This window comes from Rufibacter ruber, from assembly GCF_001647275.1.
In the GTDB taxonomy this organism is placed as follows: Bacteria; Bacteroidota; Bacteroidia; order Cytophagales; family Hymenobacteraceae; genus Nibribacter; species Nibribacter ruber_C.
This window is the reverse complement of sequence record NZ_LRMM01000005.1, coordinates 57,672-115,087: the sequence shown is the minus strand read 5'-3', so window position 1 is coordinate 115,087 and position 57,416 is coordinate 57,672. Positions and strand designations below refer to the sequence as shown.

The window sequence follows — 57,416 nt, the reverse complement described above, 5'->3', positions numbered from 1 at the left end:
AGAGGCAGTAGGTGTCGGTAACGGGTTTGACGCCCTGGTACTGAGTCTGCGGGCGTTAGGGGTTGGCCCCGGAGATGACGTATTGCTGCCGGGGAACAGTTTCATTGCCACCATCAATGCGGTGCAGCAGGTGGGGGCTACTCCTGTGCTGCTGGACCCAGATGAGAAAACCTACAACCTCACCGCCCAGGCCGTTAACCAAGCCATTACCCAGCACACAAAGGCAGTGATACCGGTTCATTTATTTGGGTTGCCGTGCCCCATGCCCCAGATCATGCAGGTGGCGCAGGAGAAGGGCATTCTGGTGGTAGAAGACTGTGCGCAGGCGCACGGGGCGGTGGTGGCGGCCGGCAAGTAGGTTCGTTTGGGCATGTGAACGCCTTCAGTTTTTACCCAACCAAAAACCTGGGGGCGGTGGGAGACGCGGGTGCCGTGGTGAGCCAGGATCTGGAGCGGCTGAACTTTATCCGGAAATACCAGAACTACGGGCAGTCCCAGCGGTACGCGTATGAGCTGCCCGGCGTGAACTCCCGCCTGGATTCTCTGCAGGCCGCCGTGCTTTCAGTGAAACTCCCGTATCTGGGGCAGCTCAATGAGGAGAGGAGGAGATTGGCCAGAAGTTACAGCCAGCAGTTGGCGGGGGTGGGGGATCTGGAGTGCCCGGCAGAAGTTCCCCCCGGGACTGAGCCGGTGTTTCATCTGTACGTGGTCAGAACGCGGCAGCGTGATGCATTGCAGCAATACCTGCAGAAAAAAGGTATCAGCACCCTGGTGCATTATCCGGTGCCGGCCCACTTGCAGAAAGCTTACGGCCATCTGGGGGTGAGAAAAGGGGGCTTGCCCGTAACAGAGGCGTTGGCGGCTACCAGTCTCAGCCTTCCGCTTTACCCGGGTATGACCGAAGGGGAGCAACACTATGTGGTGGAGCAGGTGCAACATTTCTTCGCCTGACGTGCAGGCCAAACCAACCAGTTTTCTCCCCTAAGCCCATATTCCCATTTTGGTTTTGCAGGCGAAGGCGGGGCGTGAAAGATCCTGGCGAAGTGGTTTTTGATCAGCATAGCAGCGTTCCGGAGAGTGAGAAGGACGAAAGCAGGTTCAACCGGTGCCAGTTGGCAGTGCAGAAGACCAATGTGAATAAAGCAGAGTAAAAGCTATTTTCGGGCTGTTTTTCAGAAAATAGCCCGAAAACGCCGCACCAAGAAAAGACTGTTCTTCTAAATTACTTAGTTTGCAGAATGGCTAGAAAGCAGCACATCCAGCAGTTTTTGAAAGGCTCTCTCTGGTCAGGACTCTCTACGGTGGCCCGGGCGGGGAGTTCATTGGTGGTCAATAAGCTGTTTGCCATCTATTACGGCCCCAGCGGGATCACCTTGCTGTCGCACTTTCAGGGGCTGATCGCTATTCTGACCACCCTTCCCAACAGCGGGGTGAACGTGGGGCTGATCAGGCACCTGGCCCAGGAAGATGTGGGGCGGCCGCGCTACCAGTCCTTTTTCTGGACCGGGCTGTGGCTCAGCCTTCTTTCCTTTGTGGCGGTGCTGGCCACCGTGCTGGGGTTCCCTGACTTCTTCCTGAACCGGTTTAACTTAGATGCCCTGCTCCAGGGGAGCGGCTGGTACCCCTTGCTTCTGGTGGGGTTGTTCCTGTTGTTGCTGCTGTACCTCTTCGGGTTGTCAGTGCTGCTGGCCCGCCAGTTCCTAAGGCTGTACGTGGGGTTGGTGCTGTTGGTGAGTACTGCTACGGTGGCTATAATCTGGATGGCGGTGGGGGAGTTGCCTTTGCCAGCAGTGCTGTGCCTTTTTTTAGCAGGCCAGGCCGTGGGCGGTTTGGCGGCGGCGGCAATGGTATTTCAGAAACGCCTGGTCCCTGCCTGGCAGGTCAAACCCGAAAAGGAGACCTTGCGGGAACTGGGGAAATTTATTTTGATGGGGGTTTCCACCCTGGTTGGCGCTAAGTTTTCAGATTTTCTGGTGCGGGAAATTGCCATGCACCGCTTCTCGCTGCATGATACGGGGCTGTGGCAGACGGTGGTAAAAGTGTCAGATAATTATACGCTCGCCTATACCTCTATCTTGGGTATGGTGTATTACCCAAAGATTGCGGCCCTTCTCCCCCGGGAAGAGGAATTGAAAAAGTACGTGCGCACCATCTTCTTTACGCTGGCCCCGTTGCTGGCGGCAGGCCTGCTGTTGGTGTATCTATTAAGGCGGTTTTTGTTGGTCTTACTGTTCAATGAAGACTTTCTGCCCGCCCAGGACCTGTTCAATTACCAGTTGCTGGGTGATTTATTCAAAATGGTGGCGTGGGTGCTGTCTTATGTGGTGGCGGTAAGGGCGCAGGTGCGGTTGTACATTGGGGTGCAGCTGGTTTCGCCATTGGTGTATTTCCTGCTGGTGCTCACGTTAATCCCTCTCTTGGGCATTGAGGGCCTTACCGTGGCCTATGCCATTGACTGGGCGCTGTTCCTGCTGTTCCACCTGTATCTGTTCCGGTCTTACTTTTTCTCAAAATGAACGCTCCCCTGGTATCTGTGATTTGCCTGTGCTACAACCATGGCCGCTTTCTCAGGCAGGCCCTGGATTCTGTGCTGGGGCAGACGTACCCCAACCTGGAGATCCTGGTGGTAGATGACCTGAGCTCTGATGACAGTGTGGCTATTATTGAGGAGTACGTGCAGCGGTATCCTTTTATCCAATTCCTTCGGCACCGGCAGAACAAAGGCAACTGCTATTCATTCAATGAAGCGTTCAGGTGGAGCAAAGGAGACTACGTGATAGACTTCGCCACTGATGATGTGCTGCACCCGGAGCGGGTGACCCGGCAGGTGGCCGCCTTTGCCGCCCTGCCCCCTGACTACGGGGTTCTATACACAGACGCTGACCTGATAGATGAGGCCTCTCATCTGTTGGGCCGGTTTTACCAGCGGAGCAAAGACGGTGCTCTTTCCCCGGCTCCCGCCCAGGGGGACGTGTTTGCGCAGGTGCTGAGCAGGTACTTTATTTGCCCGCCCACCGTCATGGTAAAGCGCAGGGTGCTGGAGGAGCTGAACGGATATGACGCTTCATTGGCGTATGAGGACTTTGATTTCTGGGTGCGGTCATCCAGGAACTGGAAATTCCATTTCCTGGACCAGGTGCTCTGCCAGCGCCGCATGCACCCCCATTCGCTCTCCCGGCAGCTGTATAAAAAAGGCGACCAACAGCTGGCCTCCACCATTCAGGTAATCAGAAAGGCGCAGCAACTGGTGCAGAACCCCGCAGAGCGGAAAGCCTTGCAACGCCGCATCAGGTATGAAGCCAGGCACGCTTATCTCACCGCCAATTACAGGCAGGCCGCAGAACTACTCAGTATTTTGCAGGAGGAAGGCGGCGTGGGGGCCTCTGACAGGGTTTTGCAGCAACTGGTGCGTTACCGGGTTCCGTTGCAGTTTGTCAGGAAGTGGTACCACCGCTGGAGGTACGGGCGTAGCGGTGCATGAAGTTGGTGATGACCTGCGTGAACACTGCATCTACCCCCATGCCGGCACCACTCTGGATAGAGCCGGAGTTCAGCACCGCGTGTTGCGGGGAAAGTTCTGTAACCGTGATTTCGCCCCCGCCTTCTCCGTTCCATTCTTTGTGACCGGGCTGATAGACTGCCCTTTCTTGGGAGGTGGCGGCTTTGTTCAGCCCTTTGGCTAACACCACCGTGTTAGCGGGACTGCACCAGGTGGTTTTGTCTGTCTCATCGCCGCAGATAGGGAGCCCGTCTAAGCCCTTTTCTCCAAAAAGCTGCCCCCGGGTGACGTGAGACCCGGAGAAAAGCCAATGTTCTGGGGTGAGCACCTGGTACGGGGCATAGGAGTTCATGCCGGCCTCAGAAAACTGTGCGCCTAAAAGTGTGGCTTCAGGGGCAGAGGTGTGGCGCCAGAGACAGCCCCGTTCAGGTTCATGTTCAAAGAATGCGCCGTCTTTCCTGCATTCCAGCTGGGTGAAGCTGTTGTGCCAGCGCACCTGCCAGTAAAGCTGATTTCCGCCCAGGGCGATCAAACTGATTTTTTTCCGCTGCACCAGGTCTTTGAGCGTGTGGTACATCTTTTGGGTAAAATATTCAGCGTGGTACGCCAGCACAATCACTTTGTAAGACTGGAAACGCTGAGGGTGCGCCTCCAGAAAATAATCTGGCAACAGATCTGCCTGGTACTTCTCTGCAAACCAATGGTAGAGGTGGCTCTCTATCTGGAGGTCATGCTGGTGGCTGGTGGTGCGGTGGTAGGTGAGGGCGGTATTGGGTCTAAGCGTAGAGACATAGGGCACCGCTTCTGCGGCAACGGCATTGCGGTAGAAAGACTGGCCACCGTAGGCGTTGTAAGCTTGCCACGTGGAAACCGGAGCTAAAACGGCCACCTCAGCTGTGGGGGAGGGAGAACTCACCAGAAAATGGATTTCTGAAGCCAACCCGCCCAAACGGTTGTTAAGGAATGCCCGGTAATACCCTTGTGGGCTCTGGGCCGGGAGGGTAAAGGTCCAGCTTGGCGTCCAGTTGCAGCCGTGTTGGGCCTCCTCCAGGGTCTCCTGCTGTAGAAGGAGGCCAAAAGAATGTTCGTGCAGGGTTTGCCAGTTGGCCTGGGGGGTGCGGTATTGCAGAAGCAGCAGGTTGTTTTCCTGCAGTGCTTTGAGGTGAAATGTCACCGTTTGCCCAGGTGCATAGCAGAGGCGGTCTGTATAGCCTTCTAACGGTTGGGGCACCATGTCTGGAGTGACGGTGTCTTGCACGGGAGCAGGCTTATAGAACAGGCGCCACCGCAAGAGCCGTAGTTTTCCCACTACCCCCAGCAGACGGCTTGAGCGCAGAAATACCTTAAACATCAGATACCTGTTTCTTTATAGCCTGCGGTGTAGCCACAAAAATAATTTCCTGCTGCCCCAGACGTAGGCGGTACTGTTCTTCCGGGGTACGGGTGAGGGCGTATTCTACCGCTTCTACAGCAAACCCCTGGGCAGCCACCCGTTGGGCAAAATCAGGGCCGTAGTTCCGGAAACGGTCGGCCTGGCCGTAGGCGTGTAACCGCTGCGTGGGCGTATGGGCATCAGGCTGTTCTAAGGTTTTGGCAAGAGCGGCATGCATGCGGTCCTGGAGCAAGAGCCTGCCGCCTGGCCGCAGCACCCGTCTCAGCTCCTGTAGCGCCTGCAGGTCATTGGGCACGTGGGCCAGAACATGGGAACAGAGGATCAGGTCAAAAGAGGCGTCTGCGTAGGGAAGCGCCTGTATGTCTACCTTGTCCATGGCCACCGGCGACTCCAGATCAGCGCTGCGGTAGTTCAGGTTTTTGAACTGTTTGAGTTTTTTCTGCAGAATAGGCTCAGGGGCCATGTGGAGAACGGTAAAAGATTGCCGGTCAATGTGCAGTTCTTCCAGCAGGTACAGCCACAGCAACCGGTGGCGCTCAACGGTGTGGCACCGGGGGCAAAGCGCCTGCGGCCTTCTCTCCCCTTTGTTCCCGAAGGGCAGGAACGTTCTATAGGAGTGCTCGCAAAGCGGACAATACACCTTGCGCCCTGTGTACAGCCAGCTCCTGGTTTGCCAGAACAGTTGCCTGAGGGCAAACCGGGCAGCGGGGGGAAGTAGTTTCTTGAACAGGAACATGGGCAAAAGCGTATTCCCAAAGATAAAGACCCGAAACCATTTCTTCTGCATAGGGTGGCTTATGTCAACCCAGATGTTATTTTTACGTAGGCATAAGTTCAGTTCTGGTCATAACCGGGGCTGTGTGCTGGTTTCAGGGAGGCAAGTCAGGGCGTTCTACTTGAAAGTTAGTATATTTGTCTTTCTATATCTTGTTTCTTATGATTTCTAATATTGCCGCCACCCGTTCTGAGGTGATGAAATACCTGGAGAACTTCCTGGAAGAAAAGCTTCCGGAATTTCTGAAATCTGTGGAAGACAGCTGGCAGCCCGCTGATTTTCTGCCTGATGCCCGTTTTGATAATTTCTTTGACGAGTTACGTGACCTGAAGGAACGTGCCCGTGAACTGTCTTATGACCTGCTGGCCGTCTTGATTGGCGATACCATCACTGAAGAGGCGCTGCCCACCTATGAAAGCTGGATCATGAGCATCAAAGACGTGAGCCGTGACCCAGACGGCCCCTGGATGCGCTGGAACCGTGGCTGGACTTCAGAGGAGAACCGCCACGGGGATCTTTTGAACCGCTACCTCTACCTGACCGGCCGCATAGACATGCGCCAGATGGAAGCCTCTACCCAATACCTCATTGCCGACGGCATGGACATCAAAACCGATGATGACCCGTACCGCAGCTTTGTGTACACCTCCTTTCAGGAAACGGCCACCAACGTATCGCACCGCCGTGTAGGCGCCCTGGCCAAGCAGGCCGGGGAGACCGTGCTGGCCCGTATCTGTAACCACATTGCCGCTGACGAGGGGCGTCACGCCAAAGCCTACAAGTCTTTTGTGAAGAAGATCTTTGAGGTGGACCCTTCTGAGATGATGCTCGCCTTTGAAGACATGATGCGCAAAAAGATTGTCATGCCCGCGCACTACCTGCGTGAACTAGGCATTGACCAGGGGCAGACCTTCGGGCATTTCACAGACGCCGCGCAGCGCATTGGTGTGTACACCTCTAATGACTACGTGGAGATCATGGAAACCCTCATCAGAGAGTGGAAAATCACCAGCGTCACAGGCCTTAACTCAGCCGGGGAGCGCGCCCGCGACTACATCATGGCCCTGCCTAACCGCCTTCGTCGCGTGGCTGACCGGGTGAAAGTACCAGAGCTGCAATACAAGTTCAAATGGATTGACAGTTAGAAACAGGCTGTTTTTGACCTGTTTTTGTGAAAATAGACCAAAAACGCCCCACAAGAAATTGTGGGGCGTTTTTGTTTTCATGTAGGTTAGTTGGAGATAATGACATTGATTATAGTTTTCCACTTATCCCTATTAATTGCATTTGGTTGTACTCGCTTATCTTAGGCAACATGTAATGCGAGGATGATACAGCGTGATGCTCTTCTAAACAAGGGTGAGGAAATTATTGGAATGAAGATCCTTGCTTCGCGATTTTGTTTTCAACTAACAGATTGGGTAACAGAAATTAGGAATACGTAAGGAAGTGTATCAACTTCCGGATTAGGACCCACAAGTTACGCTAGCGCTAAACTTGCGTGAGAGGTAGATGAAGTAAGTCTTACTTTCCGTTTTCGGCCTCGTTTCCTAAAACGAGCACAAAAACGTACTTCCCTTTTCACCAAACTTACTCATCTTTACCTTTATAAATCTTCAAATCAGCTCCCCACCACCTGCACGCCCTTCCAGAATGCCACGAAACCTTCAATTTCTTTGGCGGCTTCTTCGGTTTGGGGGTAAGTCCAGGCGGCGTCTTTGTTCTCAAAGGTGCCTACTTGTATATTAAAATAGCTGGCTTCTCCTTTCCAGGGGCAGGTAGAGTGGCGGTCGCTTTGGTGGAAGTAGTCCCATTGCAGGGAACTGGGCGGAAAATAATGGTTCCCTTCCACTTCAATCGTCTCTTCACTTTCGGCTAAAACCGTATTTTTCCAGATGGCACGCATAGATAGGTAAGTTGGTATTCTCTAAGAAACTGATTAGAATCTTCTAAGATTGTGTACTAAGTTGCCACCAGAAGGTTGCTTTGCGTAAGAACCAAATGCTTTCCTCGTTGTTGTATAGGAGACACGGGAGGGAAGCACAAGCTACGCAAGGTTGGCAGCAAGAACATGAGGAACTTCCCGCATTGCTCTTTCTCCCCAATGCAGGCGGAACGCCAAATACAGAATTAACAGTTAAAAGAAATGGCAGCCGGATATAGATTCACCCAATTCGTACCTGAGGAAACCACTGAGAAGGGCTTTGAGCCGCTGCTCAAGATTTTCCTCCAGTTAATTACGCTCACCGCCGGTGACGTGGCTGAAGCCATGTCCTGGATGAGTGAGCTGGACAAGCAATACAAACTCACCGATGACCGCTACGGTTTGGGCGACTTCTTTGAAGACCTCAAGAAGAACGGCTACATTGATGACAAAGGACCAGACGGCCAATTCAACCTGCAGGCCAAAGGTGAGCAGCGCATCCGTAAAAGTGCGCTGGAAGAAATCTTCGGGAAGCTGAAGAAAGGCGGCCGCGGCAACCATGCCACGCCTAAAACCGGCATTGGCGATGAGCCTTCCGCCGACAGGCGCGAGTTCCGGTTTGGCGATGCTCCCGAACAGATTGAGCTTACTGAGTCCATCAGGAACGCGCAGATTGCCCACGGCCTCTCAGAGGATTTCTTCCTCACCGAGAATGACCTGGAGGTAACCGAGCGGGAGCACAAGACCCAGACCAGCACCGTGCTCATGATTGACATTTCGCACAGCATGATCCTGTACGGCGAAGACCGCATTACGCCCGCCAAAAAGGTAGCCATGGCCCTGGCCGAACTGGTCAAGATCAAGTACCCCAAAGACAACCTGGACATCATTGTGTTTGGCAATGACGCCTGGCAGATCAGCGTGAAAGACTTGCCGTACCTCATGGTGGGCCCGTACCACACCAACACGGTGGCGGGACTGGAGCTGGCCATGGATTTACTCCGGAGAAGAAAAACCAGCAACAAGCAGATCTTCATGATCACCGACGGCAAACCCACCTGTCTGAAAGAAGGTCTGAAGTACTATAAAAACAGTTTCGGGCTGGATAGAAAGGTGGTGAACAAAACGCTGAACCTGGCGGCCCAGTGCCGAAGACTGCACATCCCTATCACCACCTTTATGATCGCCTCAGACCCCTACCTGCAGGAGTTTGTGGAGGAATTCACCCAGGTCAACAACGGCCAAGCCTACTACAGCAGCCTCAAAGGCCTGGGGAACCTAGTGTTCAGAGACTACGGAAGGAATAAGAAGAAGCGGATGTAAGGCACGTTAGGCATGAAGAGAGATGTTCCTATTAGATTTAGCTATTCTGAAACCGCAGACACGGGGATTGCAAATCCCCGACAGAGTGGTTCGGGATTATAAATCCCGAACAGCGAAGATGTGGAAATCTGGAGATGGGCACTTCTTACATCAAGCCTTCGTGGAAATTGACTTTGCATTTAAAATTTATCCCGCATCAGGTGGTTGATAAAAAATGTCAGTATCTGATCGTCCCCCTTTGAAGGGGGTAGGGGGATGATAAGGGCGGAGGAAGAGGCAAAAAGCTCTAACAAAGCAGATGGAAACCTATAAGAGTAGCGGGAACGCTATTATCAGCACGAGTAATCATCCCCCTACCCCTTCAAAGGGGAACGGAATGCGTACAGGAAGATATGGGAAGGATCAATTTTAAGAAGGTGGCTAAGGTAGATTCGCCCTTGGGAAAGGATTGTCCTAAATAAAGGTTGAAAGGGCGAACGAAAACGTACAAAGACGAGGCACCAGCAGATTTACGCATTCCAGATATTCCCCTCCTCGGAGGGGTAGGTTAATGGGCCAGCCACCGCTTCACCGCCAGCTCAAAAGACCTCGCAGCGTCTTCAAGACCTGCGAGTGTCTGCGCCAACTTCCGTTTCTGAGCTATTTTCCTAAAAACAGCCCCGAAACAGAAAACTACTCAGCAACCGTTTTACGCTTAATGAAATACGAAGCAATGCTCAAAAGACCACCTACCGCAATAAAACCTAAGGCCAGTTCAGGAAAGGCTGTTTTAGTCAGACACATGCCTATGCCGGCCAAAACCAGAAGGCGGGCCAGCACCATGAAAACAGAGGGGACGGTTAAATGACGCATAGCGGTATCCATTAGTGATATACCTAAGATACGATTTTTTCAGCAATAGTGAAATGAAGCTTCAAATGCTTAACCAGAGAAAATCAGCTGACTTCTGTTTTAAGCCTGTTTTCCAAAAAGTAGCTCAAAAACGGAAGTAGGAGTTACTCCTTGTTTTGATTCACGGCACGTCTACGCAAATAGCCGCCAATGAGGCCCAGCACCACGCCAACACCCAGCAAGGTATACCCTAAGGGTCGGTCTATGACGTGAAAAATACGTAATAGGGCACTAATGATCACGAGGGCGGCGCCAATGGCGGTGAAAACTAAAGCGGTGGCAACTGGTTTCATACATTAAAGGTACGCGTTCACCTCAAAAGAGCGTTCTGTTTTTGGCTTGTTTTTCTGAAAACAGCCCGAAAACTCTAATAACTAAAACTGTCAACCAATAACTACGAATGCTTTATTCAGATATACCTGCAGAACAACTGCACAAGATCAAGACCCTGGGCCAGCTAAAGGCCGCCGGCTATGCCCCGAAGAGCGTGAAAGAGGAACTCCGCGCCAACCTCATCAAGAAACTGAGCAGCGGCGAAGAAGTGTTCCCCGGCATTTACGGCTACGAGGAAACGGTGATCCCAGACCTGCAGCGCGCCATCCTGAGCCGCCACCACATCAACCTGCTGGGCTTGCGCGGGCAGGCCAAAACCAGAATTGCCCGCCTGCTGGTGCAACTGCTAGATGAGTACGTGCCCGTGGTGGCCGGTTCTGAGCTGAATGATGACCCGCTGCAGCCCCTTTCCCGCTTCGCGAAAGACCAGGTGGCCCAGCACGGCGATGATACTGCGGTTACATGGCTGCACCGTGACGAGCGCTACACCGAGAAACTGGCCACGCCCGATGTCTCGGTGGCTGACCTCATCGGCGACGCCGACCCGATCAAAGCCGCCACGTTGAAGCTGCCGTACTCAGATGAGCGGGTGATCCACTTCGGGCTGATCCCGAGGGCGCACCGCGGCATTTTCGTGATCAATGAGCTGCCAGATTTACAGGCGCGCATTCAGGTGTCACTGTTCAATATTCTGCAGGAAGGTGACATTCAAATACGCGGTTTCAAGATCAGGCTTCCGCTGGACATCCAGTTTGTGTTCACCGCCAACCCAGAGGATTATACCAACCGCGGCTCTATTGTGACCCCGCTCAAAGACCGCATTGACAGCCAAATTATCACGCATTACCCCAAAAGCATTGAGATTGGCAAGCGCATCACCAAGCAGGAAGCCCGCATCACCAAGGCGCAGAATGACCGCGTGAAAAGCCATGAACTGATTCATGACCTGGTAGAGCAGATTGCCTTTGAGGCCCGCGAAAGTGAGTTTGTAGACGCCAAAAGCGGTGTCTCGGCCCGTCTGACCATCTCTGCGTATGAAAGCGTGGTGAGCGCCGCAGAACGGCGGGTGCTGCTCAACGCCGAGCCGCAGACCCACGTGCGCATCGCTGATTTTCTGTCCGCGGTTCCCGCCGTTACGGGGAAAGTAGAACTGGTGTACGAGGGCGAGCAGGAAGGCGCTAGTGGGGTTGCTTACCGGTTAATGGGAAAGGCCATCAGAACACAGTTTCTGAACTATTTCCCGGACCCAGACAAATTCAAGAAGCAGAAAGAGAAAGACCCATACAAGAAAATCAGCGCGTGGTTCTCAGATGGCCACACCTTAGATTTGCTCAATGATGCCTCAGACGCCGAGTACAAGCGCGTGCTCAACCAGGTGCCCAGCCTTTCTGAGGTGGTAGACAAGTATCTGCCCAATGTCAAAGACGAAGCCGAGCACCTCTTCTTCATGGAGTTCTGCCTGCACGGCCTCTCTGAATACAGCCTCATCTCCCGCAACCGCCTCACCGCCGGCCTGCAGTTCAAAGACCTGCTCAGCAGCATGTTCTCAGGCGGCGGCTTCAGCTTAGAAGAAGACGAGGAGGACGAAGACAATGACCGTTTTTAAGCTGTTTTTCGAAAACTAGCTCCAAAACAGAAGGCCGAGGCACAAGCTTCGGCCTTCTGTTTTTATTGGAGATTCTGTACCTTAAGTAGTCTAAGTTCTGGGATAGAAATAATCTTACATTTTTCTTCTCTCTGTCATTCAAAAAGGACCTAGGCTGCGAACGGCAGTTGCTGTCAAGAAGAGCTTATCTAGTTCGCTCACTGTTCCCTAAGATCCTTTTAGGATGACAAAATGATGAATAATTTAATTTGTCTAATTACATTGTAGTATTCAGCCAAACTAATCATTTGCTAAACGTTAATTCCGCTTTCAATTACTATGAAAAAAGAGCTCGTCACCCAGTACATTCAGGCCTATAACAACTTTGATGTGGAAGGAATGCTGGCAAATCTGCATGATGAAATTGTCTTTAAGAACGTCTCTGCGGGCGAGGTAAACCTGCAACTTCTGGGGCTTTCTGCCTTCAAAGCGCAGGCTGAGCAGGCAAAAAGTTTTTTCAGCCAACGGGAACAAAAAATTACGTCCCTTGAAGAATCAGCCGACAAGGTGGAGGTCAACATCGCCTACAGCGGCGTCTTGGCGGTTGACCTTCCTGATGGCCCCCAGGCTGGTGAACGTTTGGAAATGGAAGGCAAATCAATTTTTGGTTTCAGAGACGGCAAGATTATCTCCATAGAAGATATCTCTTAGAGGTAAAAACTTCTTGGTATGTAAAAGCGAGCGGGATCTCCAACAACATTCTTCCAGAGGAGCGAGTAAAAAAGCAGGAACCAACCCTGCCGCTCATGGAGAGTTTTTTCCTTACCGCACTTCCGCTTTTGGGGCTGATGCTCATTCATGTGTTTGCTGATAGGCTGAAGTTTCTGGAGGGCGTGCCCAGAAGCGTCTGGCTGTCGGGGGCGGGCGGGGTGTCGGTGGCGTATGTGTTTCTGCACCTGTTCCCAGAGTTGCAGGAAGGGCAGGAGCACGTGCAGGAAGCCGCCCAAAACCAAAATATTTCCTTCTTGAAACACCATATGTACCTCATGGCGCTGCTGGGGCTGGTCATCTTCTACGGGCTGGAACGCATGGCCATCAAGTCGAGGAACGGGGGCAAGGGTGCGGCAGACGCCTCGCCGCCCGCCGTTTTCTGGGTGCATATCCTTTCATTTTCGCTCTACAACGCCTTGATCGGGTACCTGCTGCACGAGCAGGAGGAGCGGTCAACGCAGGAGGCGGCCTTTTATTTTGTGGCCATGGCGCTCCATTTTCTGGTGAATGACTTCGGACTGCGGGAGCACCACAAACAGAAGTACCGGCACGTGGGGCGCTGGTGTCTGGTAATTGCCCTGGCCGCTGGCTGGGCTACCGGGCTGGTGGTGCAGGTCTCAGAGGCGGCTACGGCGTTGCTCTTGGCGTTTCTGGCAGGGGGCGTGGTGCTCAACGTGCTCAAAGAAGAGCTGCCTGAAGAACGGAAAAGCAGGTTCTCGGCTTTTCTGCTGGGGGTGGTGGCGTACTCTGCGCTTCTGTTACTTCTGTAGCCTTCGGCTCAAAACTTATGCTTAATTTGTGCCCTCGTCTTGGTCACGGTTGACCAGGGAACCATCTCTTACGTACCCCATGCTGCGCTACCTTTCCCATGCGGCCATCGATTTCCAGAAATGGGACGCCTGCCTGAACCGCTCGGTCAATGGCATGATCTACGGTTTTTCCTGGTACCTGAACATTATATCACCCAAATGGGAAGCTATTGTCAAGGAGGACGCAGGGGAGTACGTGGCCATCATGCCCGTTCCCGCGGCGCGGAAGTTTGGGATGCGGTACGTGCGGCAGCCGTTGTTTGCCCATCAACTGGGTGTGTTCTACCAGCAGCCATTCACCACAGAAGAATGGCAACAAGCGGCTCATCTGCTGGGGAAACGGTTCAACCTGGTGTCCAGCTACGCCTTTAACACGGGCAACGCGTTCATTCCGGGAGGAGTTTTCACTGGTTTTAACTGCAGCACCTTCACCACCTACCATCTTGATCTGGCGCAAGGCTACGAGCGCATTGTTTCGGGGTACCGCAAAGACAGGCGGTGGCGCATCAACAAGGCCAAACGCAGCGGCCTCACCGTGCAGTCCAGCACCAATATAGACCGCATCATCTCCATCTTCCATGAGTATATAGCCCCTAAAATTGCGGGGGTGATAGGCGAAGCCTATGAATACAGACTGCTGCGGCAACTGTACCAGGAGGCAAACCAGCGCGGCATGGCGCAAATGTTCGCGGCGGTTGACGCGCAGGGGCAGGAGCAGGCCATGGGGCTTTTCTTTTTCTTCAACCGCCAGATTATTTACATCTTCAACAGCTCCACCACTCAGGGCAAGCGCCTGGGGGGCATTCCCCTGCTGGTGGATTTCGTGCTGCAGAAATTTGCGGGGCAGGATTATATTTTTGACTTTGAGGCGCCCGAAGTTGATCCCATCTCAGATTTCTACAGCAGTTTTGGGTCAGAGAAAGCGCATTTTCTGTCCATCTCCCGCAATCACCTGCCCGCCCCGGTGCAGTGGGTTAAACATCTGCGCATGCAGTTCTACCGCTGGAAGAACGGTTCAGTCTAAAGGTAGCGTGCTGCTGATTTGGGGTTTCTGTTTTCGGCCTGTTTTTACAAAAATAGCCGGAAAACGCAACGTCTTCCGGCTATTAGAGCTGTCTTTCAACAAGAGTAAGTTCGTGAACTATAGCTTGTCAGGAAAATTAGGCTTCGTTTACCACAATCTTCTCAATGCGGTCACCAGCTTTGATGTCATCAATCACATCCAGGCCTTCTACCACTTTGCCAAAGCAGGTGTGGTTGCGGTCCAGGTGAGCGGTGTTGTTGCGGCTGTGGCAGATGAAGAACTGGGAGCCGCCGGTGTTGCGGCCGGCATGGGCCATAGACAGCACGCCGCGGTCATGGTACTGGTTTCCGCCGGTCAGCTCACAGTCAATCTTGTAGCCGGGTCCGCCGGTGCCGGGCATGCCTTTAGAACCTTCGCGGCTGTTAGGGCACCCCCCCTGAATCACAAAGTCAGGAATCACGCGGTGAAACGTGAGGCCGTCATAAAAGCCTTCTTTGGCCAGTTTGGTAAAGTTTTCAACCGTTTTAGGGGCATCCTGCTCGTAGAACTCTACTTTCATCACGCCCTTCTGGGTATGGATTTCTGCGGTTTTCATGATAAATATGTGCTTTTGGTTTGATACGCTCCCGGCTTAAAGAGGAAACCCCTCCCTGCAACGGAAGCTAGTTCCTGCAAAGGTACGTATTTTTATGGCGTTCCGCCGAAGGAGGGGACCGCGGTAGAGCCTTCCCGTAAATGGTAAGGGGGCTGCGGGCGGCACGGGCTGAGCCCAGGGCGGTTTTCTGTTTCTGGCCTGTTTTTTCAAAAACAGGCCAGAAACGCCACCTAAGCCTAAGGGCTTTCTGGGAAAAGAAAAGGGAGAGCGCGGTCCCAACCCAGAAACAGATTTCGTACTTTGGCCCCATGGAGTATCTTGCCATCTACAATGCCCAGAATGAGCCTTTGCAACAGACGCTGCCGCGGCGGCAGGTGCATGAGTTGGGGCACTGGCACCGCACGGCGCAGATTTTTGTACACCACCCGGAACAAGGCTATCTCTGCCATCGGCGCAGCCGGCACAAAGATTTGTTCCCCTCGCTCTGGGATATCAGCATTGGCGGCCACCTGAGCCCCGGCGAGTCGTATGAAACCTGTGCCGCCCGGGAGTTGAGTGAGGAACTGGGATTGGCTGTTACCCCGGCTGACGTACGCTTTGTGGCCGTCATGTCTATTGATGGCCAGGACGAGCAGGCGCAACTGCTGGACAGGGAGCACGCCGGTATTTTCCTGTACCAGACCCAACGGGAGGCGCAGTCCTTTGAATTTCAGCGGGAGGAGATAGAGGTGGTGCAGTATGTGCCTGTGCGCCAATTGGTAGGAGAACTGCAGGTCCCTGAACCTGTGAGGGCCTTTATCCCGCTGCAGACCCAGTTTCTGGAGATGTTGCAGCTGGTTCAGGAGCTGGTGCTCAAGCCATAAGGGGAGTGTGCTATTGGGCCGGGTACGGGGGGAGTTTCCAGCGTTTACCTACTAGTTTGTAGAGGCGCCTGGTGAGGCCTGGTAGCTGGTCAAATCTGCGCTTGTCTACAATCAGCTCGCGGGGGTCTATCACCCCCATTTGGGGAATAATCTGTTGGTACGGCTGCCCCTGGTGAGACCGGAAGAACGCGTTCAGCAGCTCCCTGAACTCTTTGAAGTCCCAGTAATGGAAGATTTCCTGGGTTGCGCAGTAAAGGGGGGCTTGAGCCCCCTGGGCTAAATGGAAGGAGAAGGCCATTTGCTCAATAATGTGCTTGGGAAACAACCGGTAGAGGCGGTCTGTGGTAGAAAGAACCTGCTCTACTACAGAGGCATCTTCTGTGCGCAACCCCAGCACTCCGGCATTGTACATGGTCATGTGCGGAGAAATCCCTGTCTGCCGCGCGCTCAGGAACTTGTACACCTTCTTAAAGATCAGGTTCTTCTGTGTAGAGACCACCCCTTCGTTCTCGTGCATGACAAACGTGTGCCCCTTCTCAATCAGCTCAAACAGGGGCTCAATCTTTTGGTTGAACACCGTGTCTGTGTCCAGGTAAAGCAGGCTGCCGGTATGGGTGGAAATAAAATCTCTCAGCACCATGATTTTTACGCGGTGCACAAAGTCCTGCGGCCCCCGCCATTCCTGTATCTGGGCGGCAGAGAGCTGGCGGTAGGCAATTGTCTCTGGCAGGAACTGCCGCAGGTAAGCTTCGTTGTCTGTATAGACAACCACCTGGCAGGGGAGGCCCGCCGGGTAAAGCTTTAACAGGGAGTACAGGGAATACAGAAGTTCATGAAGAATATCTTCTTTGCCATACGCCTGGTAAATGAGGTGCCTCTGCATGTTGAGCTGTTGTTCCGGTGAAAAATTGGGTTGCGAAGGAAGGAGTGAACGGGTTACCGGTGAGAATCTTCTTCGTGCAGCAGGCTCAGATAGCTTTCATAGCGCGGCAACGCAATCTTGCCCTGCTTCACGGCCGCCTGCACCGCGCAGCCGGGTTCGTTCACGTGCAGGCAGTTGTGAAAGCGGCATTGGTTCAGGCGTTCCCGCATCTCAGGGAAAAAATGCCCTATCTCTTCCCGTTTCATCTCCACCACGCCTAATTCTTTAATGCCGGGGGTATCAATCAGGTAGGTGTCTGGGCCAACTTCAAACATCTCGGCAAACGTGGTGGTGTGCACGCCTTTGTCTGAGAAGGCGGAGATCTCTGAGGTTTTCAGTTCCAGGTCTGGCACCAGCGTGTTGACCAGCGTGCTTTTGCCTACGCCTGAGTGGCCAGAGAACAAGGTGACGTTGCCGGTAAGCAGCTCCCTGACCTGCGGCAGCCCCTCTCCCGTGTGGGCTGAGCAGGTAAAGCAAGCGTAACCAATCTGGCCGTAGAGCTGTACTACCTGGCTCAGGTAATTCAGGGCCTCCTGGTCATAAAGGTCAATCTTGTTGAAGATCAGCGTAGCCGGAATGTCATAGGCTTCTGCCGTTACCAGAAAACGGTCAATAAACCCAAACGACGTGCGCGGCGACACCAGGGTCACTACCAGAAACGCCTGGTCCAGGTTAGAGGCTACAATGTGCGCATGGTGGGCTTTGTGGGTAGATCTCCTGATGATGTAGTTGCGGCGGGGGGCAATCTGGGTGATCACCCCCTGGTGCATTTCGCCCTCATCTTCCATGGTGACCTCATCGCCCACGGCAATGGGGTTGCTGACCTTGAGCCCTTTGCTTTTGAATTTTCCGCGCAGGCGGCATTTGTACAGCTGCCCGTTGGTGTGGGAGCGTACCAGGTACCAAGAGCCGGTAGATTTTACAACTGTGCCTGTCATGCCTTGGGCAAAGGTAGCCAATATTCCAATGCCGTTAAGATACGTTGGGAGGCTCCGGCCTGTTTTTGCAGATATTCCTGCGCTTTGGATTGGATGCGGTTCTTTTCTGCCGGGTTTTTCTGCAGCCTTTCAAAGATTGCGCTGAGTTCACCGGTGCTTTTCACCGGAAAGGCCACCCCAGCCTCCGCCAGATCTATGGCCTCCTGGAACTTCGCATATTTGGGGCCGAAGAAAATGGGCGGGCCAAAGACGGCCGGTTCCAGAGTGTTGTGCAACCCGGTTTTAAACGCCCCGCCCACATACGCATAGTCAGCGTACTGGTACAGGGAGGAAAGCATGCCTATGTTATCTATGAGCAGGATCTGGTGCCGCGCCACGGTCTGCGCGTCTGCCTGGGAAAACCTGACCGCCTGCTGAGGGAACCGGGTTTCAATTTCACGCAGCTCCCGCTCCCTGATTTCATGGGGAGCTAGGATGAACTTGAGGTGCGGCAGGTGCTGCTGCATGAACGGGAGCAGTACTTTCAGGTCTTCTGGCCAGCTGCTGCCCACCACCATCACCGGCGAACTGCCCTTGAAGGCGGCTGCCACCGGAATGGGGGCGGCGCTGGCGGCCGTCTGCAACACGCGGTCAACGCGTGTATCACCGGCAGTACTCACTTTGCTGAAGTTCAGGGAGGAAAGCAGCGTGGCAGACTCCTGGTTCTGGGTGTAGATGTGGAAAAAACGTTCCAGAATTCTGCGGTAGAATGCCCCACGCTTCCTGAAGTAGATCTGGTTGGGCCTGAAGATGGCTGAAACTGAGAACAGCGGGATGTGGAGCTTCTTTAAAGCCTTGGTAAAGTGGTGCCAGAACTCATACTTGACAAAAACGGCCATCTTAGGCTTAACCAGCTGCACAAACCGGCGGGCATTCTCTTTGGTGTCTAAAGGCAGGTAGCAGATGTAGTCAGCCCCCGGGTAATTTTTTCGCACCTCATAACCAGACGGGGAAAAGAAAGTAAGCAGAATCTTGTACTCCGGGTGCCGTTCCCTGAAGCCTTCAATCAAGGGTCTGCCCTGCTCAAACTCGCCCAGGCTGGCACAGTGAAACCAGATGACGGGGGCTTTGTTGTCTTTGAAGGCCTTCTCCAGGTTTTCAAAGAGCTGGCTCCGGCCTTGCTGCCACTTGGCAGCCTTGGCATGAAAGGGAGACGCCAGACTTACCCCTAACCTATACGCTCTGATTCCTACGTTGTAAAGAAATTTTGACATACTATTTAGTGTTTGCCCTTTCCCGTGGCCGGTAAAGCCAAAGGGCAGGGAACGTATGGTTTGTACAAAGATACGCGTCACCCAAGCCTCTAACCATTTTTTTTCCTTTTATTAAAAAGTGAAATTTTAAGAAGGTGCGTCAAGGTGAATCTGGAGAAGGGGGAGGAGGTAGCAGTAGTAGCACCATGCCGCTCTTGTTTGAACAGAGCCTGCATAAAAAAGCCCCTGTACGGGACAGGGGCTTTTCTTAGATAAATGCCAGGTGTAATTAGTGGCTGGCCAGGTAGTTGGAGACACCTTCACGGGTGGCTTCCATGCCTTCTTTGCCTTCTTCCCAGTTGGCAGGGCACACTTCACCTTTCACCTCAAAATACTGCAAGGCGTCAACCATGCGCAGCGCCTCATCAATGCTACGGCCCAAAGGCAGGTCATTCACTACCTGGTGGCGCACAATGCCTTGCTTGTCAATCAGGAACAGACCACGGTAGGCAACGGGCTCACCGTTGAACACCATTTCGCCTTCTTCATTGTAGTCATAGTGGCCGGCCAGAACGTCAAAGTTAGACGCAATGGTTTTAGCCGTGTCAGCTACCAGCGGGTAGGTAACACCTTCAATACCACCACGGTCACGCGGCGTGTTCAACCACGCCCAGTGCGAGAAGTGGGAGTCAATGGAGCAACCTACCACGGCTACATTCTTACGTTTGAAATCTTCCAGACGGTCTTGGAACGCAATGATCTCCGTTGGGCACACAAATGTGAAATCTAACGGGTAAAAGAAGAAAACAACGTGTTGCTTTCCAAGGTATTGGTCTAATGAGAAATCTTCTACAAACTCACCGTCTGCAACGGCGGTTGCCTTGAACGAAGGAGCTTTTTTACCTACTAAAACTGCCATGGTTAATTGTTAAATAAAAATTTCTATGGGTTTAAGCCGGTTTGCTACCAAATGTTTGGCAGCAAACGCAAATCTGGTGCAAAGGTACAACGCACAACGGTATGCCGCAATAAAGAGAGGTATGGTTAAGGCAACTAACCGCCTGGTGCAAAGGGGGGCTTTATGGGAAAAACGCTATTGCCTGCCGCTGCTTTTCCTTTTTTTCATTGCCTCTTTGGCAATAACGGGACCGGGTACTAAACCCGCTTTGGCTGACCTGGCCGGTGGCCTTCTTGGGTAGGTTTCTTAGAGGGAGGCCAGCTCCAAGCCGTGGAGGGTTCCTGTTTTGGGGCTGTTTTTTCAAAAACAGCCCCAAAACAGGAGTAGATTACTTTCCTTTAAAAACCGGCTGGCGTTTCTCCACAAAGGCAGCCATGCCTTCGGTCTGGTCTTCTGAGGCGAACGTGAGGTAGAAGTTCTTGCGTTCAAAATGAAGGCCTTCCTCCAGGTGGGCCTCAAACGCCCGGTTCACAGATTCTTTGGCCAGCTTTACGGCCACCGGAGACAGCTGCGCAATTTCGCCGGCCAGCTTGAACGCCTCTTCCAGGTGCAGCTCTACCGGCACCACGCGGTTGACCAGACCGTGTTTTTCGGCCTCCCGGGCCGAGATGGATTTGCCGGTGAGCACCATTTCCATGGCTCTGGCTTTGCCAAGGGCGCGGGTGAGGCGCTGGGTGCCCCCGGCGCCGGGCATGACGCCAATCTTGATTTCGGGCTGGCCAAACTGGGCGGTCTCTGAGGCAATGATCATGTCACAGGTCATGGCCAGTTCACAGCCGCCCCCCAGGGCGAATCCGCTGACCGCGGCAATGAGGGGTTTCTTGGTTTTCTTGATCTGGTCCCAGGTAGAGAACTGGTCAATGTGGAGCATGTCAATGGCGGTTTTGTCGGCCATCTGCTTGATGTCTGCCCCGGCGGCGAAGGCCCGTTCATTGCCCGTGAGCACAATGGCCCGCACCTCCTCGTTCTGGTCCAGTTCTTTGAGGGCATCACGCAGTTCGGCCATGAGCTGGAGGTTGAGGGCGTTGAGTTCTTTGGGGCGGTTCAGTTGGATGAGGGCTACGTGCGGGCGCGCCTGCTGGGTGACTAAGATAAATTCCATGGTCTTTATGTAAATCAGTGGTGGTGTGTTTTAGGCTTGTTTTCTGAAAAATAGGCAAACAACAGACATTACCGGGCGGCGTGGGCCGGGCGGCAGACCAGCTGGTAGGTCTGGCGGCTGCGCTGCTCCAGCAGCACCTCTTTGCCCGTGGCTATTTTCTCCAGGCTCTCCTGGTCATAGTTCTTGATGGTGTACAGGTGCAGCGGCGAGTTGTAGAGCACGACAAACTCAGGGGTGAGTGCTTCAATAAGCCGGGGAACCCGCTGGGCATCATAATCTGTGCAGACTGAAAAGGAGATGGCCGAGTTCTGCATCATGTTGATCTTGAGCCGGTACTGGCTCAACGCCTGAAAAATGACGCTCAGGTTCTCCTCAGAGATAAACCCGAAGTCTTTGGTGTGGAACGAGAGCAGGCACTGGTTCTGCTTGAGAATGAAAGAAGGGGCAATGCGGCTGTGCTGGCAGTTCCAGATGACCGTGCCGGGTTCCTGCGGGTGCAGAAAGGATTTCACATACAGCGGTATGCAGCGCTTGGCCAGGGGCTGTACCGTTTTAGGGTGAATGATTGACGCCCCGTAATAGGCCATTTCAATGGCCTCCTGGTAGGCAATCTCCTCATACCGTATGGTCTCCTCAAACAGCTTGGGGTCTGCGTTCAGGAGCCCCGGCACATCTTTCCAGATAGTCAGGGACTGGGCCTGCAGGCAATAGGCGAAGATGGCGGCGCTGAAGTCTGAGCCTTCGCGGCCCAGGGTGGTGGTGGCGCCCTGCTCTGTTCCCGCAATAAACCCCTGCGTAATGACCGGCTGCTGTTCCAGGATTGCGGGAAGGTGGGCGTGTATCTGCGTCTCGGTCCATTCCCAGTCTACTTTCCCTTCACGCCAGGTACTGTCTGTCCTGATGTACTGCCGGCTGTCCAGCCACAGGTTGGCAAGGCCCTGCGCCTGGAGGAAATGGTGCAGAATGAGGCTGGAGAGCAGTTCCCCCATGCTGACAACCTGATCATAATGCCGGTCAAAATCATCTGGGCTAACGTTTGTTAGAATATCCTGCAACTCCTGAAACTGTTTGCCAACGGCTTCGTACACGGGGGCATCCTGCTGCGGGAACAGTTCCTGTAGAATGTTTAGATGGTACCGCTGGGAGTTCTGCAGCGTTTCTGTGTAACTTAGCCCCTGGTGGGCTAATTGAAACACCTCTTCTAACGCGTTGGTGGTCTTGCCCATGGCCGAGACAACTACCAGCGGCTTTTCTGCAGAAGAGAGGGCAGACAGGATCTGGAAGATGTTCCTAAAGGCTGCGGCGTCTTTGACTGAGGCGCCTCCAAATTTGTAAACAATCATTTAATATCGTAAAATTTAACAAATTTAAAATTTACCTGAGGAATAGCTCGGGTAAATTATTATTTTTGTAATAATCAATCCGTTCACAATACACTACTCTACTCCTATGACAATCAAAGAAGACTTAGCGCTCCCGGTGGGAACCACCCTTGACCGGTTTATCATGCGCAAGCAGGAGGACTTTCCTTTTGCTACCGGTGAACTGTCTCAGTTGTTGCGTGACATAGCGCTCGCCGCCAAAATCGTAAACCGTGCCATTAACCACGCCGGCCTTACAGATATAGGGGGAGCTTACGGAAAACAGAATGTGCAGGGCGAAGATCAGCAGAAATTAGATGTGGTGGCAAATATCCGGTTCATCAGAGCGCTGCGCAACGGGGGGGAGGTAGCGGCCATCATCTCTGAGGAGGAGGAAGGCATCATCCAGACCGGTAACATGAAAGGCAAGTACATTGTGGCCATTGACCCGCTGGACGGCTCCTCTAACATAGATGTGAATGTGTCTATTGGGACCATCTTCTCAATCTATCGCCGTACGTCTGAGTTGGGGACTGAAGGGAACCTGGAAGACTGTCTGCAGAAGGGGACTGAGCAGGTGGCGGCCGGTTACATCATCTACGGCTCCAGCACCATGCTGGTGTATACCACCGGGAACGGCGTGAACGGCTTCACCTATGAGAGCTCCCTGGGCGAGTTCTTCCTGTCACACCCCAACATCACCATTCCTAAGAAAGGCGAGATTTACTCTGTGAATGAAGGAAGCTTCAACCACTTCCCGGAAGGGGTGCAGCAATACATTGAGCTCTGCCGGGTACGCAACTACTCTGCCCGCTACATTGGCTCGCTGGTGGCAGACTTTCACCGAAACCTTATGAAGGGCGGGATCTACCTGTACCCCATCACCCAGAAATCACCGCTAGGCAAGCTGCGCCTGTTGTATGAGTGCAATGCCCTGGCCTTTATTGTGGAGCAGGCCGGCGGCAAGGCCTCAGACGGTCAGCGCCGTATTCTGGAAATTGAGCCGTATGAATTACACCAGCGCTGCCAGCTGTACATTGGCTCTACTGACATGGTGGAAGAGGTGGAGACGCTGCTGGTTGCCCGCGGGGTGCCTTCCCGCCACTCTCTGGCTTAACACCTGCCCTGTTTTAGGGCTGATTTCCTGAAAACAGGCCAAAAACAGAAAGGCCCCCGCCAATTGGCGGGGGCCTTTCTGTTTTTGGTGAAGAAGCGGTAGCCGCAGCTTACGCCTGTTTCTTCTTAGAGGCTGGCTTTTTCTTTTCCCCGGCCTTGTCTTCTGTTTCTGCAGGTGCTTCAGCCTCTGCCTGGGTAGAGGCAGGCGCCTCCTGCTCAGAAGCTTCTGTGTAAGGCACGTACTGGTTTACCAGCTGGTACCACTGTACCAGTTTTTTCATGTCTGAGGCATACACCCGCTCCTGGTCATAGTCTGGCAGGACAGATTCCACAAAAGAAGAAAGCTCCTGTGTGCTGGATTTGGCATTCACCGGCAGGTCTGCCCCATACTTGCTGCGAATACGGTCAAAGATGTCGGCCAACGGAACCGTTGCTTCAGCATCATTGGTGTACATGGAGATCTCCTGCAGAATAGACACACGGTTGCGGGCCTGGGCCACGCTGCGTGCCGGCTTCTCAGCCAGGCTTTCTATGATGATCCCGCTGCGGGTAGGGGCAACAATCCGGTACAAGCCGGGCATACCGGAAATAGAGGCAATCTCTTTCAGGTCAAAAGGCATAAAGAAAAAAGTTGGTTAAGGTTATAGTTTGAAATTCACCGGTACGCTGTACTGCTGGCTGTAGCCGGGCGCTTTGAACTTGAGTAATTGCACAACGCGCAGGGCCTCCTGGCCGGTGCCGCCGCCCACCTCTTTCAAAATCTTAAGGTTGATGATGGCGCCGTCTTCCTGCAGGGTGAAGCCAATAATGCATTGCCCCTGCATACGGTTGCGCTTGGCCAGGGCCGGGTACTGGATGCTGCGCTGGAGGTGCGCCACCAGTGAGTCCTGCCCGCCGTTGTAATGTTCTGCTACCGGTAGCTTACCCGTCTGCACAACAGTTCTGGGCGCTTCAAACGCAAAGGCACCCGCGGTCATAAGAGCGAAAAGTCCTGCCAGAAGGCTGTTCTTCAATTTCATGGTAGTAAAAATTTAAACGTAAAGATAGTTGGTTATTATTCCCGTTCCAGTTGGTAGCGCTTGTTTACCTCTTCAATAAACGCCAGAACTTCTTCTCTGCCCTGCCGGGTGGTAGAGGAGCTCTTCATATACAGGGGCAGCTCTTCCCAGGTTTCTTCCAGCGTCTTCATGTAAGCGGCAATGTTGGCATCAGTTTTCTGGCCAGACTGCTTGTCAATCTTTGTGAAGATAAGCACAAATGGCACTCCCATGGTTCCCAGCATCTCCATAAAATCAAGGTCTGGTTTCTGCGGCGGGAGCCTGGAGTCAATCAATACCAAAACGCATGCCAGGTTTGGGCGGTTCTGCAGATAGTACTTGATCATCTTGCCCCATTTTTCCCGTGACTCCTTGCTCACCTTGGCCCAGCCGTACCCCGGCAAGTCTACCAGGTACCATTGCTCATTGATCAGAAAGTGGTTGATAAGTTGGGTTTTGCCCGGGAAAGAAGAAGTCTTGGCCAATTTTAATCGGCCGGTGAGCATGTTGATCAGCGAAGACTTGCCTACATTTGAACGGCCAATAAAGGCATATTCAGGTAGGGTAGTCTGGGGGCATTGTTCTGCCTTGGTGTTGCTGCAGATAAACTTTGCGTCTTTAATAACCATGTAGTGCGTAAACGAGTGCCTGATGCCCCAAAGTTACCAAATTAATTGGGCAACCTGCTACAAGACCGGACTATTGGCCAAAAGGGGCATTTACAGGAGAGAAAAATATAACCATTTATGGCTTTTTACAGTATCTGTTGGCGAGGAACTTTCTATACTGCCAACCTGGATCAATGCTTAGGGTTACCTGAAAACAGGGAAAGGCTGAATAAAAAGCAGGGGCAGCGGCACAATATCTAAAAATTTGAATATAATTGTAACTTCCCTGGAACACTTTATGTAAGTGGTGAAGTGAGCAGATGCCCCTTCTGCTTCACAAGCGTAATAGCGTGAGTTGCACAAAATTGTAGCTATATTTTTTTAACCTTTATTCTATGGATCACTTAGACAAACGGTTGTTTAGAGCAGCATTTCTATTTCTGACACTGTTTTTCATCTCTTCTGCGGTCATGGCCCAGAGTACCCGTCAACTTATCAGGAGCGGTGATAAACTTTTTAACCAGGCAAACTTCCGGTCTGCGTTGCCTTTCTATGAGCGTGCGCTGGAAAGGGATCCAAACAACGCCAAAGCGCTTTACCGCGCCGGTATTTCCTTGATTGCTTTTGACAAAGAGAAAGCAAGCGAGTACATCTACAAGGCGTATCAGTTAAAACCCAAGGTGGAGGCAGACGTCCTGTACTGGCTGGGCCGCGTAGACCTGGTGAACTACGAGTTTGACAAGGCTATCCAGCATGCCCAGAACTACCAGAAAGGGTTAGGGAAACGGGATGAGGAAGGCAAAGAGCAGGCGGCCTTGCTTATTCAGCACGCCCGTAACGCCAAAAAGGAAGTGGCCAACGCCAAAGACGTGTTCGTGAAAAACCTGGGTCCTGTGATCAACACCGCATTTTCTGAGCACAGCCCTGTCATCTCTAAAGATGACAATTATCTACTCTTCACTTCACGCAGTGCGGCCGTGACCGGTAGCAAAGAGGCGGCAGACGGCGAGTATTATGAAGATATCTTTGAATCCCGCAGATTAGGCCCAGACAGCTGGGAGAAACCCACCTCTTTGAGTGGCCGGTTGAACGGTACCGGGCATGACGCCTCTATCCAGTTGTTTGACAATGACTCCAAATTCCTGCTGTACCGCAATGAGAACAAGAGTACCAACGGGGACATCTTTGTGTCCAGCAAAGAGGGCGAAACCTGGGGAGCCCCTCAGAAACTGAACATCAGCACCGGTGACTTTGAAAGTGATGCCTACATCACCCCAGACGGTCAAACCATTTACTTCTCCACCAACCACTTCTCCCAGAACGGGGACCTGGATATCTACTATGCCAAGCGCCAGCCCAACGGAAGCTGGGGAGAGCCTAAGAACTTTGGGAACGGCGTGAACACGCAGTTTGATGAAGACAGCCCCTACTTTACCCAAGACGGTATGACCATGTACTTCAGCTCCCGCGGGCACAACACCATGGGCGGCTATGACATCTTTGTGATCAAATTTGACTCAGTGAGCCGCCGCTGGAGCCGTCCAGAAAACGTGGGCTACCCTATCAATACGCCAGATGATGACACCTATTACCGCCTGAGCGGAGATGGAAGCCTGGCTTATCTTTCTTCTTACCGCATGGGTGGTTACGGGGAGAAAGACATCTACACCATCAGCTACATCAGAAACGCCATTGTACGCGGCCACGTGTACAGCCTGCGGGATAGTACCATTGTGCCGGGCGTAGAGCTGGTGTTTACCGGTAAAGCCGCCAACAACACCCCCCTGGAATACCGTGACGTGACCAAGCCAGACTCCGGAAACTATCAGGTAACGGTGCTTTCGGCCAGACCTTACCAGGTCACCCTGTCCAGAGACGGGAAACTGATCACCACTGAGCAGTTTGAGGTGCCACTCTCCTTGAATGACACCACCGTGGTAGAGAAAGACTTCTACATTGACTTTGAAGGAACCTCCGGTATTGGTGCCCAGGCCTTTGCTTTCAAACGCATCTACTTTGACACTGACAAGTACAACCTGCGCCCAGAGTCAATCAAAGAGCTGGATAACATTGTACGGGTGCTGAAGGCGAACCCATCTTTGAGACTGTCAGTAGACGGCCACACTGACTCCCGCATGCCAGATTCTTACAACATGCTGCTAGGGGAGAACAGGGCCAACGCCGCCTACAACTACCTGGTGAGCCAGGGTATTAACCCTAACCGCCTGATCACGGTGAGCTACGGTGAGCGCCGTCCGGTGGCACCAAATGATTCTCCTGAGAACATGCAGCTGAACCGCCGCACAGAGTTCAATGTGATCCGGAGGGCAGACGAGAAGAAATAAGCGTTTCTGTTTTTGGCCTACTTTTCCCAAAACAGCCTCAAAACAGCGCCCCGGCCGTTTCTGGCCGGGGCGCTGTGGTTTGTGGGCAGGGCATTGCACAACATAATACAGGTTTTCTAGTTAAAGCATAGTAGCTTTGCCTCATCATAAAAGTGTAGCACATGTCAGTAGTTCCCTATAAAGACCTGGAGGCCGGTAAGAAGACGCAGGTAGCGCAGATGTTCAACAGCATTGCCAAACGGTATGACTTTCTGAACCATTTTCTGAGCGCCGGCGTGGATATTATCTGGCGCAAAAAAGCGGTAAAACTGTTAGAGAAGTCTAACCCCCAGCTCATTCTGGACATTGCCACCGGCACCGGTGACTTTGCCCTGGAAACCCTTCGGCTTAAGCCGAAACAGGTCATTGGAATTGACATCTCTGAGGGCATGCTGGAGGTGGGCCGCCAGAAGATTGAGAAGCGGGGCCTGAGCCATCTGGTGCAGCTGCAGGTGGGTGACTCTGAGAACATCCAGTTCCCAGACAACCATTTTGACGCCATCACGGTAGCCTTTGGGGTGCGCAATTTTGAGAACCTGGAGAAAGGTCTCTCAGAGATGCACCGGGTGCTCAAGCCGGGCGGAAGGGTGGTAGTGCTGGAGTTCTCCAAGCCGCAGGCGTTTCCCATGAAACAGGCCTACAACTTCTACTTCAAACATATTCTGCCGGTCTTCGGAAAGCTAATCTCAAAAGACAATGCTGCGTATACGTACCTGCCAGAATCAGTGCAGGCGTTTCCAGACGGCAATGATTTCCTGGCTATCTTCCGTAAAATCGGTTTTAATCAATCAGAATGGCACTCTCTTACTTTTGGCATAAGCTCTATCTACACCGGTACAAAATAATATGTCTGCTCCTGTTCTGCCTATTGGCCGGGAACCAGGCTGTGGCCCAGAAACTGAAAGGCGAAAACCTGCAGGGGTATGAGAACCGCAAGATCAGGTGGGGCTTCTCCCTGGGGCTTAACACCTCCTGGTACCAGCTGGAGCACTCCCGCAACTATGTAGAACAACTGGGAGAAGACGCCAGCACCGGCATTGCCGTGAACCCCATGCAGGGCATTGGCTTTAATGTGAATTTCATTGCCACCTACCGTCTCTCGCCAGATTTTGTGGTGCGGTTGCAGCCGGGTGTGGGCTACCACAGCCGTGAGGTGGAGTACAAGGGGAACGTGCGGGGAGAGGGAGACGAAACCGTGGTACAGGCCATCAACTCGTTTGCGGCAGAAGTTCCGCTGCTGGTCAAGTACGAGGCCAACCGCCGCAAGAACACCCAGATGTATTTCATTGCCGGCGTGAAACCGTCTTTGGTGGTGGGCGGCCAGAAAAAGAACGACCCTGAGGTCCTGCAGGTGGCCACCTCAGATTTCTCTGTTGAGTTTGGTGTGGGGCTGGACATGTTCTACCCGTTCTTTAAGTTTGCCCCGGAGCTAAGGTTCTCCAGAGGCATTACCAACCTGCACCAGCCGGCCAACAGCGTGTACAACAACAGCATCCAGAACCTGACCTCTAATACCATTACCCTTTACCTGAACTTTGAATAACGCCACCATGTCACAGAAAATAGCCTTGGTGACCGGAGCCACCTCTGGTATAGGCAGAGCCACCGCCATCATACTCGCCCAGAACGGTTTTAAGATTATTGCCGCCGGCAGACGCAGGGAACGGCTGCAGGAGCTGGTGGAAACGTTTGGCGCAGAACAGGTCTTCCCGCTTGAGTTTGACGTGCGGGACAGAGAGGCGGTACAGAAAGCCATCACCGGCCTACCCGCCCAATGGCGGAATATTGACGTACTGGTGAACAACGCCGGCAACGCCCACGGCCTGGCCCCCATCCAGAGCGGGGACATCAGTGACTGGGAAGCCATGCTAGACATCAACGTGAAAGGCCTGCTCTACGTGACCAAAGAAGTGCTGCCGGTGATGGTGGAGCGCAAGACCGGGCACATCATCAACATTGGGTCTATAGCCGGCAAAGAGGTTTACGCCAACGGAAACGTGTACTGCGCCAGTAAATTTGCCGTTGACGCCCTCTCCAAAGCCATGCGCATTGATCTGGTGCATGAGGGGGTGAAGGTCTCTGAGGTGAATCCCGGCGCCGTGGAGACTGAGTTCTCTGAGGTGCGCTTCAAAGGTGACAAGGAGCGGGCCGCCAACGTGTACAAAGGCTTTGAGGCGCTCACCGCGCAAGACGTAGCAGAGCTGCTTCTGTTCATGATCACCCGCCCCAAACACGTGAACCTGGCCGAGGTCACCCTTCTGCCCGCGGCCCAGGCGGCCGCCACGGTCATTCACAAGCAGTAACGTTCTTAGAAAGATACCTTAGCAAGCCCCGTTTTCACCAGAGAGCGGGGCTTGCTGTTTTGGCGCTGTTTTCAGAAAAACAGCGCCAAAACAGAACATCTTTCTCCCGGTCGGCGCGTTCAATGAAAAGCAATTTCTGCAGCTTATGGAATTCAGACAGATCAAAGAGACGTGCCTGTACGTGCAGGACCTTGCCCGCACCACCCGCTTTTACGCAGATACCCTGGGGTTGCCCATCATAGGCGAAATGCCAGACCGCCACGTGTTTTTCAGGGCGGGCAGTTCGGTGCTGCTGTGTTTTAACGCCCAGAAGACCCGTGAAAGCAAAGACCTGCCCCCGCACTTTGGGGAAGGGCAGCTGCACCTGGCTTTTGAATGTGAGGCCGAAGACTACGCCCGCTGGAAAGACAAACTCCGTCAAGCCAATCTTGCAATTGAACACGAACAGACCTGGCTGCACGGCCGAAAGTCCTGCTACTTCCGGGATCCCGATCACCACCTGCTGGAGATCATCATGCCCGGCATCTGGGGCTGAGGCAAAAGCTGTTTTGGGGTTGTTTTCAGGAAAACAGCCCCAAAACGGCAGAGCCTTTTCTCAAGAGATCCTGCTGTGGGGATATAGAGTTCTGTTTTTGACCTGTTTTTTGGAAAACAGGTCAAAAACAGAACCATCTCTGTCTGGGAAGAACTTTAAAATAACACCGGGCTAGCTTCTTGCTTTGAGCTGCTGCAGAACGGTGGCGTTAATCTCATGCTTTCCTTGAAAGGTAATGATCTCTGGTTGCAGGCCGGCTTCCCGCACTCTGTTCAACTGCTCCTGCACTTTCTCATCGGTTACAAACTCATCTTGCAGGCCATACACATAACTGAGGCGGGTGTGGGCCAGCGCCTGCCGGGCAGAGACCATTGCCATGTCTTCCGGGAACATGCCCGCCCACAGCACCAGCTCCTCAACAGGCCACTGCGCCTGCGCCAGCCAGCGGCAGACGGTGGCCGCGCCTTGGGAGAAGCCCAGTACGTGCAGTTTGGCATTGGGCGCCTCCTGCAGTGCCATCTCCCGCACCAGGTTCAAATAAGAGACATAGTCATTGATTTCGTGCAGACGTTCTTCCTTGGTCATCCAGGTGGCGCCCACGCGGCCCCCCACGCCCTGCAGGTAAAAACGGGAGAGGGCTTCTGGGGCTATAACGGCTGTCTGCCCGTCTGGCAACGGCTCAAAATGCCTGATGAAAAAGCGCGCCAACTGCCCGTAACCGTGGCAGACCAGCCAGAGATCTTTGGTGGCCGGGGACAAGGTGCCCAACTGGTGCAGGTGCGCCGTGCGCGGTACTTCTATGGTTCTATGGGTGGCGGCCAAGTTAAAGCTGGTCTTTGGTAAACATGAACGGCAGGAGGTCTGCCACAGACTGTATCCTTATAATCTTCCCGTCCTGACCCTGCATGAGCAGCTTTATGGGAGAGCCCTGCCGGTTCTGGTATTCGGCAATGACCTGGCGGCAGGCCCCGCACGGGCAGGCGGGCAGGTAATGGCTTTCATGCCGGCGGCGCACCGTTACGGCCAGCACCTCCATGGTCTTGTCTGGGTGGTTGGAGCCCACGCCAAAAAGCAGCGTACGCTCAGCGCAGAGGCCAGAAGGGTAGGCGGCGTTCTCCTGATTGGTGCCCTGGTGCAGGCTCCCGTCTGAAAGGGCAAGGGCGGCACCCACCAGGTAATTGGAATAAGGGGCGTACGCGTTGCTGGTAGCCTGCTGGGCCAGCAGCATCACTTGCTGCTCCTGCTCAGGTAGTTCAGTGAGGGAAGACACCACGTCATACGTGATGTGCAGTTGTACTTTTTCAGTCATACGGGTGGGTTCCGCACGGCTTCGTACGGGAGTCAAAGTTAATAAGATAGCCCGAAAGTGCAAGAATAGGTTGCCAGTCCGGCAGAAAATAGGCATTTTGGGTGCCACTTACGCTCTGATACCCGCTATGAAAAAGATTCTGCTACTGGGGGCTGGCCGCTCGGCCTCCGTTCTGATTGAGTATTTGGTGTCTCAGGCTGCCGCCGAACAATGGGAGGTGGCCATTGGGGATGTATGCGTTGACCACCTGCCCTCTTCTGTGCAACTCAGCAGCTACACCCACACGTTTGTCTTTGACGTGCACAACCGGGAGCAGCGGGAGCGCGAGATTGCCAAGGCCGAGGTGGTGATTTCCATGCTGCCCGCCCTGTTTCACCCGCTGGTGGCCCAGAGCTGCCTGGCCCTGGGCCGGCACCTGATCACCGCCTCTTACGTCACCCCTGAGCTGAAGGCCCTTTCGGCGGCCGCCGAAGCCAAAGGGCTGGTGTTTGTGATGGAATGCGGCTTGGACCCGGGCATTGACCATATGTCTGCCATGAAGATCATTCACCAGGTTAAGCAGCAGGGGGGCACGGTTACTGCTTTTAAATCTTTCACCGGCGGCCTGCTGGCGCCTGAGTCTGACAACAACCCGTGGCACTACAAGTTCACCTGGAACCCCAGAAACGTGATTGTGGCGGGCCAGGGAACGGCCAGATACATAGAGAACGGCACCTATAAATACATTCCGTACCCGCAGCTGTTCAAGCGCACAGAGACCATTCTGGTAGACGGCTTCGGGTATTTTGACGGCTATGCCAACCGCGACTCCCTCAGTTACCGGCAGCCGTACGGCCTGCAGGAGGTTCCCACCCTGCTGCGCGGCACCCTGCGCCGGTCTGGGTACTGCCAGGCATGGCAGGTGCTGGTGCAGCTGGGGCTCACAGATGACTCCTACGTGCTGGAAAATTCTGCCAACATGACCTACCGGGAACTGGTGGAGAGCTTCTTGCCGGGCACAGACCAGGAGCTGACCCTGAAGGAGCGGGTGGCGGCCCACGTAGGGCTGGCCCCAGACGCTGAGGAGCTGTACATGGTAGGCTGGACGGGCCTGTTTGACGAGCTGCCCATTGGTCTGGAGAACGCCACCCCCGCCCAGGCCCTGGAAAAGCTGCTGGTGCCCCGCTGGAAACTCAGCCCCGGTGACAAAGACATGATTGTGATGCAGCACCTTCTTGAGTATGACCTGAACGGCGAACATAAAAAACTAACCTCGTCACTGGTGGTGCTGGGCGAAGACGAGGTGCACACGGCCATGGCCAAAACTGTGGGGCTGCCCATTGGCATTGCCACTAAACTGCTGCTGCAGGGCCAGATTCAGCAGCGCGGGGTAGTGGTGCCCCTGCAGCCAGAGCTTTATGAACCCATTCTAGCTGAACTGGAGCAGCTTGGGGTCCAGTTCACTGAGAAAGAAGAATAGTCCTGTTTCTGCCTGTTTTTCCATAAACAGGCCAGAAACGCTAAAAGATCAAATAATAGTCTTGCAGCAGCTGCCTGAACGCCAAGGTGTAGGTGGTGTGGTCTTTTTCCCGCACAGCCAGCGTTTCTTCCCCCACCGGTCCGGCCACGCGGGTGTAGGTGTGAATGGCCCGCAGCAGTTTGCCTTGGGGGGTAGCCTCCAGCCAGAGAATATGGCTGGTGTAAAAGCCCGCGGCTAAGGCTTCTTGGGCAAATACCCGGGCTTCATGTGGGGGCAGCAGAATGTGCAGGTGACCCTCCAGGGATAAAAAGCGTTCGGCAAAGCCGATGATCTCCTTGAACGTGAGGGAACCGGTGTGTTTGGCGGTGTTGCGGGCGGTATCTGCAGATTTGAGCGAAGCCTGAAAGAACGGCGGGTTGCTGATGATCATGTCAAACGGAGCCGGGGCGGCGGCGGCAAATTCCTGCAGGCTCATGGGGTGGAGCAACAGCCGTTCTGCCCACGGGCTGGCGGCCAGGTTGGCGGCGGCCTGGGCGGCGGCGGCGGGGTCAATCTCCACGGCTTCAATCATTGCTTGAGGGGCCCGCTGGGCCAGCATGAGACTGAGTAAACCAGTTCCCGCCCCAATGTCTAGAATACGCCGGGCACCCGTGACAGGGGCGTGTGCCCCCAGCACGCAGGAGTCTGTGCACACTTTCATGGCGCACTGGTCCTGCTGTACGGTAAACTGCTTAAACTGGAAATACGGGTTGGGCATACGTTAGCCGGCGGTGGGGTTGGCCTCAAAACCGCGGTCTGGCGGCAGGTTGGGTTGCAGGGCGGCGGCAACGGCTAACTGGTCACAGCGCTCGTTCTCCGGGTGGCCGGCGTGCCCGCGCACCCAGACAAACTTTACCTGGTGCTTGCGGTAAATCTTGAGAAAGCGCTGCCACAGATCAGGGTTGGCCTTGCCCGAGAAACCTTTCTTCTCCCAGCCCAGCACCCATTTCTTCTCCACGGCATCTATCACATACTTAGAATCTGAATACACGGTGATGGGAATGCCCGGCTTGGTGATAGATTCCAGGGCTACAATCACCGCCAGTAACTCCATGCGGTTGTTGGTGGTCTTCCTGAAGCCTTCGCTCAGCTCTTTCACGTGGGGGCCATAGCGCATAATCACGCCATATCCGCCCGGGCCAGGGTTTCCGCGGGAAGCGCCATCAGTATAAATCTCAATCAAAACAGGTCTGGTTAGTCTGCCGCAAAATTACCCATCTCTGCGCAAGCGGCGGCTATCAGCGGGAGATTATTTTCACCCCCGTAGGGCACCGCGCAAAAGTGCGTTTTTGGCCTGTTTTCTGAAAAATAGCTCCAAAACAGAAAATGCAGCGCTCTCTGGGGCAGGCTTTATTTCTCCTGGCTGATCACGGCGCTGAAGCCCAGGCCCAGAAGGGGCACTTTCTGCCAGCTGCCCTGGCTGGCCTTGCGGTAGTAGGAGTCACTGTTGATGAAACCGCCGCTGAACCAGAGGCCCCCGGTGCCCAAGTCACGTACCAGCTCCAGAGAAAGCAGGGCATCACTCTCCAGGTAAACATTGTACCGGCTCAGGTCTAGCGTAAGGCCGTCTTTGATGTCTCCTTTTGCTACGTTGAGGTAGATTGGTTCCCGCAGCACGTTCTCTGTGGGCACGTTTTTCACCACCTTGTACACGTTCACCCGCAGAAATAGGGTATCATACTTGTTACCGGCAAGGTTGAACCGCACGCTCTCCAGAAACGAGGGCTTTCTGATCTTGAGGAGGGTGCCCACCTCAGAGCCCAGGTCATTGCTGGTGAACCCCGCCGACACCGTTTTTGAGTCAACGGTGTTCCCCACCACCTTGGTGACAAATTTTTTGGGCCGCACCACCACCTCTTTCAGCGCCACCGCCTGTTCCTTGAGCTGGACCAGTGCCGTTTGGCCAGAAAATCTTTGCTTGAACTCGGCTACCTTAAACTGCACCGGCGCATAGCCAATAGCCGAAAACTGCAGGATTTCCCCGTCCAGGTCTGGGGGCAGGGTGAGGGCGAAGGTGCCTTGGGCCGTAGATACGGTGCCCACGTTTTTACCCACCACGCCAATGTTCACGTACTCCAGCGGCTGGGCCTGCTGATCAATAATTCTGCCGTGCACACGCTGCGCCTGCGCGGCAAGGGCCAGCAGGAAAAAAGGGAGAAGGGCCAGGTACCTCATAGGTGTTTGTTTCTTGGGTAAATGCAGAGATGCCGCCAAGGGTTGCCTGCCCATACGGTGAAAGCGAAAAAAATTAAAACGGGCGGTTTCTGTTTTGGGGGTGTTTTCTTAAAAACAGGCCGAAAACAGAACTTAGAGATTGACGTGCGTTTTGAACAGTTTAATGGCAATGGCCAACAGAATCACGCCAAAGACCTTCCGGAGCACCTCAGTGCCGTTCTGGCCCAGCTTGCGCTCCAGCCAGTTAGAGCTTTTCAGGACAATGTAGACAAACAGCAGGTTCAGGATAATGCCCACCAGCACGTTAGGCAGCGCGTAAGCCGCCCGCAGCGAGAGCAAGGTGGTCATGGTGCCCGCCCCCACTATGAGCGGGAACGCCAGCGGCACAATAGAACCAGTCTTGGTGTCTGGGTTGGAGTGGAACAGGTGAATGCCCAGCACCATCTCCATCCCAATCAAAAAGATGATGATGGCCCCCGCCAGCGCGAAAGACTGAAAATCAATCCCGAACAGCCTCAGAATCCCGTCGCCCAGGAAGAGGAACGAGATCATGATGGCCCCGGCCACAATGGTGGCTTTCTCAGACTGGATCACCCCTTCACGGCGGCGCAGCTCAATGATGATGGGAATAGAGCCCAGAATATCAATGATGGCAAAAAGAATGAGGCTCACAGAGACAATTTCTTTCAGACTGAAGGCGATCATAGGCGGCTTTACGTGCAAGGTTCAGGTGCAAAACTAATCATTTTGGGTAATGCGTCCTTATTTTGGGCATGCCCGAAGCAGGAATTGTAAAGGCCGGCTTCGCCGATGACAATGCGCCGGTGACCCGGTAGCGGGAGTTAGACATACGTGTAAGCCGCCACCAGGAGCGGGGGCGGGCGGCGGTCAGCCTGCCAGGGTTGGGCATTCTGCCATTGAGATTCTAAGGTTTACCAGCGCAGCAAAGGCGGGTTCTGGTGCTGAACAGTTGCCTGTGCTTTGCCTGAACCGGGGGCTGCTAAAAAGAAAAGGGCGTTTTTGGCCTGTTATTGAAAAAACAGGCCAAAAACGCCCTCGCGGTTACGGCTCAGGTTTATTTGTAGTTCTTCCTGAAGAAGTCTTTCAATACGTCATACTCCCCGTCAACAATGGCCGGGAAGTTCGCAATCCGGAAGGTGTTCTTGGCCCAGTCACCGTAGCCGTTGCCCAGGGTGATGCCCTGCGCGGCGGCGTTCTTCTTGATCTCCAGGATCTGCTTGCCGGTACCCTGCACGGCCAGCACGGTCTGCGAGCGCACCTCCGGGTTTTCTACCAGCAGCTGCACCTCTGTGAGTTCCTCAAAGAAGCTGTACAGCTCCTGGGAGCGCTTCACCAGCTGCTGGTCTACCTGTTTAATGAGCGGGAGGCGCTCCAGCATCTGGCGCATGAGGTACAGGTTGAGCACGTTGGGTGTGTGGCCGGTCTGGTAGTTGAGCATTTTCTCGTACAGAAACACCAGGCTGTTATAGTGCTTCTTGTCATTGAGGGCCTTGGCGCGCTGCACAGTTCTGGGGGAGCAGACCAGCACGGCCATTCCGGCCGGCAGGCCGAAACATTTCTGCACCGACGCAAACCAGATGTCTGCCCTGATGAACTTGAGGTTGAGGCCGGCCATGCTGGAGGTGGCGTCTACGGCCAGCAGCGGGTCTTTGAACTGGTTCTGCAGCTTGAGCAGGGTCTCCATGCTCACCTGGGTGCCGTTAGAGGTCTCGTTCTGGGTCACGCAGATCACATCTGTGTCATCTTCTACAGGAATATTGGGCACGTCCAGCACGTCATTCACGCCAAAAGACTGGCTGTAGCAGTCTGGCCGCAGGCGCCGGGCGTACTGGCCCCATTTTTCGCCAAAGGCGCCGTTGTACAGGTGCAGGCTCTTGTGCGGGGTCAGGCTCTGGGTGATGATCTCCCAACACTCAGTGGCCGAGGAGGTGAAGAAGAGGTAGTAGTCCTGCGGAATGTTCAGTTTTTTGCGCAGCAGCCCCACCAGTTCGCGCATCATGTGTACAAACCGCTCACTGCGGTGCGGTATGCTGAGCAGGCCCTCATCATACGCCATAACCATGAAGTCGCGTATCTGCGGGTAGACTTTAGACGGGCCGGGATAGAAATTGAGCATGGCAAAAGGGCTGGGGTACGGTGTGTGGATCGCTACTTGTTGAAAGCCAGAAGCCGCCGTTCTGTTTCAGGGGTGTTTTTCTGAAAACAGCCCTGAAACAGAACGGCGTGACGGCGGCATCAAGTTAGACCTACACGTTAAAAACGGCCGGTGGTTACGCTTTGGTGTAAGTAAATCCTACTTTTGATGGCCTGAGCCGCTCAAAGTACTGCAAGGCAAGCCTATAACTTTCCAGCCCGAACCCGGAGATGCTGCCTTTGCAGCGGCCGCCAATAAACGTGGCGTGGCGGGTGGCCTCCCGGGCGTACACATTGGAGATGTGCACCTCAACCACGGGCGTCTCAATGGCGGCAATGGCATCTGCCAGGGCCAGTGAGGTGTGGGTGTAGGCGCCGGCGTTGAAGACAATGCCCTGGTAGTGAAAGCCCACCTCATGCAGCTTGTTTATCAGTTCGCCCTCAATGTTAGACTGGTAACACTCCAGCTCCAGGTCTGGGAAAGCCGGGAGCAGGTCCTTCTCATAGTAGTCTTCAAAGGAGCGGGAGCCGTAGATTGATTTTTCGCGTCTGCCCAATAAATTAAGGTTGGGGCCGTTTAATATGAGTATTTTCATAGTCTGCCAGGTTATCTGAGGGAAATCATTTCTCTGAAAAAGTAAAGCGAAGATCGTGCTCAAATGTACGGAATAACTACCTTTGGGCGGCTATGTAAATGCTAGATACAGATGTAACTGCCTCTATAGCCCGCAAAAACTCTATTTCATTCCCCCATGAATTGGTCAACAAGTCTTACACAATTTCAAGGATACCTCCAGCTGGAGAAGTCCTTGTCCAGCAATTCCGTAGAGGCCTATCTGCGGGATGTGCGCAAGCTGGTGCAGTATTTTGAAATCACCCATCAGAAAATAAGCCCCCTGGCGGTAGAGGTGGTGCACCTGCAAGGGTTTCTGGAATGGATCAACACCCTGGGCATGACCCCGCACTCCCAGGCCCGCACCATCTCCGGCATCAGGGCGTTCTACAAGTTCCTGATCATGGAAGACATGATACAGTCAGACCCTACCGAGACCATTGAGGCGCCCAAGCTGCAGCGCAAGCTGCCAGACACCTTGAGTTACCAGGAGATTGTGCAACTCTTTGAGGGCATTGATGTGAGCACCCCGGAAGGCACCCGCAACAAGGCCATGCTGGAGACCCTGTACAGCTCAGGGCTACGGGTGTCTGAACTGATTGAGCTCAAGCTGAGCAACCTGTATGAAGACCTGGGTTTTCTGCGCGTGACCGGCAAAGGCAACAAAGAGCGGCTGGTTCCCATTGGGAAAGACGCGCTCAAGTACATCAGGGTGTACCTGGACGGCGTTCGCCGGCACCAGACCATCAAGAAAGGGCACGAAGACTTTGTGTTTCTCAACCGCCGGGGCACCAGTCTCACCCGCGTGATGGTGTTTAACATTATCAAAGACCTGACGGCCAAAGTGGGGCTGGCCAAAAATGTGAGTCCCCATACGTTTCGGCATTCATTTGCCACCCATCTCATTGAGGGCGGGGCTGATCTGCGGGCGGTACAGGAAATGCTGGGCCATGAGTCTATCACCACCACTGAGATCTACACCCACCTGGACCGGGATTACCTCAAGCAGGTGATCCAGGAGTTTCACCCCAGAAGCTAGGTTCCTCTACCAAAGCCCAAGGCAGTTTTGGAGCCGTTTTTCTAAAAACAGGTCAAAAACAGAACCCCAGCAGCCCGCGCTGCTGGGGTTCTGTTTTTAGGAGACTTGTGTCACCATTCTTCGGCCAGGCCGATGGGTGGAGGGAAAAAACAAGAGGCCAGTCTGAAACCGGCCTCTTCAGCATTGGGGGATATGCTGTTTAAACTCTTTGTGACGTCTCTATCTGTACGCCGTCTATTTCAGTATCTAACAGTGCTAAATACCCTGAGCCAGATCCTGTACTGGGGGAGCCGCGCGTTGGTTGCCCTTACTTGGGGAAAGAAGTCTAAGGCTCTTCAACGTTTGCCTGTCTGAGTCCCCGGCAAACCTAAGCTGTGTGCGGCTTCTGGTAAATGAACGGAGAAATGCGGCGTGCCGGAGGCCCAATAAGGGAAGAAGCCCCAGGCAGGAACCGTTCTTCAGAAAACGTCTTTCAGTGGGGAGTTATTGTGGAACCGTTGGTAGAGGGAAGTAGTTTAGGGAGGAAACCTTGAAAATGCGCTTTCTGGGGCTGTTTCCCGGGCGGACAAGGTGTGGGTGTAACCTCAATGATGGAGGTTTTTCTTACCCGTGACGGGAGCAGGAAAGGCCGGTAAGTCAGATGCGCTGGTTAAGGTGGTGTGGAGGGGAAAACGAACGTAACGGTGCGCGGCCGGTAGGTTCTGTTTTCGGGCTGGTTTTTAAAAAACAGGCCTAAAACAGCCCTTGACCAGAGGCGCGGGCCAGGAGCTCACTGGCGGCGGCAAACGGCGATTTACGGCCCGCGATCACCTCCTGGGAGAGCGCCGGCCATTGGTCTTTCACCACCGGGCTTTGGTAGAACATTTCCTCCAGACTTTGCCTGATGGTCTGCTTGAGCCAGTGCAGGTTCTGCTCCTGACGGCGGCGGTAGAAATAGCCGTTCTGCCGGGTCAAGGCCACATACTCCTCTATGGCGCCCCAGACAGTAGATAGCCCCGTTCTTTCATAGGCAGAGCACAATGTTACCTTGGGGCTCCAGCCAGACGGCCCCAGCGGGAAGAGGTGCAGGGCACTTTGGTATTCGGCCTGGGCGCTGGTGGCCTGGTGCAGGTTCTGGCCGTCTGCCTTGGTGATGGCAATGGCATCGGCCATTTCCATGATGCCCTTCTTAATGCCCTGGAGCTCATCGCCGCGCCGGCCAGCATCAGGAGCAGGAAAAAGTCTACCATTTCATGCACCACCGTCTCTGACTGGCCCACGCCCACGGTCTCCACAAAAATCACGTCAAAGCCTGCGGCTTCGCAGAGCAAAATGCTTTCACGGGTGCTTCTGGCCACGCCGCCCAGGGTTTTTCCGGCCGCTGAGGGCCTGATGTAGGCGTTGGGTTGGGTAGACAGGGTTTCCATGCGGGTTTTGTCGCCCAGAATGCTGCCGCCGGTGCGCTGGCTGGTGGGGTCAACGGCCAACACGGCCAGCCGTTTACCGTGCTGCGCCAGCAAATAATTCCCGAACGCCTCAATGAACGTGCTTTTGCCCACACCCGGCACCCCCGTAATGCCTATTCTCACTGACTTCCCCGCGTGCGGAAGGACCTGCTCTATAACCTGGTGCGCCAGCTCCCGGTCAGAAGGCAAGGTGCTTTCTACCAGGGTGATGGCACGGCTCAGCATGATGCGGTTACCGCTCAATACGCCCTGGGCATATTCTTGGGGTGAAAATCTTTTTGGCACTGGGTTGTGGGCTGTTTCTTCTCAAAGTACGGTAAAAATACGAAAAGGAAGGCTTTGCCGCCCATCAGAGACGAAGGCAGACGTTCAGCAGGCTGCCGCCGCAGCCCTGTTTTTGCCCTGATTTGAGAAAAGGAGGCCAGAAACGCAGTTTGTCTGCTAAACATACAGATTACCATCACGGCTGTTGAAGGCGAAGCGGCTGTGGCGGGGCAATCACAGAAAGCAACTGCACCGCCAGCCCTAAAAGACCGCCCCATGGGGGCTGGCCGGGTTAATGATTTGAAAGTTATTTCTGTTTCTGCACTACATAGCCCGTGGGGGCAGACAGGTTCTGGAAATAGAAACCGGGGAAGTTGGGCAACCCGAACTCGCTGCGTTGACTCCCCAGGGAGACACCGGCATCTTTGTAGTCACAGTCTTCACCCGGGGCGTTGGGGTTTCTGATAATGCCCAGCCAACTGCTTTCATTGCGGGCCACATAAATTCGGCCGTCAGGCCCCAGCTGGAGGGCCCCAATCTTACGGCTGGTGCTTTTGGCCACCTGCTTGCCAGAGTGGATGATGGCATCTGGGGTGCCTGCTTTCAGGTTGAACTGGAAAATACGGGCTTCCCCACCGGCAATGCCGTTCTTGCCGCCATACAACCGGGAGCCGTCTGGGGAGAACTCCACGCCGTAGGCCTCTTCAAACTTGCCCAGGTCTAGGGCGTTGCTCACCTGGCCGGTGGCGTTGTCAAAATCAAAGACCTCCAGCTTATTGACAGGCGCCCAGGTGGCCATGGCTATTTTGTCACCGGCGGGGGAGGCTTTCAGGTAGCCAATGGTGCCGCCGTTGTCACCGGTGTGCATGCTGCCCACCCGGCTTTCAACGGGGGCAAACGTGATGCCGTTGGGGGTAATGAGGTACGCGTAAAAAGCCGTGCTGTTCCAGCGGTGGGTGAGCACCCAGAAGTCCCGGCCGTTGCGGTGGCGTACGGCGGTGAGTTTCTCGGTGACCGGGGCAAAGATGAGGTTGTTTTTAGAGGTTACCTGGCCCAGGCCGCCTTCTTTGCTCATATCAATGAGGTGGTACTGCAGGCCGTGGTCCATGCCCTGGAAATCTGTGGTGAACAGGTAGAAGAGATGCGGTGACCCCGGTTTGGGCAAAATGAGAGCGGCCTGGGTAGAGGACTCGTGCCCCTTCAATTCTTTCCCGTTGGCCATGAGCTGGTGGGTTTTGTTCCAGACCTGCATGCCGTTGGTGTAGAAAAGCAGATTGCCCTGGGCGTCACAGATGCTGGCGCTGCCTTCCTCACTGTACAGGTGGCCGTCTTTGAGGGGCGTGAGGCTCCCCTCTGCAAACGAAAGGCCGGCATTGCGGCCGAAATACCAGACAGAGGCTTCTTTTTGGGCCACGGCTAGCAGTGAAAGCAGCCACAGCGGCAAGAGGGTTAGGTACTTTTTCATGCTCTCCTTTTTTTTCAGAACATTTCTTCTGGCGGGAAGAATTCAAAGATCAGGCCATTTTCTGCGCAAACCGTTGCCCCCGGTCTGGCCAGTTCCCAAACGTTTGCCCGGTAGCCTAGTGCAAAATATTGATCCTCAAACCTATCTGGAGCGGTAGCAAAAAGAACAGGAGGGAAGCCTTAGGGCTTTGGCCAGAAACAAGTTTTTCATTACAGGATTGATGGGGTTGCACGTGTGAGCAGGGTTGACATGCTGGGGTGGTTTAGCGGGTCAGTTTAGCGGGTTTACTGGAAAACAGCAGAGCCGTCTTACATGCTGCTGGCGCAACATGGTTCATTCTTGGGTTTGGGAGCAGAAGAACAGGGCTGTAGTGAGAGAACCCGGTTATACCTGCGGAGAGGGGAGATAGGTTTTCTACTAAGGTGTAGAAAAGGAGACGTGCCTAGGTTTTATATTGGAGCTGTTGAGCGTTTTTATTTAAAGTTATAGGAGCACCCGCTGGTGCCTGCGTTTTGGGGCTACTTTCCCAAAAACAGCCCGGAAACAGACGCTTACTGATCTTGAAGGCACAGGCTCACGCTTCTTGCGCCATGCCCGGTTCCGTCTAGATCCATCACGGTAGAATAAGGAAAAAGCACTATACAGCTTCTGAACATTCCTTTGGCTGGTTGGTCTTGCCAACTCAAACTTTACCTGCTCTAACTTTGAAATTTCTGTTTTCGGCCTGTTTTGGGAAAAACAGGCCAGAAACGCCTTTTAGGAAGTAGGGGAGCTACTCTTTTAAAAAACAGACAGAGGCAGAGTCATAAACGGGAACCTTCAGCTGGGAGAGCGGCACCTGCGCAGCACTTTCACAGCTCTCCCGGCCCAACTGCGAAACGCAGCTCAGGAAGATCAACCCTGTCAAAAGCATTATCAGAAACTTCTTCATGCCGCTTATTCAATGGTTGACATCAAGTTCTAGCTTTAGGTATTCAAATGAAAGGAAAAATCACGGCCTCTGGTAACAGAGACAGAACCAATAAGTTGTAGCACTTTGCCGGTGCTTCGTTTGGGGTTTCCCTTGTTCGCTTGATCTTGTTTCCCCCTTTTCTTTCAGCGGCTGAAAGAAGAATAGCGTACGGCTGTGGGCTTCCTCTGGCTTTAAAGCCATGTTTCTACCATGCGTCACCCGGTTGCCCCTGCCCAACTACAGGGTTCTTACCACTGGTACAGCCTGGTAAATGCCAACGGCCTTTTCTGTGGAAAAGCGCTTTGTTGTAACCATCATAAAAAAAGCTGCCCCGCAGTGCAGGGCAGCTTTCCAAACAGCTTTACTAATATTTTAAAAACTAACCTTTGGGGTTCAAGGCGTCATTGATGCGGTCTGAGAGGTCCAGGAGGTGATAACTGCTCAAAGAATCTGATTGCCCGGCGGCAGCTGTCTTGATCAGGCTGTTGATGTTGCGCAATTCAGCCTTGGCCACAGAAAGCACATCACTTTGGGCAATGTTCATGGTTGGCCTGACAGGGCCTCTTGAACTCACCTGAGCCGAGGATGAAGCGGCTGGAGCCGGTTTAACCAGGTCAATCAACTGCTCCACATAAATCTTTTGCAGGTTGCGGCGGTACACGTCAATGGCCTGTTTGTTTTTCACCTCTCTAAAGATAGCGCTGTTCAGGTCAGTGAAGAAGTCTGTCACCCTGTAGGCGCTGTTGCCGTCAAGGGCTTCACCGGCAATCAGTTTGGTGAGGGTGTTGTTGCTGATGAGGCGGTTCAAGACAGCCTCCTGGCTGCGCGAAACCACCAGCATGGGGTTAGAACCGGTATTGTTCAATACCGCCGGAGACAGTAACCAGGTAGGTGTGGTGAACAGCTGCTTGTCCAGGAACGCCATGGCTTCTTTCTGCGTGGCGGCCGGCGTACGCTCATACACCGGTCCTTCCATTTCTACGGTTTTAGGGTTTTCATAGACGCCGCCAATATTCTTGGCCACGTGGCCCATGTACCGGTTGAACTGCGTGGTCAGCTGGCCATACATGTTGTCCAGGCTCTCGTAGCCCTGGTTCTCCTCACGGGTCCACTCAGGGAGTTTGGCAATGATGCGCTGCAGGTTCTTGATGCCGTACTCGCTGGCCTTCATGGCGTTGTCGCCCAGGTCCTCGTTCTGGGAATGCGGGTCATCTGGGTTGGTCTCGGTGCCGAACCAGTGGCGGCGGTTTTTCAGGGCGGCCACCGTCATCTTGTTCAGGATAGGAATCTCGGCCTCAGCGCTCTTTGCGTTGGGCAGCAGGCGGTAGCCCCACTCTATGGCCCACAGGTCATAGTCGCCAATTCTGGGGTAGATGCCCTTAGAGGTGATGTTGTCTTCTGGCTGGGCCACGTAGTTGAAGCGGGCATAGTCCATGATAGACGGGGTGTGGCCGTTGGCTTCCACCCATTTCTTGTTGCGCAGGTTCTCTACGGGCACCGTTGAGCTGGAGCCGTAGTTGTGGCGCAGCCCCAGGGTGTGGCCCACTTCGTGCGAAGACACAAACCGGATCAGGTCGCCCATGAGCTCATCAGAGAACTCCATTTTGCGGGCGCGCGGGTCAATAGCCGAGGCTTGGATGAAATACCAGTCCCGCACCAGTTTCATCACGTTGTGGTACCAGTTGATGTGGCTCTCCATGATCTCGCCGCTGCGCGGATCTGAGATGCTGGGGCCGCTGGCGTTGGGGATTTCTGAGGGCTTGTACACAATGGCGCTGTGGCGGGCGTCATCTAAGCTCCAGTTGGGGTTTTCTTTGGCGCTTGGCGCTTCTTTGCCAATGATGGCGTTCTTGAAACCGGCTTTCTCAAACGCTTTTTGCCAGTCGTTCACGCCGGCAATCAGGTACGGCACCCATTTCTTCGGCGTAGCCGGGTCTATGTAGAACACAATGGGTTCTTTGGGCTCCACCAGTTCGCCGCGCTTGTACTTGGCCATGTCTTTCTCCTTGGGCTCCAGTCTCCAGCGCTTTACCATCTGGATTTCCTTTACCCCCTGCGGATTGGCGTCAAAGTCTGTGTAACCTACGGTGAAGTACCCCACGCGCGGGTCAAAGTAGCGGGGCTGCATGGGCTTCTTGGGCAGCACCACCATAGAAGAGTTGATCTCAATGGTAGAGGACCCGTTCAACGCTGAGTTGGCAGATGCGCCGCCTGCCGGGGCCGCACCAAACCCGGACGTAGGCGGGGTCAGCACGTAGGTTTTCACGGTGGTCACCTCTACGTTCTGCGGAAAGCTGCGCACGTTCTGGATATAGCTTCGGTCTGAGAGGAAGTTCCCTAACCGGAAACGGCTTTTACCCGTGGCTGAGCTGAACGAGAAAATCTCGTTTTCACCCTTGAGGTAGTCTGTGATGTCAATCACGCTGCTCTTGTTGTTAGGTCCGTAGGCCGCCACGTTGAAGGCGGCTACAATGGCCTGCACGTTGGAGCGCTGCACCGCCTGGTACATAGACCTGGTGCTGTCTGGGCTGTAGGTGGCGTACGAGATCTTGCGCATGAAAATACGGTCATCCGGACCTTTCTCAAACATGATCACCGCGCTGCCAATCTGGTCTCCGGCATAGCCGGAAGAGGAACGCACCTCAGCCCCGGCTTTGGAAATCCGGTTCACCACCAGGATCTCACGGCCCAGCACCGAGTCGGCCAGTTCAAAGAAGTACTTGTCTTCTACTTTGTGGGTCTTGAAAAAGCCAGCTTTGGATTGGGCTTTGTCAGTGATGACCTCGGTGTACGGTTTGGGTTTGGTGTTTCTGGCGGCGTTCCCCTGCATGCCGGTGGCCCCGGCTACCCGCCTGGTAGAATCAGCGGGCTGAGTGGGACGCGTTTGGGAGACGGCAACTCCGGCAAAGGAGGAAACCAGCCCCAGCGTCAATAAAAATTTCTTCATGCTGTAAAAGCTTGTTGGTTATAAAGGGTTGTGTTGGGTGTGTGGATTTTTCACGCGCGTTAGACAAGCGGGAAGCAGAAAGGTTTAATGGGTTAGGGGGAAATTGGAAGAAAAATTTTGGGTACGTGTTTTAGACCTGTTTTTGGAAAAACAGGCCGGAAACAGCCACTGGCGCGCGTCTTCAGACGCGTGACACGGGATGGGTGGAGTCTTCAGACTCCTTATGCGTGCATTCCTGATCATGGTTCCCGGCGAGTCTGGAGACTCGCAACATCCTTTGGCACGAGACTTTAGTCTCGCGCCAGATGGGGCCAGTTAGCTTTCTTACTCCAGAAACACCAATGGGAGTAAGCCTTTTCCGCCGACATAATCAACGGCGCTGCTGTAGCGCCAGTAGTCGGGTTCTTCTACTAGTCCTGCTTCCACCGGGTTCTGGTGCAGGTAGTCCAGTTTCTGGGACATCAGGAAGTTGGAGTCCAGCTCCTGCGGATGGTTGCTTTGCTGCCAGAACTGGTAGTGCGTGTTTTGGGAGTTACGCGCTCCGTTGCTTTGGAAGATCCATTGCATCCATCGTTTCCGGCTTTCCATAGGGCTTTCTTGAATAGCCGTGAGGAGCTTGGTCGCCGTAAACTTCTTGAAATCGCGTAAAATAGACGCTAATTCCTTGTTCTCCTCCGCTGAGGCGATCAGGTGTAGATGGTTGGGCATGGTGACCCACGCGTGGAGGATCAACCCTTTCCGTTCGATGCAGAAGCGTAAACTCTCCACAATGATCACACAGTATTCACGCCGCGTAAAAACATCTACCCACTCCACAGTGGCCATGCTCAGGAAATAAATCCCTTCCGGATTGGATATTTTATACTTGGTGCTCATGCTAGCTATATACGGAGTCTGACACCAAAAGAAAATCCCTGCTTTGGGCCTGTTTTCAAAAAACAGCCAAAGCAGGGATTAAGATGTTAACCGTGTTAACTGGCGCGAGACTTTAGTCTCGTGCCAAAGGATGACGCGAGTCTCCAGACTCGCCGGGAACCACGGGCAGGGTATTGGCGAAAGGGAGTCTGGAGACTCCACTCATCCCGTGTCACGAGTCTGGAGACGCGCGCCAGAAATAAGTTTACCCATTCAGCAACTTCTCCAGAATCTCCTGTGCGGCCACGCTGATCACGGTGCCCGGGCCAAACACCCCGGCCACACCCGCATCATACAAAAACTGATAGTCCTGCGCAGGAATTACACCGCCGGCAATGACCAGAATATCTTCGCGGCCCAGCTTTTTCAACTCGGCAATCAATTGCGGAATCAACGTTTTGTGACCGGCGGCGAGGCTGCTCACGCCCACCACGTGCACATCATTTTCGGCGGCTTGCAGGGCTACTTCCTCCGGGGTTTGGAACAGAGGGCCCAGGTCTACGTCAAAGCCGAGGTCGGCGAAGGAAGTGGCAATGACTTTAGAGCCGCGGTCGTGGCCGTCCTGGCCCATTTTGGCGACCATGATTCTTGGTCTTCGGCCTTCCTGGGCCGCAAATTGATCGGCAAGCGCCTGGGCCTTGCCGAAGTTCTCATCGTCTGAAATCTCTGAACTGTACACGCCTGCAATGGATCTGATGGTGGCCCGGTGACGGCCGAATACTTTCTCTAAGGCATAGGAAATCTCTCCCAGACTGCACCGCACGCGGGCCGCCTGCACGGCCAGTTCCAGCAAGTTGCCTTCGCCGGTCTCGGCGGCATTGGTGAGCGCGTCCATGGCGGCGAAGACGGCGGCATCATCTCGGTTTTCCCGTAACTGGGCCAGTCTTGCCAGCTGGGCTTCCCGCACGGCGGTGTTGTCAATGTCCAGGATTTCCAGCTGCTCCTCGGTCTCCGGTCGGAATTTGTTCACACCCACAATCACGTCTTTGCCCGCGTCAATACGTGCCTGTTTACGGGCGGCGGCTTCCTCAATGCGCATCTTGGGCAGACCCGTTTCAATGGCTTTGGCCATGCCGCCCAGGCGTTCCACTTCCTGAATCAGGTCCCAGGCGCGGTGCGCGAGTTGATGGGTCAACGCTTCTACATAATAAGAGCCGCCCCAGGGGTCAACGGTTTTGGTGATGTGCGTCTCTTGCTGCAGGTAAATCTGGGTGTTGCGGGCAATGCGCGCCGAAAAATCTGTGGGCAAGGCAATGGCCTCGTCTAACGCGTTGGTGTGCAGGCTCTGCGTTCCGCCCAGGGCGGCAGCCAGGGCCTCTACGGTGGTGCGGGCCACGTTGTTGAACGGGTCCTGCTCGGTGAGGCTCCAGCCACTGGTTTGGCAGTGCGTGCGCAGCGCCAGGGATTTATCGCTCTTGGGGTTGAACTGTTTAATGAGTTTTGCCCACAGCATACGGGCGGCGCGCATTTTGGCAATCTCCATGAAGTGGTTCATGCCAATGGCCCAGAAGAATGACAAACGCGGCGCGAAGGTGTCAATGTCCATACCCGCGGCCAGGCCGGTGCGCACGTATTCCAAACCATCCGCCAAAGTATAGGCCAGCTCCAGATCGGCCGTGGCCCCGGCTTCCTGCATGTGGTAGCCACTGATGGAGATGGAGTTGAACTTGGGCATGTGCCGGGAGGTGTACGCGAAGATATCGGCGATGATCTTCATGCTGGGCTCCGGCGGATAGATGTAGGTGTTGCGCACCATGAACTCCTTCAAAATGTCGTTCTGGATGGTGCCGCTCAGTTGCTCCGGTTTCACGCCCTGCTCCTCGGCGGCCACAATGTAGAACGCCAGAATGGGCAGCACGGCGCCGTTCATGGTCATGGACACGCTCATCTGGTCCAGCGGAATCTGGTCAAACAGAATCTTCATGTCCAGAATAGAGTCAATGGCCACACCGGCCTTGCCCACGTCACCCACCACCCGCGGATGGTCTGAGTCATAGCCCCGGTGCGTGGCCAAGTCAAAGGCCACGGAGAGACCTTTCTGCCCAGCGGCCAGGTTGCGGCGGTAGAACGCGTTAGATTCCTCGGCGGTGCTGAAGCCCGCGTACTGCCTGATGGTCCAGGGGTTTTTCACGTACATGGTGCTGTACGGCCCGCGCAAAAAAGGCGGCAGCCCGGCGGCGAAGTCCAGGTGCTCAAAGCTTTCAGCGTCTTCTTTGGTATAGAAGTTCTGCAGCGGCAGCCGCTCGGCGGTTTTCCAGGTCTTGGGTTCTGGTTTCGGCCTGTTTTGGGAAAAAGAGCCCGAAAACGTAAAAGGTATCTTGGTGAAATCTGGTTTCATGGTGTTCGTATCAAGTAGCGGGTATCAAGTAGCAAGACTTGAGGACGTTCTATATTATAACAGGTACTATTACTTTATTACTTTCATCTGAAGTTCCCACTTTTGTCATCCTGAAAGGACCTTGTGGGCGAACTGCAATCAGTTGGCTATGTACAGGAAGTCCATCTTCGGATTCATAGTCTTTATCAAATTTTCCTTCGCTTCCCGCCCCATCAGTTTTATCTCCTTCTCGCGTTCAATGGCATGCTCTACATTTGAATGCCTCTCATAATACAGTAATTTGTAACCATAGTATTTGCCAGCAAAAGTTTCAGGCTTTCCTCTGTTCTCTTTATGTTGCTGTAAACGTGATTCCAAATCGGTGTTCACACCTGTGTATAAAACAGTTTTACTTGGGTTACTTGTGATATAGACAAAGTAATTGTGCAGTTTCATGGCTTTTGCCTATCTAGTTTGCCCACAAGGTACTTTCAGGATGACAAGAAAGTAGGAGGTAATCACAAACAACTCAGGACTCTGAACTCAGAACTGGCGCGCTTTGCGCGCCTACGTTCCCAATCTCTCCTGAATGCGGGAAATGATTTCTGCCGTGTCACAGCCCTGAAACAGGAATTCATCAAACCCGTGGGCGCGCAGTTCATCCTTCAGGTGCATGGGGTTGTCGGCCAGGATCAGCGCAGGGCCGGGCTGGTGTTGGGACCGCATACCTTTGGCAAACGTCTCGGCAAAGTCATGGAACTGCTTGTCTGGGGCGGCCATGACGATTACCTGCACATCCATCTCTTTGACGGTGGCCAACGCCGCTGATACGGTGTCAAACTTCTCCACCTGCGTGGTAAAGCCAGAGCAGGTGAAGAACTCGCGGGCGAACGAGGCGTGAATGTGCTCCTGCAGCGCATTTCCCATGTGAATCACCAGCGCGTGGGGCCTTCGGTTCTTCTTCCGGTAGTGCAGCTCGGTGGCCAGGCGCATCACTTCATAAGAGTAGGCCGCGCGGGTGTTGTCAAACTGCTTGCTCTGGATGAGCTGTTCCGGGTCAAAGTCATGCTGCTCGTTGGCGTTGGGGTATTTGTTCGTGCCCACCAGCACCTCAGAGCCGTTGGCAATGGCTTTGAATTTCTGGCTGCTGGTTTCTTTGATCAGGTCATGAATATAGCCTGAGTTGGAGGCAGGAATAAAGCCGCCCCGGCCCTCAATGTCCTGAAACAGCGCCCATGCCTTCTCGGCTATCTCTTTGGTCAGGTATTCCAGATAATAGGAACCCGCCGCCGGGTCAATGGCCTGGTCCAGGTACGCTTCCTCCTTCAGAAGGATGGGAATGTTGCGGGCAATGCGCTCACTAAAGGCGTTTTCCTCCCGGAACGTGCTGTCAAACGGCTCTACCTCTACAGAGTCAACCCCGCCTATCACCGCACTCATCATCTCTGTGGTGTGGCGCAGCAGGTTGGTATGCGGGTCTAACGTGGTCTGGTGCCAGCGCGAGGTGGAGGCATGGATGCGCAAAGCCCCGGCTGCCTCGGGCGGAGCCCCATACGCCTCTACCACCTTGGCCCAGAGCAGCCGCACCGCCCTGAACTTGGCTATCTCAAAAAAGTAATTGGTGCCGGCGGCGAGGTGGAACTGCATGTTTTGGAAAATGCGCTCTACGGGCATAATCTCGCAGCTCAACCCGTTGGTGTAGCACACGGCAATGGCCAGCGTGATGGCCACTTCCTGCACCAGCGTGGCCCCCTTGTTGCTGAAATGGGAGCCGTTAATGGTGAGGGCGTAGAAGTTGGGTGCATCCAGGGTCTGTTCCAGCAGGTGCAGCGCATGCTCCATGTCCAGCTGCTTGTAGCTCTCTGAAGACATGATGGGCGAGCACTTCAGGAAACCCCGCAGGCTGTCCAGTGAAATCTTTTTGCGGTGCAGCCCCGTGGTGAGGTGGTGCAGAAAGTTGGCGGCCTCTGTAGAGACGGTGTAGGCAACGGGCACCTTGCTCAGGTCAATCTCCTGAATCAGGTAGTCGCAGTCAAAGTCAAAGCCGTTCAGCATGATGAAATGAATGCCGTCTGCCCCGCGGGTGAGGGCGTCTACGGCTTTGTCTACCGCCTCGCGGCCTTTGCCGGTGGCCCGCACGGGCTGCAGGTTCACCCAGGCATTCCTGTCTTGCTTAGCCGTGCGCAGGTACGGGTATTGGCCGGGGGCGGAAAAAAACGCTGCCTCCCTTGGGAGGTCTTTCTGAGTATAAAAAGGCGCCACGTCAATGCCCTCATAGCTCTGCCAGTGCAGGTCCCGGGGATTGGCGCCTTTTAGGTCTTGCTGTATCTTGGCGGCCCATTGCGCTGCCGTCACCGGCCCGAACTCTGGGAATAATGCCTCAGTAGAGGTAGTGTCAGTCATAGGAAATACCGGCAAATGATTGGGTAAAGATAGCTTTTTGCCGTAACTGTTCTACGGCAGAACCGTGAATTGCGCTGTCTGCCGGGCCAGATTTTCAGAAGTAGGATTATTTTCAGGCCCACAAGCGCGGTGAAGCAGAGATTGATGCCTCCAGTAGCCGGTGAAAAGGGGGCAACCCCTGTTTCTGGCCTCTTTTTCTGAAAACAGGCCGAAAACAGAGAAACCCGTTGCCTGATTCTGCGTCTGTACTCAGCATGGACATTCCTGAAGACAAACTCTACATTGGCACCTCTGGCTGGAGCTACGCCTGGCGCGGCATCTTCTACCCGGAAGACCTCAAGTCTGCCGAGATGCTGCCGTTCTACGCCCAGCACTTCAACTGCACTGAGGTGAACAGCAGCTTCTACCACTTCACCATGGAGAAAACCATTCTCAAATGGCTGGAGGCCACCCCGCCGCACTTCAGGTTCGCCCCCAAGCTGCACCGCTCCATCACCCATGAGAACCGCCTGCAGAACATTGAGGACCCGCTCAGAAAATGGATGGACCGGTTCCTGCTCATGGGCGACCGGCTGGGGCCGGTGCTGGTGCAGTTGCCGGCGTCTTTTCACTACAATGAGCGGGTGGCCAAGCATTTCTTCACCCTCCTCCGTGATCTGTACCCAGAAACGGTCTTCGCGCTGGAAGTACGGCACGCCTCCTGGCACACCCAGGAGGCACTGGAACTGCTGGAGGAGTACCAGATATCGCTGGTGGTGGTGAGCGCCGGCAAAAAATGGCCCGCACTGGCCGCCGCCACTACAGATACGGTTTACCTGCGCCTGCACGGCCATGACGTTGTCTACCGGAGCCCATACCCCGCTGAGGAACTGGAGCGTTTCTCCTATATGGCGCAGGACTGGCTGCTAGACGGCAAAGAGGTGTGGTGCTTCTTCAACAACACCATTGGGGGCAACGCCACCACAGACGCGCAGAAGCTGCAGCAGATGCTGTTGAATTTATAAGGTGTGTTTTTGGGCTGGGGCCGGACCAGCATGTCTGTTTTAGGCCTGTTTTTAGAAAAACAGGCCTAAAACAGCTCTGGACTTACACTGGGGCTACTTGGCACGGTGCCTTTACAGCCTACTCTAGAAATTAGGAGTACACCATCTTCCCCCAAGTCCAGGTTAAATGCATTCCAATAAGTAAGCAACCATTTAAATGGCCCATGCATTTTCTTTTTGTTAGAGGAAAATGAATGGGTTTACCGGGAATGAATGCTTTTTAAGGAGCAGGTGGGCTAATTATCTGAAAGAAGGGGACTATTTAAAGATGTGCTGTGATGATAGCCAAAAGGATAAAGGTTATATTCTTCTTAGAGCATGTTTAATTTGTCATTTGAACTGCAAACGGGTATCAAAAGAACCTGACTTCGCGGTTGACTCGCACCATAGCGGGGCGTATGTTGCTCAAAAAACGCTATAGAAGAACCTTTCGCTCCCCGTTTTCGCTTGCTAAAACAAAATGTAAACAAGCTCTTAGCCAGGAACCTGCCCTTTATCTATTTTCTTTTGCTGAGTTTCCAGTTATAAAGGCTAATTAGGTACTTGCTTTCTCATGGCAAGTGGCTACAAAGGTGGCCGTTTTAAGGGAGGGACAAGGAAAACTACCAAAACCCTTCTATCTCTTCTGGCTTCAGAAGAATACCTGTTTCTCCCACTCTACTTGTACTGGTAAAGGCAGACCACAAAACAGGTTGTACTGCCTGCCTCCCCTCAAAAGTTCTTGAACTTGATTACCGAATATTTGTTTTCAAAAGTTCATTTTCTTAGTGCTCTAAGCGTTGTTGTATGCTTTTGATGATATTATGATTGAGAGGATGTGAATTAAATTTCCTCAATCATTGTGGGTTAAGTGTCTCGCTTATTTAAGATTTATCACCAAATGGTTGTTTTTTTTAAAATATGAATATACTTTACAGCGGAATAAAGTTAGTGCGTTAAGAATTTAACTTTATGTTAAAGTACCTGCTTAATAGAAAATAAGACAGAAGAGGGGATTGAAAGTACAGAAGCCCATTGCTTGAGCTGTGAAGTGAGAACGAACGGCAGAGACGCACGCATGTAAGGCATAGGAGTGCTTATGTTGTCGGCATCTAAACAAATATCACTTGCCCATTTGGGCGCTTTAGAGGATGCAGGCCGTGAATGTTGTATTTAATAAACTAAATCCTATATATAATGAGACACATTTTACGTAATCGGCTATCTCCAGCGGTGATATGGAGTATGCTGTGGCTATTGGCAAGTATGAATGCTGTAGCGGCGCAAACGGCAAAAACACTTACAGTCAAAGGCAGGATAACTGAAGCTGTCAATAGTGCGCCTCTGGTTGGGGTTTCTGTGGTAGAGAAAGGGACTACAAACGGTACGGCAACTGACGTGAACGGGCAGTTCAACCTGACAGTAGCGTCTAACGCTACTCTGGTGGTCAGTTATATTGGGTTTACCACCATAGAAGTGCCTGTTGGGAACAAAGCAGAAGTGGATATTGCCTTGCAGTCAGACCAAAAACTACTAAATGAGGTAGTGGTGGTAGGGTACGGTACACAGCAGAAAAAAGACCTCACCGGTTCTGTGGTAAGCCTTTCTGCCACTGAACTGATTCCCACGCCAGCTGCCAGCTTTGACCAGTTGATGCAGGGCAAAGTGGCTGGTGCCCAGATTACCCAGACCACCGGCGCCCCCGGCGGAAATGTCAATATTGTAATTAGGGGGATCAGTTCCATTACGGGCGGTAACCAACCCTTATACGTTATTGACGGGTATGCCATCGGTTCCGGGGGCGGTGGGTCAGACGTGAGTAGTTTCAATGGGAACTCCTTTTCTTCGAGCGGGATGGCCAACAATACAGCTAGCAAAATAAACCCCCTAAGCAGCATTAACCCCGCAGATATTGAGTCTATAGAGATCTTGAAAGATGCTTCTGCCACTGCCATTTACGGCTCAAGAGGGGCTAACGGGGTGGTTATTATTACTACTAAAAGAGGGAAACAAGGCAAAGCAAGTATCAATCTGGAGGCTTCTGGCGGAATTCAAACCATAGCCAACAAATTAGACGTATTAGATGCCGGCCAGTTTGCTGAGTTTGTAGCAGAAGGACGTGACAATGCCTGGGTGTATGCTGGTGGTAGCGCTTCTGACCCAAACCCTGTGCGGTCAGGTGGTACAAGGGTAAAGCCAGAATTCAGGAATCCGGGAGCGCTTAATGTGCACACAGATTGGCAGGATGTGATCTTCCGGCCGGCCTCCATTCAAAATTACCAACTATCTGCCAGCGGTGGTGCTAACAATTCTACCTATTATGTTGGGGCTGGCTATTTGGACCAGGAGGGGATCATAGAAGGGTCTAACTTCAAGAAGTTCAACCTGCGCAGCAACATAGATGTTGATTTAAATAAACGGGTAAGGTTAGGTGTTTCAGTGGCGGGCTCACATTCTTACGGTGATTTCGCCCGTGCCGAAGGGCACTTAGGGCAGAGGGGGCTAATCTCGGCGGCGCTGGCTAGTTCTCCGGCATTGCCCGTCTATGAAGAGAATGGGGACTACACCTCTGAACTGTTAGACCCGCTGGGTGTACCCGTTGAAAACCCTCTCCTTATTTTAGATGAGTTTAGAGACAAGCGCCAGTCTACTAACGTTTTTACCAACAATTACCTGGAGTTTGAATTGTTGGAAGGACTTACCGCCCGCACCTCTATTGGGATCAATTACATAGTAGACAAAACAAGACTCTGGAAATCTTCTGAGATAGGAGAGTGGGGGAGTAAAACAAGTCCGGCTACTGCGGGCGTCCATAACCGTACCAACCTAAACTGGCTTAATGAGAACACCGTTAGTTTTAAGAGGGTGTTCAATGAGAAGCACAGTATCAATGCTGTAGCGGGTTTCACCGTGCAGAAAGATGCGCTAGAGATGTTTCAGGCAGGGGCAACAGACTTCCCTACTGATTATATACAGTATCTGGCCGGGGGCAATGTGAATGCGGGCACCAACTATGTATCAGAATGGGCAATGCTTTCCTGGCTGGCAAGGGTAAGCTATACTTACAATGACAGATATTTATTTACGGCAACGGTAAGACGAGACGGTAGTTCCCGTTTTGGGGTCAATGAGCGGTGGGGAACCTTTCCGTCTTTCTCTTTGGGTTACAGAGTCTCTGAAGAGCCTTTCATGTCAGACCTGGCTTTTATTGATGACCTAAAGCTCAGGGCCAGCTACGGGGTCTCTGGGAACAACCTGATTGGGAATTACGCGCATATTGGGTTGTTGGGTATTTCTAGATATGTGGCGAACGGGCAACCTGTTTTAGGCGTAGTACCCCAGGGCTTGGCCAACGATGACCTTACCTGGGAGCGTTCGCTTCAAACCAACATAGGGGTAGATCTGGCTCTGTTTAATAATAGAATCACCTTGTCTGTTGATGCCTACCGAAACCATAAAAAAGACCTGTTGCTGAATACGTTGCTGCCAGCGGCCTCGGGCTTTGAGTCTTCTATCCAGAACGTGGGTGAGTTGGAGAACAAAGGCCTGGAGATAGCCCTAGGGGTAGATGTGATCAAAAGCACAGACTTCACCTGGAACACCAGCTTTAATATTAGCATGAACAGAAACGAGGTGTTGGCGCTAAACTCTGCTAATTCCCGTATCCCTAACTCCGCGTACCAGGTAACAGAAGTAGGCCACCCCATCTCTAGCTTTTTCATGCTAAAGGCCATTGGGGTATTCAGGAACCAGGCGGAAGTAGACGCCAGCCCTAAGCAGCACCCTAACGTAAAGCCAGGGGACCTGAAATTTGAAGATGTGAACGGTGACAAGGTCATTACAGACGCTGATAAAACTTTTGTAGGGAGCCCCTGGCCAGACTATACGTTTGGTGTTACTAATAGATTTTCTTATAAAGGATTAACCTTCAGTACAGTGATTGTTGGCTCCCAGGGGAATGAAGTATATTTTCAGGGAGGCGAGATTGTTTTAAATGGTGCTGGTGTACAGAATCAGCTGGCCATGGTGGCAGACCGCTGGAGATCTGAGGATAACCCCGGGAACGGCGTAATACCCAGAGCTATCAGAAGCGACCACGCCAGAGGCATAAGTTCAAACTCCAGATACTTGTTTGATGGTTCTTTTGTGAGAATAAAGAACATTAACCTTTCTTACAACCTTCCCGCCAGTCTGCTAAGGGCGTTACATGTGCCAGGCCTTACGGTATTTGCAGACGTAGCCAATGCCTACACGTTCACTGATTATCCAGGCTATGACCCTGAAGCCAGCTCTACCGGTGATAATATCGCTGCTACGGGCATTGACTATTTCTCTTACCCAGTTTCCAGGGTGTTTACCATGGGTGTTAGAATCTCCCTTCAATAACCAATTATTAAGAGCCATGAAAAAGATAATATGTATTTGCCTGTTTTTGGGCATGGCTACTGCCTGTGACAGCTTTTTGGAGTTGCAGCCGGAGTCTCAGATCAATGAACAGAACTTTTATAAAACCAAGAATGACTTTGAGAAAGCTATGATTGGGGTGTACGGTACCTTTAAGGAAATGTACAACACTAATCTCTTCTATGTAGCAGAGTTGATGTCAGACAACGCAGA

At 53.5% G+C, this 57,416-nt stretch carries 49 protein-coding genes and 2 pseudogenes (2 of these 51 cut by a window edge); 21 read left to right on the top strand and 30 right to left on the bottom strand.

Annotation, left to right across the window (positions count from 1 at the left end):
- The 3 genes and pseudogenes from A8O25_RS03590 to A8O25_RS03580 all read left to right on the top strand — a co-directional run.
- Positions 1-951, top strand: a pseudogene (locus A8O25_RS03590) (DegT/DnrJ/EryC1/StrS family aminotransferase) (it extends 263 nt beyond the left edge of the window).
- A gap of 287 nt (positions 952-1,238) precedes the next feature.
- Positions 1,239-2,516 carry an MATE family efflux transporter gene (locus A8O25_RS03585; protein WP_066830932.1) on the top strand — a complete coding sequence of 426 codons (1,278 nt, stop codon included), beginning with the start codon at positions 1,239-1,241 and terminating at the stop codon, positions 2,514-2,516.
- Entirely contained in the window at positions 2,513-3,481 is a 969-nt protein-coding gene (locus A8O25_RS03580; protein WP_066830930.1) for a glycosyltransferase family 2 protein, read from the top strand. The genes A8O25_RS03585 and A8O25_RS03580 overlap by 4 nt, the downstream gene beginning before the upstream one ends.
- On the opposite strand, the gene A8O25_RS03575 is transcribed toward A8O25_RS03580, so the two are convergent.
- Complete coding sequence (locus tag A8O25_RS03575) at positions 3,435-4,850, bottom strand: N,N-dimethylformamidase beta subunit family domain-containing protein (RefSeq protein ID WP_066830928.1); 1,416 nt, start codon at positions 4,848-4,850, stop codon at positions 3,435-3,437. The two genes, A8O25_RS03580 and A8O25_RS03575, sit on opposite strands and share 47 nt — an antisense overlap.
- The gene (locus A8O25_RS03570) at positions 4,843-5,679 is read right to left on the bottom strand and encodes a class I SAM-dependent methyltransferase (protein ID WP_066830926.1); all 837 of its coding nucleotides are present in this window, start codon (positions 5,677-5,679) and stop codon (positions 4,843-4,845) included. The genes A8O25_RS03575 and A8O25_RS03570 overlap by 8 nt, the downstream gene beginning before the upstream one ends.
- Positions 5,680-5,828: 149 nt before the next feature.
- Between A8O25_RS03570 and A8O25_RS03565 the strand changes: the two genes are divergently transcribed.
- Positions 5,829-6,812 (top strand): acyl-ACP desaturase, encoded by a 984-nt coding sequence (locus tag A8O25_RS03565; RefSeq protein ID WP_066830923.1) that lies wholly within the window; start codon positions 5,829-5,831, stop codon positions 6,810-6,812.
- Between the two features lie 476 nt (positions 6,813-7,288).
- On the opposite strand, the gene A8O25_RS03560 is transcribed toward A8O25_RS03565, so the two are convergent.
- Complete coding sequence (locus A8O25_RS03560; RefSeq protein WP_066830921.1) at positions 7,289-7,573, bottom strand: DUF427 domain-containing protein; 285 nt, start codon at positions 7,571-7,573, stop codon at positions 7,289-7,291.
- 240 nt (positions 7,574-7,813) lie between these two features.
- Here A8O25_RS03560 and A8O25_RS03555 point away from each other — a divergent pair, with 240 nt between their 5' ends.
- Positions 7,814-8,914, top strand: a complete 1,101-nt coding sequence (locus tag A8O25_RS03555) for a vWA domain-containing protein (protein ID WP_066830919.1) — start codon at positions 7,814-7,816, stop codon at positions 8,912-8,914.
- Between the two features lie 672 nt (positions 8,915-9,586).
- On the opposite strand, the gene A8O25_RS03545 is transcribed toward A8O25_RS03555, so the two are convergent.
- On the bottom strand, positions 9,587-9,778 hold the full coding sequence (locus A8O25_RS03545; RefSeq protein WP_066830916.1) for a hypothetical protein: 192 nt from the start codon (positions 9,776-9,778) through the stop codon (positions 9,587-9,589).
- Positions 9,779-9,909: 131 nt separating this feature from the next.
- Complete coding sequence (locus tag A8O25_RS03540) at positions 9,910-10,098, bottom strand: hypothetical protein (protein WP_066830915.1); 189 nt, start codon at positions 10,096-10,098, stop codon at positions 9,910-9,912.
- A 107-nt stretch (positions 10,099-10,205) separates the two neighbouring features.
- On the opposite strand from A8O25_RS03540, the gene A8O25_RS03535 reads away from it, so the two are divergent.
- The 4 genes from A8O25_RS03535 to A8O25_RS03520 all read left to right on the top strand — a co-directional run bounded on the left by A8O25_RS03535 (position 10,206) and on the right by A8O25_RS03520 (position 14,327).
- The gene (locus A8O25_RS03535) at positions 10,206-11,744 is read left to right on the top strand and encodes a sigma 54-interacting transcriptional regulator (protein WP_066830914.1); all 1,539 of its coding nucleotides are present in this window, start codon (positions 10,206-10,208) and stop codon (positions 11,742-11,744) included.
- Positions 11,745-12,062: 318 nt separating this feature from the next.
- Positions 12,063-12,434: a nuclear transport factor 2 family protein gene (locus A8O25_RS03530; RefSeq protein ID WP_066830913.1), complete on the top strand. Its 372-nt coding sequence runs from the start codon at positions 12,063-12,065 to the stop codon at positions 12,432-12,434.
- Between the two features lie 95 nt (positions 12,435-12,529).
- On the top strand, positions 12,530-13,264 hold the full coding sequence (locus A8O25_RS03525) for a ZIP family transporter (RefSeq protein WP_066830911.1): 735 nt from the start codon (positions 12,530-12,532) through the stop codon (positions 13,262-13,264).
- A 79-nt stretch (positions 13,265-13,343) separates the two neighbouring features.
- Entirely contained in the window at positions 13,344-14,327 is a 984-nt protein-coding gene (locus A8O25_RS03520) for a hypothetical protein (RefSeq protein ID WP_066830909.1), read from the top strand.
- Positions 14,328-14,463: 136 nt separating this feature from the next.
- Here the strand turns inward: A8O25_RS03520 and A8O25_RS03515 are convergent, their stop codons facing one another.
- Complete coding sequence (locus A8O25_RS03515; RefSeq protein WP_066830907.1) at positions 14,464-14,922, bottom strand: peptidylprolyl isomerase; 459 nt, start codon at positions 14,920-14,922, stop codon at positions 14,464-14,466.
- A gap of 308 nt (positions 14,923-15,230) precedes the next feature.
- On the opposite strand from A8O25_RS03515, the gene A8O25_RS03510 reads away from it, so the two are divergent.
- Positions 15,231-15,785 (top strand): NUDIX hydrolase, encoded by a 555-nt coding sequence (locus A8O25_RS03510; protein WP_161947688.1) that lies wholly within the window; start codon positions 15,231-15,233, stop codon positions 15,783-15,785.
- Between the two features lie 10 nt (positions 15,786-15,795).
- Here the strand turns inward: A8O25_RS03510 and A8O25_RS03505 are convergent, their stop codons facing one another.
- The 6 genes from A8O25_RS03505 to A8O25_RS03475 form a co-directional block, all read right to left on the bottom strand.
- Positions 15,796-16,668 (bottom strand): hypothetical protein, encoded by an 873-nt coding sequence (locus tag A8O25_RS03505; RefSeq protein WP_066830904.1) that lies wholly within the window; start codon positions 16,666-16,668, stop codon positions 15,796-15,798.
- A 53-nt stretch (positions 16,669-16,721) separates the two neighbouring features.
- Positions 16,722-17,645 (bottom strand): ribosome small subunit-dependent GTPase A, encoded by a 924-nt coding sequence (rsgA, locus tag A8O25_RS03500; RefSeq protein ID WP_066830902.1) that lies wholly within the window; start codon positions 17,643-17,645, stop codon positions 16,722-16,724.
- Complete coding sequence (locus A8O25_RS03495) at positions 17,642-18,898, bottom strand: 3-deoxy-D-manno-octulosonic acid transferase (RefSeq protein ID WP_066830900.1); 1,257 nt, start codon at positions 18,896-18,898, stop codon at positions 17,642-17,644. The genes rsgA and A8O25_RS03495 overlap by 4 nt, the downstream gene beginning before the upstream one ends.
- Positions 18,899-19,166: 268 nt before the next feature.
- Positions 19,167-19,796, bottom strand: coding sequence for a peroxiredoxin (locus A8O25_RS03490; RefSeq protein WP_066830898.1), 630 nt, complete (start codon positions 19,794-19,796; stop codon positions 19,167-19,169).
- Between the two features lie 367 nt (positions 19,797-20,163).
- A complete protein-coding gene (locus tag A8O25_RS03480) occupies positions 20,164-20,937 on the bottom strand; it encodes an enoyl-CoA hydratase-related protein (protein ID WP_066830895.1) in 774 nt (257 codons plus the stop codon).
- Positions 20,938-21,005: 68 nt separating this feature from the next.
- Positions 21,006-22,280 carry an aspartate kinase gene (locus A8O25_RS03475; protein ID WP_066830893.1) on the bottom strand — a complete coding sequence of 425 codons (1,275 nt, stop codon included), beginning with the start codon at positions 22,278-22,280 and terminating at the stop codon, positions 21,006-21,008.
- A gap of 106 nt (positions 22,281-22,386) precedes the next feature.
- Here A8O25_RS03475 and fbp point away from each other — a divergent pair, with 106 nt between their 5' ends.
- A complete protein-coding gene (gene fbp / locus A8O25_RS03470; RefSeq protein WP_066830891.1) occupies positions 22,387-23,415 on the top strand; it encodes a class 1 fructose-bisphosphatase in 1,029 nt (342 codons plus the stop codon).
- Between the two features lie 109 nt (positions 23,416-23,524).
- Here the strand turns inward: fbp and A8O25_RS03465 are convergent, their stop codons facing one another.
- Genes A8O25_RS03465 through yihA form a run of 3 tightly spaced genes read right to left on the bottom strand, consistent with a single transcriptional unit; the run spans position 23,525 to position 25,080 of the window.
- Positions 23,525-24,034 (bottom strand): DUF5606 family protein, encoded by a 510-nt coding sequence (locus A8O25_RS03465; RefSeq protein WP_066830889.1) that lies wholly within the window; start codon positions 24,032-24,034, stop codon positions 23,525-23,527.
- A gap of 21 nt (positions 24,035-24,055) precedes the next feature.
- Positions 24,056-24,433, bottom strand: a complete 378-nt coding sequence (locus tag A8O25_RS03460; protein ID WP_066830887.1) for an energy transducer TonB — start codon at positions 24,431-24,433, stop codon at positions 24,056-24,058.
- A gap of 35 nt (positions 24,434-24,468) precedes the next feature.
- Entirely contained in the window at positions 24,469-25,080 is a 612-nt protein-coding gene (gene yihA, locus A8O25_RS03455; protein WP_066830885.1) for a ribosome biogenesis GTP-binding protein YihA/YsxC, read from the bottom strand.
- Positions 25,081-25,454: 374 nt separating this feature from the next.
- On the opposite strand from yihA, the gene A8O25_RS03450 reads away from it, so the two are divergent.
- From A8O25_RS03450 to A8O25_RS03430, 5 genes are all read left to right on the top strand, one after another.
- Positions 25,455-27,404 (top strand): OmpA family protein, encoded by a 1,950-nt coding sequence (locus tag A8O25_RS03450; RefSeq protein ID WP_066830883.1) that lies wholly within the window; start codon positions 25,455-25,457, stop codon positions 27,402-27,404.
- A gap of 161 nt (positions 27,405-27,565) precedes the next feature.
- Positions 27,566-28,288: a bifunctional demethylmenaquinone methyltransferase/2-methoxy-6-polyprenyl-1,4-benzoquinol methylase UbiE gene (ubiE, locus tag A8O25_RS03445; protein WP_066830882.1), complete on the top strand. Its 723-nt coding sequence runs from the start codon at positions 27,566-27,568 to the stop codon at positions 28,286-28,288.
- A gap of 41 nt (positions 28,289-28,329) precedes the next feature.
- Positions 28,330-28,986, top strand: a complete 657-nt coding sequence (porT, locus tag A8O25_RS03440; protein ID WP_161947687.1) for a type IX secretion/gliding motility protein PorT/SprT — start codon at positions 28,330-28,332, stop codon at positions 28,984-28,986.
- A gap of 7 nt (positions 28,987-28,993) precedes the next feature.
- Positions 28,994-29,746: an SDR family NAD(P)-dependent oxidoreductase gene (locus A8O25_RS03435; protein WP_066831047.1), complete on the top strand. Its 753-nt coding sequence runs from the start codon at positions 28,994-28,996 to the stop codon at positions 29,744-29,746.
- A 145-nt stretch (positions 29,747-29,891) separates the two neighbouring features.
- On the top strand, positions 29,892-30,281 hold the full coding sequence (locus A8O25_RS03430; RefSeq protein ID WP_066830881.1) for a VOC family protein: 390 nt from the start codon (positions 29,892-29,894) through the stop codon (positions 30,279-30,281).
- A gap of 171 nt (positions 30,282-30,452) precedes the next feature.
- Here A8O25_RS03430 and A8O25_RS03425 read toward each other — a convergent pair whose 3' ends face one another.
- Both A8O25_RS03425 and cdd read right to left on the bottom strand, forming a co-directional pair.
- Positions 30,453-31,103 carry an alpha/beta hydrolase gene (locus A8O25_RS03425; RefSeq protein ID WP_082893415.1) on the bottom strand — a complete coding sequence of 217 codons (651 nt, stop codon included), beginning with the start codon at positions 31,101-31,103 and terminating at the stop codon, positions 30,453-30,455.
- A gap of 1 nt (position 31,104) precedes the next feature.
- Entirely contained in the window at positions 31,105-31,590 is a 486-nt protein-coding gene (cdd, locus tag A8O25_RS03420; protein WP_066830878.1) for a cytidine deaminase, read from the bottom strand.
- A 127-nt stretch (positions 31,591-31,717) separates the two neighbouring features.
- Here cdd and A8O25_RS03415 point away from each other — a divergent pair, with 127 nt between their 5' ends.
- Positions 31,718-33,049, top strand: coding sequence for a saccharopine dehydrogenase family protein (locus tag A8O25_RS03415; RefSeq protein WP_066831042.1), 1,332 nt, complete (start codon positions 31,718-31,720; stop codon positions 33,047-33,049).
- A gap of 40 nt (positions 33,050-33,089) precedes the next feature.
- On the opposite strand, the gene A8O25_RS03410 is transcribed toward A8O25_RS03415, so the two are convergent.
- The 6 genes from A8O25_RS03410 to A8O25_RS03385 form a co-directional block, all read right to left on the bottom strand.
- A complete protein-coding gene (locus A8O25_RS03410; RefSeq protein WP_066830876.1) occupies positions 33,090-33,806 on the bottom strand; it encodes a tRNA1(Val) (adenine(37)-N6)-methyltransferase in 717 nt (238 codons plus the stop codon).
- 3 nt (positions 33,807-33,809) lie between these two features.
- Complete coding sequence (gene rnhA, locus A8O25_RS03405) at positions 33,810-34,271, bottom strand: ribonuclease HI (RefSeq protein WP_066830874.1); 462 nt, start codon at positions 34,269-34,271, stop codon at positions 33,810-33,812.
- 167 nt (positions 34,272-34,438) lie between these two features.
- Complete coding sequence (locus tag A8O25_RS03400; protein ID WP_066830871.1) at positions 34,439-35,263, bottom strand: carboxypeptidase-like regulatory domain-containing protein; 825 nt, start codon at positions 35,261-35,263, stop codon at positions 34,439-34,441.
- A 132-nt stretch (positions 35,264-35,395) separates the two neighbouring features.
- On the bottom strand, positions 35,396-35,968 hold the full coding sequence (locus A8O25_RS03395; protein ID WP_066830869.1) for a MarC family protein: 573 nt from the start codon (positions 35,966-35,968) through the stop codon (positions 35,396-35,398).
- A 370-nt stretch (positions 35,969-36,338) separates the two neighbouring features.
- Positions 36,339-37,400 (bottom strand): aminotransferase class V-fold PLP-dependent enzyme, encoded by a 1,062-nt coding sequence (locus A8O25_RS03390; protein WP_066830867.1) that lies wholly within the window; start codon positions 37,398-37,400, stop codon positions 36,339-36,341.
- 154 nt (positions 37,401-37,554) lie between these two features.
- On the bottom strand, positions 37,555-38,013 hold the full coding sequence (locus A8O25_RS03385) for a type II 3-dehydroquinate dehydratase (protein WP_066830865.1): 459 nt from the start codon (positions 38,011-38,013) through the stop codon (positions 37,555-37,557).
- Between the two features lie 156 nt (positions 38,014-38,169).
- On the opposite strand from A8O25_RS03385, the gene xerD reads away from it, so the two are divergent.
- Positions 38,170-39,069 carry a site-specific tyrosine recombinase XerD gene (xerD, locus tag A8O25_RS03380; protein WP_066830864.1) on the top strand — a complete coding sequence of 300 codons (900 nt, stop codon included), beginning with the start codon at positions 38,170-38,172 and terminating at the stop codon, positions 39,067-39,069.
- A 732-nt stretch (positions 39,070-39,801) separates the two neighbouring features.
- On the opposite strand, the pseudogene meaB reads toward xerD, so the two are convergent.
- The 7 genes and pseudogenes from meaB to A8O25_RS03340 form a co-directional block, all read right to left on the bottom strand.
- Positions 39,802-40,799: pseudogene (meaB, locus tag A8O25_RS03370) on the bottom strand (methylmalonyl Co-A mutase-associated GTPase MeaB).
- 286 nt (positions 40,800-41,085) lie between these two features.
- Positions 41,086-42,243 (bottom strand): YncE family protein, encoded by a 1,158-nt coding sequence (locus tag A8O25_RS03365; protein WP_066830862.1) that lies wholly within the window; start codon positions 42,241-42,243, stop codon positions 41,086-41,088.
- Between the two features lie 1,331 nt (positions 42,244-43,574).
- Positions 43,575-46,142 (bottom strand): zinc-dependent metalloprotease, encoded by a 2,568-nt coding sequence (locus tag A8O25_RS03360; RefSeq protein WP_066830858.1) that lies wholly within the window; start codon positions 46,140-46,142, stop codon positions 43,575-43,577.
- 324 nt (positions 46,143-46,466) lie between these two features.
- The gene (locus A8O25_RS03355; protein WP_066830856.1) at positions 46,467-47,018 is read right to left on the bottom strand and encodes an REP-associated tyrosine transposase; all 552 of its coding nucleotides are present in this window, start codon (positions 47,016-47,018) and stop codon (positions 46,467-46,469) included.
- A gap of 244 nt (positions 47,019-47,262) precedes the next feature.
- Positions 47,263-49,395, bottom strand: coding sequence for a methylmalonyl-CoA mutase (scpA, locus tag A8O25_RS03350; RefSeq protein ID WP_074987932.1), 2,133 nt, complete (start codon positions 49,393-49,395; stop codon positions 47,263-47,265).
- Between the two features lie 138 nt (positions 49,396-49,533).
- Entirely contained in the window at positions 49,534-49,830 is a 297-nt protein-coding gene (locus A8O25_RS03345; protein ID WP_066830853.1) for a GIY-YIG nuclease family protein, read from the bottom strand.
- Between the two features lie 111 nt (positions 49,831-49,941).
- Complete coding sequence (locus tag A8O25_RS03340) at positions 49,942-51,777, bottom strand: methylmalonyl-CoA mutase family protein (RefSeq protein WP_066830851.1); 1,836 nt, start codon at positions 51,775-51,777, stop codon at positions 49,942-49,944.
- Between the two features lie 254 nt (positions 51,778-52,031).
- Between A8O25_RS03340 and A8O25_RS03335 the strand changes: the two genes are divergently transcribed.
- The 3 genes from A8O25_RS03335 to A8O25_RS03325 form a co-directional block, all read left to right on the top strand.
- Complete coding sequence (locus A8O25_RS03335; RefSeq protein WP_066831037.1) at positions 52,032-52,781, top strand: DUF72 domain-containing protein; 750 nt, start codon at positions 52,032-52,034, stop codon at positions 52,779-52,781.
- 1,284 nt (positions 52,782-54,065) lie between these two features.
- Complete coding sequence (locus A8O25_RS03330) at positions 54,066-57,185, top strand: SusC/RagA family TonB-linked outer membrane protein (RefSeq protein ID WP_241498921.1); 3,120 nt, start codon at positions 54,066-54,068, stop codon at positions 57,183-57,185.
- Between the two features lie 16 nt (positions 57,186-57,201).
- Positions 57,202-57,416 carry the 5' portion of a RagB/SusD family nutrient uptake outer membrane protein gene (locus A8O25_RS03325; RefSeq protein WP_066830843.1) on the top strand. Its footprint extends 1,213 nt past the window's final position, so the window shows 215 of its 1,428 coding nt (coding positions 1-215); its start codon is at positions 57,202-57,204; its stop codon lies off the right edge, out of view.

Bases quoted from the DNA above. Each gene is read 5' to 3' on its own strand.
- A8O25_RS03400 (WP_066830871.1), bottom strand. From the start codon at position 35,263: ATGAGGTACCTGGCCCTTCTCCCTTTTTTCCTGCTGGCCCTTGCCGCG.
- A8O25_RS03365 (WP_066830862.1), bottom strand. From the start codon at position 42,243: ATGAAAAAGTACCTAACCCTCTTGCCGCTGTGGCTGCTTTCACTGCTA.
- A8O25_RS03490 (WP_066830898.1), bottom strand. From the start codon at position 19,796: ATGGCAGTTTTAGTAGGTAAAAAAGCTCCTTCGTTCAAGGCAACCGCC.
- A8O25_RS03540 (WP_066830915.1), bottom strand. From the start codon at position 10,098: ATGAAACCAGTTGCCACCGCTTTAGTTTTCACCGCCATTGGCGCCGCC.
- A8O25_RS03460 (WP_066830887.1), bottom strand. From the start codon at position 24,433: ATGAAATTGAAGAACAGCCTTCTGGCAGGACTTTTCGCTCTTATGACC.
- A8O25_RS03480 (WP_066830895.1), bottom strand. From the start codon at position 20,937: ATGGAATTTATCTTAGTCACCCAGCAGGCGCGCCCGCACGTAGCCCTC.
- A8O25_RS03520 (WP_066830909.1), top strand. From the start codon at position 13,344: ATGCTGCGCTACCTTTCCCATGCGGCCATCGATTTCCAGAAATGGGAC.
- A8O25_RS03510 (WP_161947688.1), top strand. From the start codon at position 15,231: ATGGAGTATCTTGCCATCTACAATGCCCAGAATGAGCCTTTGCAACAG.
- A8O25_RS03465 (WP_066830889.1), bottom strand. From the start codon at position 24,034: ATGCCTTTTGACCTGAAAGAGATTGCCTCTATTTCCGGTATGCCCGGC.
- A8O25_RS03535 (WP_066830914.1), top strand. From the start codon at position 10,206: ATGCTTTATTCAGATATACCTGCAGAACAACTGCACAAGATCAAGACC.
- xerD (WP_066830864.1), top strand. From the start codon at position 38,170: ATGAATTGGTCAACAAGTCTTACACAATTTCAAGGATACCTCCAGCTG.
- A8O25_RS03355 (WP_066830856.1), bottom strand. From the start codon at position 47,018: ATGAGCACCAAGTATAAAATATCCAATCCGGAAGGGATTTATTTCCTG.
- A8O25_RS03415 (WP_066831042.1), top strand. From the start codon at position 31,718: ATGAAAAAGATTCTGCTACTGGGGGCTGGCCGCTCGGCCTCCGTTCTG.
- A8O25_RS03570 (WP_066830926.1), bottom strand. From the start codon at position 5,679: ATGCAGAAGAAATGGTTTCGGGTCTTTATCTTTGGGAATACGCTTTTG.
- A8O25_RS03360 (WP_066830858.1), bottom strand. From the start codon at position 46,142: ATGAAGAAATTTTTATTGACGCTGGGGCTGGTTTCCTCCTTTGCCGGA.
- A8O25_RS03390 (WP_066830867.1), bottom strand. From the start codon at position 37,400: ATGCTCAATTTCTATCCCGGCCCGTCTAAAGTCTACCCGCAGATACGC.
- A8O25_RS03335 (WP_066831037.1), top strand. From the start codon at position 52,032: ATGGACATTCCTGAAGACAAACTCTACATTGGCACCTCTGGCTGGAGC.
- A8O25_RS03385 (WP_066830865.1), bottom strand. From the start codon at position 38,013: ATGAAAATACTCATATTAAACGGCCCCAACCTTAATTTATTGGGCAGA.
- yihA (WP_066830885.1), bottom strand. From the start codon at position 25,080: ATGGTTATTAAAGACGCAAAGTTTATCTGCAGCAACACCAAGGCAGAA.
- A8O25_RS03330 (WP_241498921.1), top strand. From the start codon at position 54,066: ATGAATGCTGTAGCGGCGCAAACGGCAAAAACACTTACAGTCAAAGGC.
- A8O25_RS03450 (WP_066830883.1), top strand. From the start codon at position 25,455: ATGGATCACTTAGACAAACGGTTGTTTAGAGCAGCATTTCTATTTCTG.
- ubiE (WP_066830882.1), top strand. From the start codon at position 27,566: ATGTCAGTAGTTCCCTATAAAGACCTGGAGGCCGGTAAGAAGACGCAG.
- A8O25_RS03515 (WP_066830907.1), bottom strand. From the start codon at position 14,922: ATGAAAACCGCAGAAATCCATACCCAGAAGGGCGTGATGAAAGTAGAG.
- fbp (WP_066830891.1), top strand. From the start codon at position 22,387: ATGACAATCAAAGAAGACTTAGCGCTCCCGGTGGGAACCACCCTTGAC.
- A8O25_RS03475 (WP_066830893.1), bottom strand. From the start codon at position 22,280: ATGATTGTTTACAAATTTGGAGGCGCCTCAGTCAAAGACGCCGCAGCC.
- A8O25_RS03560 (WP_066830921.1), bottom strand. From the start codon at position 7,573: ATGCGTGCCATCTGGAAAAATACGGTTTTAGCCGAAAGTGAAGAGACG.
- scpA (WP_074987932.1), bottom strand. From the start codon at position 49,395: ATGAAACCAGATTTCACCAAGATACCTTTTACGTTTTCGGGCTCTTTT.
- A8O25_RS03555 (WP_066830919.1), top strand. From the start codon at position 7,814: ATGGCAGCCGGATATAGATTCACCCAATTCGTACCTGAGGAAACCACT.
- A8O25_RS03530 (WP_066830913.1), top strand. From the start codon at position 12,063: ATGAAAAAAGAGCTCGTCACCCAGTACATTCAGGCCTATAACAACTTT.
- A8O25_RS03525 (WP_066830911.1), top strand. From the start codon at position 12,530: ATGGAGAGTTTTTTCCTTACCGCACTTCCGCTTTTGGGGCTGATGCTC.
- A8O25_RS03575 (WP_066830928.1), bottom strand. From the start codon at position 4,850: ATGTTTAAGGTATTTCTGCGCTCAAGCCGTCTGCTGGGGGTAGTGGGA.
- A8O25_RS03580 (WP_066830930.1), top strand. From the start codon at position 2,513: ATGAACGCTCCCCTGGTATCTGTGATTTGCCTGTGCTACAACCATGGC.
- A8O25_RS03565 (WP_066830923.1), top strand. From the start codon at position 5,829: ATGATTTCTAATATTGCCGCCACCCGTTCTGAGGTGATGAAATACCTG.
- A8O25_RS03545 (WP_066830916.1), bottom strand. From the start codon at position 9,778: ATGGATACCGCTATGCGTCATTTAACCGTCCCCTCTGTTTTCATGGTG.
- A8O25_RS03495 (WP_066830900.1), bottom strand. From the start codon at position 18,898: ATGTCAAAATTTCTTTACAACGTAGGAATCAGAGCGTATAGGTTAGGG.
- A8O25_RS03410 (WP_066830876.1), bottom strand. From the start codon at position 33,806: ATGCCCAACCCGTATTTCCAGTTTAAGCAGTTTACCGTACAGCAGGAC.
- A8O25_RS03430 (WP_066830881.1), top strand. From the start codon at position 29,892: ATGGAATTCAGACAGATCAAAGAGACGTGCCTGTACGTGCAGGACCTT.
- A8O25_RS03395 (WP_066830869.1), bottom strand. From the start codon at position 35,968: ATGATCGCCTTCAGTCTGAAAGAAATTGTCTCTGTGAGCCTCATTCTT.
- A8O25_RS03435 (WP_066831047.1), top strand. From the start codon at position 28,994: ATGTCACAGAAAATAGCCTTGGTGACCGGAGCCACCTCTGGTATAGGC.
- A8O25_RS03340 (WP_066830851.1), bottom strand. From the start codon at position 51,777: ATGACTGACACTACCTCTACTGAGGCATTATTCCCAGAGTTCGGGCCG.
- A8O25_RS03505 (WP_066830904.1), bottom strand. From the start codon at position 16,668: ATGCAGAGGCACCTCATTTACCAGGCGTATGGCAAAGAAGATATTCTT.
- rsgA (WP_066830902.1), bottom strand. From the start codon at position 17,645: ATGACAGGCACAGTTGTAAAATCTACCGGCTCTTGGTACCTGGTACGC.
- A8O25_RS03585 (WP_066830932.1), top strand. From the start codon at position 1,239: ATGGCTAGAAAGCAGCACATCCAGCAGTTTTTGAAAGGCTCTCTCTGG.
- cdd (WP_066830878.1), bottom strand. From the start codon at position 31,590: ATGACTGAAAAAGTACAACTGCACATCACGTATGACGTGGTGTCTTCC.
- A8O25_RS03345 (WP_066830853.1), bottom strand. From the start codon at position 49,830: ATGAAACTGCACAATTACTTTGTCTATATCACAAGTAACCCAAGTAAA.